Source organism: Psychrobacter sp. KFRI-CH2-11 (assembly GCF_038239325.1).
Lineage (GTDB): Bacteria > Pseudomonadota > Gammaproteobacteria > Pseudomonadales > Moraxellaceae > Psychrobacter > Psychrobacter celer.
This window is the reverse complement of sequence record NZ_CP151283.1, coordinates 1441784-1499454: the sequence shown is the minus strand read 5'-3', so window position 1 is coordinate 1499454 and position 57671 is coordinate 1441784. Positions and strand designations below refer to the sequence as shown.

Here is a 57671-nt window from a genome sequence, read left to right as displayed (position 1 = left end):
AAACACCAACGGCGTTATTGTCTATCAAGAACAAGTCATGCAAATCTCGCAGGTCATGGCCGGCTACAGTTTGGGTGGCGCGGATATGCTACGCCGCGCCATGGGTAAGAAAAAACCTGAAGAGATGGCCAAACAGCGTGATATTTTTGTCACCGGTGCCACCGCACAAGGCATCGATGAAGCAACGTCAGGCGGCGTCTTTGACTTGATGGAAAAATTTGCCGGTTATGGCTTCAACCGCTCGCACTCTGCTGCTTATGGCGTCCTTGCTTATCAGACCGCTTATCTCAAGCAGTACTACCCTGCCGAATTTATGGCCGCGGTACTGACATCCGATATGAACAACACCGACAACGTGGTGTTCTTTATCAATGACTGCCGTGAAAACTTTGGCTTGACTGTAGACAATCCATCGGTAAACCGCAGTGAGTGGCACTTTGTCGCTGATACGCCGACCAATATTATTTACGGACTTGGCGCAATTAAAGGCGTGGGTGAAGGTGCGGTGGAGTCTATCGTCGATGCGCGCCGCCGCGGTGGGCCGTTTAAAGACTTATATGACTTCTGCCGCCGTGTCGATATCAAAAAAGTCAATAAACGCACGCTTGAGGCACTGGTTAGTGCTGGCTGTTTTGATGACTTTGCCGCGACGCTGCGACCAGACTTACCAAGTGACGCCGCCTACGAGATTCGCGGCGCACTCATGAGTCAGCTGCCAAGCGCAGTACAGGCCGCGGAGCAAGACCGCCAAAACAATGAGCTTGGCATGATGGACTTGTTTGGCGAGATGGACGGTGTGGTCGCCGCCCCACCGCTCAAAATGACGCCAGAGCTGATCTGGGGTGACAAGCACCGCCTCAAAGCAGAAAAAAACACATTAGGGCTATACCTAACTGGGCACCCGATCAATGAGTACTTGGATGAGCTAAAACACTATACCTCTGGCGCCCGCCTTGATAAGCTCACAGACACAGGCTATAACGGCAGCTGCTACTTTGCCGGCCTTATTATCGATATTGCCAACTTTGGCAATCGAAATGTCATTACTTTAGATGATGGCACCTCACGATTAGAGGTCAGCTGCTATGCTGAGCGTTTCAATCGCGTCAAAGACCAGCTGAAGGTGGATGAAGTGGTCATTATCAAAGGCAGCATCCGGGAGCGTGATGGACGCCTATTTGCCCGTCTTGATAATGCCATGAGTATGGTAGATGCGCGCCTGCGTTGGCTCAAAAAAATCAGTATCAAAATCCACGGCAGTGACACGCGCCTACTCTCACGCCTACAGCCGATACTCAAGTCCGCCCAAGCTGATATCATCCCCGCGCCTAGCTTGACTCAGCAAGATGAGCCAGACGATGCGACCTTCAATGGCAACTACGATCCTGCGATGGGTGGGAGCTTATATGATGAGGATGGCAATGACTTATTGGCGCTAGAGCATGACATGCAACAAGACGCGCTGCAAAATGGCAGCCTTTATAGCAATAATGCGCTGAGTAACACTGACGCCTCCATTCATGATAACTGTCTGCCGCTTGGCCTGAGCATTTATGAAACGTATGGCATCGCCAATGTAGGACTCTCTGAGCATTGGCGCATCTATCCAAATGATGACAATTTACAACAACTAAAAAGCATGGTGAATGAGGACAACTTACATTTTCATTATAGCTGACGCTGGGCTTTTAGCCGTGGCCTCCTATAGCGATGTCTACTCTATCCCTTGACGATAGCAATTTTATTGCTTGTGATTTAACTGATTTAACTGATTTAACTGACAATATTGGACCTAATACCATGGATGAGAACCCACATAATAATACCGCCGACCAAACTGTAGAGATCCTCAATGATGAGCAATTTGAAGACATGCGTGACTTGCTCGAAGAGGACTTTGCCGATTTGATTCAAGTATATCTCACTGACAGCCAGCAGCGCATCCACAGCCTACGCATCGCGCAACAACAAAACGATAATGCCAATGGTTTTGAGATTGCCCACGCCCTAAAAGGCGCCAGTGCTAATCTGGGGACGACCCAGCTGATGCGTCTTAGTAGTCAACTCCAAGAGCGGTGCCGTGAGCAGCGTATCGGTGAGCAGGCGGCGCTGATCGAGGATATCGCAGCAGCGCTACAATGCGCTGAGCAAACCATCAAACAGCGCATGGAGCAATAAATGAGCCAAAGTCCTTTATCAGTGACAACGTCGCCATCATCCATGCCAATCAACCATCCAGCAACAAGCATAGACGACTACTTATCTTGTATTCAGGTCGTCATGGTCAATACCACCTTGCCTGCCAATATCGGCTCAGCGGCACGGGCCATGCATACGATGGGATTGTCACGCTTGACAGTCGTCGACCCTAAGCGGCCTATCGATGAGACCAGTGTATCGCACGCTGCAGGTGGCCATGAACTGCTGTCAGCGGCTGTGATTGCCCCAACGCTAGAGTCGGCGATCGCTGATTGTCAGCTGGTGTTTGCAGCTAGCAGTCGCAGTCGTCATATGCCGCGCCCTGTCGTCACGCCCACACAAGCGGCCAAAATCATTTTTGATTTTATCGATAGTCAATCCACCTATCAGCCTCAGACCACGGCCGAGACCGCACAGGATAATACTGCTGGCACCCACAAACCAAATATCGCGATATTGTTTGGCCGCGAAGACCGTGGTTTGACCAATGAAGAGCTGGCCTATGCCGATTACCATATCCAAATCGATGCCAACCCTGCCTATCCGGTACTTAATGTCGCCTCAGCGGTACAAGTGATTGCCAGCTTCATCTTTGCTTATGCGCAAACCCACACTCAGACAGCGACGAGCCCAAAGGCTAATGCTGACTCTAATAAAGCCGCAGCACGCTCGATGATTGATATGACATTACGCCAACAGTGGGATGAACCGGCCATCACTCAGCAGCAGCAACAGCAGTTGACCGAGCGCATGACAGCGCTGATGGTGCAGCAGGGGCTGGCAGACAGCACAAATCTAAAATCATTACCAGCGCGGCTATCGCGGCTCGGCTCGCGCTTACAGCTGGATCAAAAAGAGTATCAGCTGTTAAGCGCACTTATCGCCAAGCTTTTAAAAGATAGACCCCAATCATCATAATAAAAGCCACCAGTACAGATTTTTTGGGTTTGGTCGGCCAGCGATAGCCTGCTATTATTAGGGCGTGTTATATTGGATGGCTCAGATTGTAAGTACATAGAAATAAGTGCATAGAAATAAGTGCATAGAAATAAGTATATAGAATAAGCATCAGGATTAGCACCCAACACTGACCACACCGCCATACTTTACCGACCAATAAACGGACCAACAGACCGACCAACAGATAGGACACTTTATGTCATTGCCAGCCAAATTGTTCAAATCGCTTGCCAGCATCAAAAAAGACCTAAAAGAAGATGTCGATGCGGTATTCAACCGTGATCCTGCCGCACGCAATAGTCTGGAGGTCATTCTCACCTATCCTGGTATTCATGCGCTTATCTTGCATCGCGGCGCTCATTATCTCTGGAATCACGAACAAAAACTGGCCGCCCGTGTGATCTCTTACGGCTCGCGTATCGTCACTGGTATCGAGATTCACCCTGCAGCCAAAATCGGTAAGCGGTTTTTTATCGACCACGGTGTCGGCGTGGTCATCGGTGAAACTGCAGAGATTGGCAACGATGTCACCTTATACCACGGCGTCACTCTCGGCGGCGTCTCATGGAATAACGGCAAACGCCATCCAACGTTAGAAGACGGCGTGACCGTAGGCGCTGGCGCAAAAGTTTTGGGGCCATTTACTGTCGGTAAAAATGCCAAAATCGGCTCAAATGCGGTGGTGGTCAAACCTGTGCCAGCCGGCGCTACCATGGTCGGCAGCGCAGCGCGCATGATATCCGATCATCACGATGAAAAAGGCAACCCCATCGCCACTAAAGTCCAAGACGCCAAACAACAAGAGAAAGTAGCCCAAGCAGGCGAAGGCGACACCGGCAAAGACCAAGCGCAAAGCACATCGGCCAAAGCCAAGCGCCGCACTACTTTTCAAGCTTATGGTATCGACCCCTCTTCTCAAGACCCAGTGGCCGAAGCGTTTGCAAAAATGCTTGAGCATATTCAGCAGTCAGAAAATCGCCTAGATCAGCTGCAAACCGCCATGTGCGAGATTGATCCTGATTTTTGCAAAAAGAAGTATGACAAGCTTTGTTTAGAAGATTTAGATGTGATCGGCCTCTCTGACATGGAAGAGCTGACTGACGAAAAAAACAAGTCCTAATGACCTACCGTAGCCTCTGATACTCTTTTAATATAGTCAATCGCACATAAAATTGGCACAATTGATATCACGTGCTACTGGTATGCATTTTGCGCCGCATCGAGCAGCGTTGGCACAGCACACAAGAAAAATGAATGCTCGTAGGACGAACTTATTTTAAAGCAGATGCACTATACTTATAAATAAAATAACACTAGGAGATACCATGGCACGTCTACAAGATAAAGTTATAATCATTACAGGCGCAGCTCAGGGTATGGGCGAGACTCATGCTCGCTTGTGTTTGGCAGAAGGCGCAAAAGTCGTATTGACCGATATCAACGCTGAAAAAGGTGAGGCGCTGGCCAAGGAGCTTGGTGATAACGCCTTATTTGTCAAGCATGACGTCACCGATGAAGAGGATTGGTCAAAAGTCGCGAACGCAACTCAAGAAAAATTTGGTCAAATTGATGTATTGGTCAATAATGCTGGCATCACCACACACAAATCTATCCTAGACACCTCGGTTGCAGACTACCGCAAGATTCTAGAGATTAACCAAGTATCCGTCTTTTTGGGTATGAAGGCCGTCATTCCAGTAATGCAAGCCGCCAAACAAGGCTCGATCATCAACATCTCATCGATTAATGGCTTGGTTGGCGGTGCTATCGGCTATACCGATTCTAAATTTGCGGTGCGCGGTATGACAAAGGCGGCAGCGCTAGAGTGCGCCCCGCACGGTATTCGCGTCAACTCCATTCATCCCGGCGTCATTGCTACCCCGATGATTATGCAAGGCGATACCAAAGATGCGGTTGAGGCCTTTGCCAAGACCATTCCGATGCGGCGGGTGGCGCAGCCAGAGGAAGTAAGCAACATGGTGCTATTTTTAGCATCAGATGACTCAAGCTACTCGACGGGCGCTGAGTTTGTTATTGATGGTGGTTTGACAGCGCAGTAGTAAGCGTGATGTCCATAAAAGCTGGGTATGTTGCCCAGCTTTTTTTGGTGTTTGGAAAAGTTTTAAAGCCTTTTAACCGATAAAACCGCTCTTTGAAATCAATTCTTCAACCCCTGCTGTCTCGTGTGCTTTGAATGGATAACGATCCGCCATTATTATCCATTGTTCTGAATACTCTACTATTTTTGCAGATATTGATTTATTGCTTAGGCTATTTTTGTTAAGCCCAGTTTGTATAAGTAAAATGTCAATATCCATGGTGACTTTTTTTATAGAGGTTTGAGCTGCTGTTAAACGCTGCCGATGGCAGTCACTTTCAATGAGTTTAAAAGCCTGCTGTAGCTCCTGCAAACTCATCGCCGTATCCAGAGATAAATACGCACACTGATTGGTATAGTCAGGCTTTGGCTGCTCTTGAGTGGCGGTAAAGTCAGGGTTTTGAAAAGACGTAGAGAGCTGCATACGGCCAAATGTGGCCAGTTTTTCACGTGCATCAGGCAAATAGTAGTCAGCGTGATAGTTGCTGCCCAAAGCCAGTACCACTGCTGTCACCGCGTGCGTTTGCAGCTGTTCAGGCTCATGTATTTCCAGACCTGCAAGATTCACACCAGCCAGACCTTTATGCCTCTCATACGTCTTAAACATTTTAGGCGTCTTATGCATCATAACTTTGACTGGCAGGCTGCTCGCTATGACTGGCTTTTGCAGATCGGGTGATTTGTACCCCAACGGCGTCTGCGTGTTTGATTGCCGTCGGCTTAGCCATGCTCAGCGTGATTTTATGACAAGCGTATTTGGCAAGCAGTTTATCGGCGATTTTCTCAGCCAGATGCTCAAGTAGCTTTGCTTGAATGGCTTGGCACCACTCGCTGACATCCTCACAAACTGCCTTATAATTTAGTGCATCCTGTACATCATCTGAGGCGGCAGCAGCACTGATATCCGTCTCAAGTGCGATATCGATCTGCAGCGGCTGAGTGATAGCGCGCTCCCATTCATAGACACCGATGACGGCATCTACCGTCAAGCCTTTGACAAATACCACGTCAGACTGAGTATGCAACATGCTTTTATCCTTGTTTACTGGTTTTTTAGGGAGTTTGAAGCAGACAGATGATCATGCTTTTTGGCGCAAACGCGCAGCCTTTAGCATCTTACTTGGGCGATGACGCCACAAGTCAATGCTAAACAACAATAGACCAACCCAAATCAAGCCAAAGACGGCCAAACGGTGCAAGTCAAATGGCTCTTTATAGTAAAATACTGCCAAAAAGAAAATAAAGGTCGGTGTCAAATAGTTCATAAAACTTAAAATACTATAAGCCACCAGCTTGGTTGATTTATTAAATAACAATAGCGGTATCAAAGTGATGGGGCCTGCCAGCATCAATAGCCAAATGTTTGATGACAACCAAAAACTGATCTGACTACTCACCACATCGGCCTGCCAAAACCACCACAGGCACATCGGTACCAGCATCGTCGTCTCCACAAACATCGCATCGATGGCGCTCAGCGGTGTTTGCCGCTGAATGGTACCATATGTGCTAAAGCTAAACGCCAGTATCAGCGAAATCCAAGGTAAGCTCCCAATCATCACCACCTGAATAATCACAGACAATAGCGCAAAACCAATCGCCACCCATTGCAGTGTCCGCAAGCGCTCTTTGAACAAAATCATCGAGAGCGCCACCCCTACCAGTGGCCCGATAAAGTAGCCCAAACTGGCCTCAAGTATGCGGTCATGGTTGACCGCCCAAACATAGGTCAGCCAGTTGGTGGCAATGATCAGACCCGATATCAGCGAAAACACAATCCACCTAGGGTTTTTCTTTAAAGTGTCTATCCAGCCCCAGCGTTTGGTGACGACTAAGACAAGCAGCAGACAAGCAAAGGTCCAGACGATACGGTGTCCGATGATCTCAGTGGCGTCATAGGCGGCCAACTGTTTAAAATATAAAGGAAACCCGCCCCAGATAAAAAAGGCCATAAGCGCGGTGACAATACCACGTCTGGTGGTTTTGATAGGCGTCACGGGTTTTTTGATGACATTTTGAGTGGTCATAAGTCAGTACAACTTAATTTAGAGCAAAGCGTACTGTTGCAGACTGCGCCTGATGATGAGCGTATTTAGGCGAGCGGCAAAAGCACAGGGTTACTACAGACAGAATAAAAGTGAAAAAGCAATGCATTGACACTCATAATAGTATCAATGCATTGCTGACAATAACGGTATTTGAACCCTTATGGCGTTTAATACCTGGTAAAAGTCCTAACGCTGTTAGGCGCGGCTATCGTGAACCTCAATAGACATGCCTACTTGATTGGCAAGCTCGGCAAATCCTGGAAAGCTGGTATTGACCGTCTCAACGCCTTCGATGGTGATCGGCTTGGATGCGCGCAAGCTAGCAACCGCAAAGCTCATGGCGATACGATGGTCATGATGCGAGGTAATATGTCCGCCGCCAAAAACAGGTTGGCTGTTATTTACTTCATTGCTGTCAGCATTACTACCCTTGCCTTCAATGATCAGACCATCCTCAGTCACTGTACAATCAATACCGAGGGTTTGTAGACCATCTGCCATCACAGCAATACGATCGGACTCTTTAACGCGCAATTCTTTAGCACCAGTCAACACTGTACGACCTTGCGCACAACTGGCAGCGATAAACAGTACTGGGAACTCATCAATTGCCAGTGGTACTAGATACTCTGGGATATCAATACCTTGCAGGTTTGAGCTGCGTATCGTGATATCAGCCACTGGCTCGCCGCCCACATGGGTTTCATTACTTAGGCTGATATCAGCATTCATCAGCTTTAAGATATCAATGATGCCGGTACGAGTTGGGTTAATACCCACTTGCGTTAGGGTCAATTCGCTACCTTGACTGATGGCCGCGGCGACCATAAAGAAGGCGGCAGAAGAGATATCCGCAGGCACGGCGATATCGCCACCTGTGAGCGTACCACCGCCTTCGATACTGACACGATTGCCATCGACGGTCACAGGATAGCCAAAGGCTGAGAGCATACGCTCGGTATGATCACGGCTAACTTCAGGTTGGATGACCGTCGTGGTGCCGTTTGCCCACAGTCCCGCCAATAGCAAGCAAGACTTCACCTGAGCAGAAGCAACTGGCATGTCATACTCTACCCCTTGCAGCGGCTGGCCAACCGTATCACGGCCAGTGATGCTTAGCGGCGCGGTACCATCATGACCCGTGCTTTGGATCACCGCACCCATGTCACGTAACGGTGCTGCCACCCGCTCCATCGGACGCTTATTCAGACTAGTATCGCCTGTCAACACACTATCAAACGACTGGGCGGCTAAGATACCGGCTAGCAGGCGCATACTGGTGCCTGAGTTGCCCATATACAGTGGTGTTTTGCTGGGTTTTAGACCATTCATACCGACGCCATGAATGGTCAATCTGCCTTTATCAGGGCCTTCGATGCTTACACCCATGTCACGGAATGCTTGCAAGGTAGCCAGCGCATCCTCCCCTTCCAAAAATCCAGTGACGTTGGTCACACCTGTGGCCAAACTGCCAAGCATGATGCTGCGATGCGAGATAGATTTGTCTCCAGGAATGGTAATAGTGCCAGAGACGGTGTTGCTAGGGGTGATATTATAAGAAGCTGACATAGCAGAGGTATCCGTATAAGGGGTGCTGGCTAACATATGGCCAAAATGTCGCCGTGCGGCTTGCGCGCGGCCCAAAAGCCCCATCAGGGCGGTTGAATCTTTATCAATGATAAGCTGACGCATGGTCTGTAGATAGACGCCGTACTCATCAAGGGCGCTGATAATCGCGCGCTCGTTGGCAAAAAATATATCATGCCACATCTTAGGATCGCTGGCAGCGATACGGGTAAAGTCGCGGAATCCACCAGCGGCATAGCGAAACATATCCAAATTGTCATCATGACTCGCCAATTGCTCGACCAGATTAAACGCCAGTAGGTGCGGCAGATGACTGGTATGCGCCAATATTGCATCGTGATGATCGGCCGCCATCGGCATGACAGTCGCACCCACTGCCTCCCATAACTGCTGCAGCTTTGCAATTGCAGAAGAGCTGGTGGTGGCGAGCTCACAGATTATCACGCTGTGGTTGACAAACAAATTGGCGCGTCTGGCATGATACCCTGAATTCTCCGCCCCAGCAATCGGATGCGCGGGTACAAACCCCGTTGGCAGTGCAGCAAATACCGATTTTGCTGCCTCAATGATATTGACCTTGGTACTACAGACATCCGTAATGATACAGTCTGTAGCCAGCTGGCCGTTGTCCATTGCCGCTTTGATATCGGTAAATACGGCTTGCACCGCTTGCACCGGTACGGCAATGATAAGTAAGTCGCTGCCTGCCACCACGTCAGTCAAGCGCGTGCTACCAGCATCGAGCAAGCCATGTTTTATGGCTTCATCCACGCTTGGCACATGTCTATCAACCGCAACCAAACGCTCGCTTAGCCCATTGTCCTTGATGGCTTGGGCGAGGCTTGCGCCAATTAGCCCAAGACCGATCACGCAAACTTGTTTGAACAATAAAGGGGTTTTATCAAAAGAGGATTGCATAGGATTCTTATTTTTTATCTTTTTTATGGCGACTCACGGTAGTTTGTATTTTACAAACTGGCATTCAGTCGCAAAGGCACGCCTGCATGAGCGCCATGACATTATCGGGATTCAGATGGGCTGGTCCGCCCTCTTTATCAGTTGCCAACGCTCAGTCCTCGGTCAAAATCGAGCGTAGCGTATCTATCAAACGCAGATTGTCTTCAGCCAGACCTACCGTGATACGCAGCCAGTTCGGGAGTCCATATGCGGCCAAAGGACGTACGATCACCCCCTGCTCTAGCAATGCTTGATGGATAGATATAGCGTTGATGTCTTCCATCTCAACTTCGAACTTTACCATGATAAAATTGGCATGCGACTTAATAAAACCCAGCCCTAGCGCGTCAAACTGTTTTTCTAACCAGCGCATTTGCTCAGCATTGCTCAAGCGAGTGGCTTCGATAAAGTCTTGATCGGCAAGTGCAGCAGCGGCGGCGGCCAATGCCACACGGCTGACGTTAAATGGCTGACGAATACGGTTTAATAAATCTGCGACTGGCACTGAGCTGATCGCGTAGCCAACGCGCAGACCCGCCAGCCCATAAGCTTTAGAAAACGTACGAACGATAACCACATTGTCAAACTCATCAAGCAGCGCCCTATTATTACTCTCAGGGCTATACTCGATATACGCCTCATCGAGTACCACCAGTACCGAAGCTGGCACGCTAGCGACAAACTCACGTAGCTCTTTTTGCCCAAGCTGGGTGCCTGTTGGGTTATTGGGATTGGCAATAAACACAACCTTGGTATTTGGATGGTCGGCGACGGCTTGACGCATGGCCGTTAAGTCATGACCAAACCGCGGCGTGGGCACCTCTATCCCAGTAGCACCTTGTATCTTCGCCAGCATCGAATACACCACAAAGGCATACTGACTATACACAATGGTATCGTCGCAACTGACAAAGCCACGCGCCAATAGGTCCAATAGATCATTGGAGCCATTACCTAGGGTAATCTGCTCAACATCCACACGATTAAAATCCGCCAGCGCTTGCTTGAGATAATAGCCATTGCCATCAGGATAGCGTGCCAGTTGACCCAGCTGCTCGGTAATCGCCAATGTCACATGCGGCGAGCAGCCCAGTGGGTTTTCATTGCTGGCCAGCTTTACGACATCAGAAACCCCATACTCGCGCGTCAGCTCCTCGACCGGCTTGCCAGTCTGATAAGGCGTCAGCGCTAAGATACTGTCATACGCAGAGGTAAGCGGGGCTAAACTTGATGATGTCGCTTGAGGTGATGCCATGGTTTACCCTTAGAGATGATGACACATCTACTGCTTAGTATGATCCATTTGCGGCCGATGATCAGCTTACAATACCGCTTTGGGGTATGAGCCAAGTATACGCAAATCTTTTACCAGTGGACGAATATCGGCAATCGCTGCGCTCACATTTGGCGCATCAATATGACCATTCATATCGATGAAGAATACATAAGCCCATTTATTCGGGCGCTCAGGACGCGTCTCGATACTGGTCATCGATACACCATGATAAGACAGTGGCTTTAGAATTTCGATCAGTGCCCCTGCTTTGTCGTGTGCCGATACCACGATAGAGGTTTTGTCTTGACCTGATGGCGCAATCGCCTCGTGACCGATGATCAGAAAACGTGTGGTGTTGCTAGGATTGTCTTCTATGTTGGTATACAGCTTGTGCAAATCATACTCTGCTGCAGCAACGTCCCCCGCGATAGCGGCAGAATGCCACTCGTTTTTGAGGCGACGCGCCGCCTCTCCGTTGCTCGATACCGCCACACGCTCGACGTTTGGAAAGTTGACATCAAGCCAATGACGGCACTGAGCCAGTGACTGCTGGTGCGAATAAATACGGCTGAGACTATCGACCTTGGTGTGCTCAGCGACCAAGAAGTTTTGGTGAATAGGCAGCTCAACTTCACCGATGATTTTTAATGAAGAGGACAAAAAGCCATCTAGCGTGTGATTGACCACCCCTTCTGAAGAGTTTTCAACAGGTACCACGCCATACATCGCTGTGCCCGCTTCGACTTCGCGAAACACATCGGTGATGGTGGTCATCGGCACGGTATCCGCGGCTTTGCCAAAGTGTTTGAGCGCAGCTGCATGGGTAAAGGTACCGACAGGCCCTAAAAACGCAATGCGCTGCGGTGCTTCTAAATCCAAGCATACAGACATAATCTCACGAAACAGACGGGCCATTTTTTCGTCAGCGATAGGGCCAGTATTGCGCTCCATGACGGCTTTTAGTACTTGTGCCTCTCGCTCTGGACGATAAAAAATAGGGTTGCTGTCGGTCGTGGCGGCGACATTACTCGCGAGGTGTTCTTTTTTGACGACAGCCACTTGCTGAGCCAATTTGGCACGATCATTGATCAACGTTTGAATTTTGCAGTCTACTGCATCGATACTTTGACGAATATTGTCCAAAAACGCTTTTTCGGTTGCGGCATCGTTTGTGTCTGTCGTGGTTTGATTGGAGTTATTCATATGTTGTTCTGGTGACTGCTCACTCATTACCGCCCATCCTTTTTAGATTTTTTACTGTTGAAATTTTTGGCCAGTTTTTAACTATTGGGTCTGACATCATCGGTGTTAATAGCTTGCTATAGCGACATGATAAAACAATAGTCTATCAAGACACCGTCTGCTTTTGCTCTTATCCGATTTTGCCATGCCATTTTTTGACTTATCAATAATATCTCAAGCTGCTCATACCACTATCGCATAACAGGTGGCCGGCTCTACTATAACAAAAACGGCGCGCAGTGCCCACGGGTAATCGTGTGCAATCGCATGTAATGTCGCGCCACTCTTATCAGCTCGCCCATATCATCTCGTCCATAGTATAGTCGATTCAAAATAATTGTGGTACAGCGTCAGCAAGTGAGAAGGCTGATGTCGTCAATTCAGCTAATATTGACCTGACTATAGCACAGTTGTGCCCTTGTCTCTTGTCGTCCATCACACTATGAAGCAACAGAGGCTCAAAACTATGTTACAGTTTAATACCAATCCCTCATCTTACGACAAAAACAAAACCACCCTGTGATTGATAACATCACATCACTAAAAAAAAGGATCTCTAATGAGCGCATTACAACAGCTTCGTACCATGACCACCATTGTCGCTGATACTGGCGATCTGGCCGCCATTGCGCGCTTAAAACCCATCGATGCTACCACCAACCCAAGCTTGATCACCAAAGCCCTCATCCACCCTGACAATCAAGGCATGCTGGCAGAGACCATGAGTCGCCATAATGGCGATGTCGATGCGGTCATAGACGCACTGACCGTCCAAGTCGGCTGTGATATTTTGGCACTGATCGAGGGACGAGTGTCTACCGAAGTCGATGCGCGCTTGTCTTATGACACCAAAGCGACGATCGATAAGGCCATGGAGTTTATGGAGGCGTATCAAAAGGCAGGAATCGATCCTAAGCGCGTCTTGATCAAAATGGCCGCCACTTGGCAGGGCATCGAGGCGGCGCGCTACCTCGAAACCCAAGGCATCCATTGTAACTTGACGCTTTTATTCGGTCAGCATCAAGCCATTGCCTGTGCTGATGCTGGCGTGACGCTGATCTCGCCTTTTGTGGGTCGTATTTTAGACTGGCAAAAACGCCAGCAAAACCGCCAAAACGTGCCCGCCTCCGATGATATGGGCGTACAATCGGTCAAGCTGATTTATCAATACTACAAGCAGCACGGCTATGGCACTCAAGTCATGGGCGCAAGCTTTCGCTCTACTGAGCAAATACTGGCGTTGGCAGGCTGTGATTTATTGACCATCGCGCCAAACCTTATCGACGAGCTTGCCGCCATGGACACACAAGTAGAGCGTCAGCTATCGCCCAGCATGTCGATGGCGCTAGATGAGATGACCCGCGTCAGTCTAACTCATGAAGAGTTCAGCGCCGCCTACCAACAAGACACCGTGACACAAGACCTGCTACCAAAGGGCATTGATGGCTTTATCACTGCTCGTGATGAGCTGGCCAAGACGCTAGCAGCCATCCGTGAGTAACTTGTCAGGCCGTGACCTGTCATAAAAGATATTTGCCTGCCGATAACAACTTGGCTATTATGGCCTACTTCAAACAACCAGAAGCAAGGCTTAAGTATGAAACGGCTATCAGTGTTATTGGCAGGCAGTGCTTTGGCACTCAGCGCACAAGCAGTGAACTGGTCAGAGGTGTCCGAGAGTCATTCTGGCTCGGTTTTTAGTGTGGACTTAGATTCTATCGAGCGCTCTGATATTAGCATCATAGATGAAAAGCGTGTCGAAAATATCACCGTCTCAATCCGTCGAACCTACCCAACACAAGCCAAAAAAAACATAGTAGAAGACAAAGAGGCTGCAAAAGAAAAATATACAGAAAAAGAGACGCCTAAAGAAAAACCCATCCACCATAGCGATCAGCAGCTACTGATCTCTTGTAAAGACGCCAGCTACTATCGGCGTGCTTATGTCAATTACGCGGCCAATGACAAAGTCATAAAGTCTTGGCAGTCAGACAAACCCATTTTGACCACAAAAGATTTCAAAATCACCAGCCCTAAGACGATCGGACGCATCCTCGTAGAATACAGCTGCCAAAACCATAAACAACAAAAAACGGCTTAATTTAGCATGGGCTTTGTGCCATGTGTCTTAAATGCCGTATATCTTAAATAGCTATGTTAAAAAAAAGCGCGCTGACTATATCAGCGCGCTTTTTGATTTTAGGCTTTTAGTACCGTATAAACGGGTACTGGAAACGCCCCATGCAGCGCCACCAAATCAAGTAACACCAACGCCCCGACCACGGTATGACCTGCCGAGCGGCAAAGCTCGTAAGCGGTATTCAAGGTGCCACCAGTTGCCAAAATATCATCGACCAACAATACCCGCTCAGGCGGTAGATTGTTTTGCATCTCAAGGGTGTCTTTACCATACTCGAGCGCATAGGCCTTATTGGCCACAGGTGGTGGTAACTTACCAGGCTTACGCAGCAGTACCATACCCTTACCCAAGCGCCCTGCCAACAAGCTGGCAAAGACAAATCCACGCGCCTCGACCGCCCCCAAACAATCAACCTCATCCAGACAGCCTTCTGGTAAAGCGGCCAGCAGCGCATCGATGACTGCATCAACGTGACTGCGCAGTAACGGGGTTATGTCATAAAAATCAATGCCGACTTTTGGAAAGTCTGGTACGGTGCGAATGATCTGCCAAAAAGGATGATCAGTATTGAGCACGGCTGATGGCTGGTTTTCGGTATTGGTAGAAGTGGCGGCATTGATGCTCATGAGGACCCTTAGCGTGTATGACTTTGATAATAACTGGTGTGAATTTTTCGGTCGTTATTGTAGCATAATTGACCCAATTAATACGCTAAAGCATCGGCTATTATCAGCCTTGATGTGCATAAAACCGCGACGCTTGACTTGATAAAAACCTCACAATCTCAATATACAAGTGTAAACTTAACTATGAAAATAACGGTTATATGCTAAACTACGTGCGTTTTTGCTGTCTAAGCGCTGACCGTTATGTGGACACTTTCACACTGTCGTGACGCCCAGTCATTAGCCCTTGGCATGACTGGCGCGCTAAAAAATGGTCACACTAGAAATAATCAATAGGACTTTTTATGAAACGTTATGAATGTATTGTCTGCGGCTGGATATACGACGAAGCACTTGGTTGCCCAGAAGAAGGCATCGCCCCTGGCACCAAATGGGAAGACATCCCTGATGACTGGACATGTCCTGAGTGCGGTGTGGGCAAACTCGATTTTGAGATGCTTGAGCTGTAGTAGACGACCTCTGATTAGGACACTTCATGACACAATCAAATAACATCAATAGCGCCAGATCACAAGTAATCCCAGATCCAAGCCTAGATGAGAATGTGGGCCACTATCCTACGCCTGAGTGGCAAAAGTTTGGCGCGCATCAGTGGCATGACTCTGATCTGAGTGACCAGTTGCATCAAGCGATGATCGATATCGGTGATGGTATCGAGCTTTGTGTGGAAGCAGGCGGTAACCCAAACCACCCACCCTTGCTCATGGTCATGGGGCTTGGCTCACAAATGATATTTTGGCCAGAAAACTTTATAAAACGCCTCATTGATGCCGGTTTTTTTGTGATTCGTTTTGACAATCGTGATATTGGTCTATCGTCTAAAGTGCAAATTGACGGCCTACCGCGTATCAGTCAGCTAAAGATGATGATGCGTCTGCAAACAGGGCTCTCTAACAAGAGCGCGCAAGTGGCCTATAATTTGACCGACATGGCCGAAGACACTGCCCGTCTTATAAAGGCGTTGCAGCTGGGCAGAACCCATCTGCTTGGCGCATCTATGGGCGGGATGATTGCCCAAATCGTGGCCGCTCGCTATCCAAGCTTGGTACAGCGAATGGCGCTGATGTTTACCACCACCAACCGTGCATTTTTAAGACCGCCCAAACCTCGGCAGCTATACACCCTTATCAACCGCCCTGAGAGTCACTCTGAGCGTGATATTGTGCGTCACAGCGTCTGGTTTATGAAGACGGTTGGCACACCAGGGCATGTCAATGTGCGCATGGTGCGTGAGATTGCCAAGATTCGCTATCAGCGCAGCTTTCATCCGCTCGGGACCGTGCAGCAGCTAAATGCTATTTTGGCATCTGGCTCTATTAGCCGCTATAGCAAACAAGTCAAAGCTCCAACCATCGTGCTACATGGTAGCGCCGACGGCCTCCTGCCAGCATCGCAAGGGCGCGTGGTGGCAAAGACCATCCCCAATGCTAAGTTTTATCTGATCGAGGGCATGGCACATGATATTCCTGAGTATTATCAGCCTTATATGGTGAATCTGATCAGCAATCATCTGTTGGCGCAGGGCTCTTAAAAGCTATTTAAAAAGCGCGTACGTCTGAACAAGCGTGTAAGTTTGACTGTTAAAGACAAGCTTGCGCGCTTTTTTTATGCCTGCTTAGGTATCGCCATGGTACAAAAATAAACGGCTCAATCACAGCCAACGCTGCTGCCTGTTTTATCAATGCACATTTTATTGCCATTTTTTAGATTACCGATCCATGCTTTGCCATCGACAAACACAAACGAGGGCTTGCCTTGATAAGTATCGCCTGCGGACACGCCACTGTCTGCAAACCGAAACGGAATCAACAGCTCACCACCAAGATTGACAAAGCCCCAATCTTCATTGATACGTACGCCCGCCATGCCTTCAGAAAAGGGACGCACCTCATCAAATGAGTAGGTAATCATGGTGACATTTTGGTCATCGACAAAGCCCCATTTACCATCTTGCTGACGCGGCTGTAGTGTGGTAAAAGGACTGTTGGGCGGCGCGGATGGCGACTGGCGCGCTTGCGGCGGCTTGTGGTTATTGTCAGCAGGGTCTTTTGCCACATTACCGCTTTTATCCAGCCAACTGATGTTGTTGTTTTTACGCACACGGGTGATGCCGCCGCGATAATCAGCTACCTCACTAAACGATGATGAAAATGGCACGACGGTTCTGTTGGCAGTATTGATGACGCCATAGTTTCCGTTCTTTTTTACGACGATACGCCCTTCTGATACCGGCCGCGCCCAGCCTTGACGCTCTTTTAGCATATCGTACATAGCAGGCACCACTTCTCGCCCTTTCATATTGAGGTATCCGACGTGACCGTTACGCAGTACGGGCAGCAGCCCCTCTGAGAGGTTATCGGCATCGACCTTTTGATAGCGTGATAGATCGACAACGCGCTTGCCTTTGTTGTCAATCAAGGCCACAGGCGCGCCAAAATCTTTGATAGCCAAAAACAAGCCACTGCTGGCGGTACAAGAGACGTTTTTGTAGTAGCTTTTGGGGATTTTACAGCTGGCGGCTTGTGCTTGCGGTATCACCAGTAACGTACTGACAATGCTAATGCCAACGCCAGCCGTACACCGCAACATCATTGTCCAAAGGTTAGATACTGCAGGGCGCGGTTTTGATAAAGAACATCGAAACATAATAAACCTAAGCAAATGTCATTCATTGGCATAATTATATACACAGGGGTCCTCGTTTAGATAGCTTTGTCTGCTATCTCATAGAATAATTGTCGCTGAGCCATTTCATTTTGGAAGCAAAACCTCGACAATAGCCTAATCGCTGTAAAATACTTTTTATCATCATCCCATTCATATAAGGAGACGCTATGGCCATCGCCGCATCCCGCTCTGCCCCTATCGGTTTAGTCATAGGCTGTATTATTTTTGGTTTAGGTAGCCTGATCGTCGCTCATGTCGATATCGGTGGTTGGGCGATGTCGTTTTGGCGCTTGGCCATCTCTGGTATCGTTTTTGCCGTATTGGCCAAAATCATGGGGCAACGCTTGCCGCGCTCAGGACGCGCAATTTTTTATGCGTTGTTATCAGGGGCGTTTTTGGGATTGGATTTGGCGCTTTGGCATGAGAGTATTTATGCGGTCGGTCCTGGTATCTCTACCCTGCTCAATAGCTTACAGATTTTTTTCTTGGCAGCGATTGGGTTTTTGTATTTCAATGAGCGTCAATCTATCGTACAGCTGATTAGTTTGTTTTTGGCGATGCTCGGTGTGGCGATGATTGGTAGCCCTGAGTTTGCCCATAACAGTGCAGCGACGTGGGGGTTTGTCACTGGTATCGTCTCGGGCGCTATGCTAGCGGCATCGATGACCTTTATCCGTAAGACGCACGATACTGAACCAACGCCGATATTTATGCTCATGCAGCTGATCAGTATCGGCGGGGTGCTGGCGATGGTTGTGCCAATGTGGGTGTTTGATCAAGGGAGTATCTTGCCCAATACTTGGGCGGAGATTGGCTGGATATTGGTCTATGGTACGGTGATGCAGTGCTTGGCATGGGGACTTATTGCTTACTCTATTCCCAAGCTGTCACTGGCCTTGACGGGGTTACTATTGCTCTCTGAGCCCATCGCCGCTTTGGTGATTGATTATAGCTGGCTGGACAAACCCATCAATACTTTGCAGTGGGCTGGTGCGCTACTCACTATGTTTGCTATTTATTTGGGTTCACTTAAACCAAAGCCTCGCGCCCTACGCCGTTATCGTTTTTTTTCACGGTTTTATAAACGTGACTATAAATAATCCCTGTCTGCTACTTATCACCCTCTATCGCTCCCCTAAACGCACTACAAAAAAACGCCCATACTATAATAGTATGGGCGTCTTTGTGACCAGTATATGACTTATTTGGTCGCTGCGCGAGCACCAGCGGTTTTGTCAAAGCCTTTATTAAACAACGCATTTAACACGATAGCAGCCAAAGTTGCCGTGCCGATGCCGCCCAAATCAAACCCGCCTAAGTGCAAGCTAAAGTTACCTGTCCCCATGATAACGGTAACAGCCGCGATAATCAGATTGCTGTTTTTGCTAAAATCGATGTGATTGTCGATCCAAATCTTTGCCCCTGCAATCGCAATCAGGCCAAACACCACAATAGAAGCACCGCCTAGTAAGGCCGCTGGTATCGTCTGAATAATGGCACCAAACTTTGGCGATAAGCCCAGCAAAATAGCCACCAACCCTGCCACGACAAATATCGTCGTGCTATAGACCTTGGTTACGGCCATGACACCGATGTTTTCGGCATAGGTAGTGACACCAGTGCCACCAAACCCTGCCGAGAACGTCGTGGCCAGCCCATCTGCAAAAAACGCGCGGCCCATATAAGGCGTCACGCGCGCTTTTGTCATACCCTCAACTGCCTTAAAGTGTCCTAAATTTTCGGCGACTAGGATAAATGCCACCGGCGCGATAAGAATAATGGCGCTCATCTCAAAGCTTGGGGTATGAATCGTTGGTAACCCAAACCACGATGCGGCGGCGACACCACTAAAATCAATCGCCGTGCCGAAGCCCAAAACATTGGTCATCACAAAATAGGCCACATAAGACAAGATCAAGCCCACCAGCAACAGCAAACGGCGCAGCATACCACGGGTAAAGACAGCCACCCCACTGATGAGTAATACCGTCAGCGTCGCCATCCAAGCATCAAACTGATTGGCCGACACCCCTTGGATGGTCACTGGCGCTAGGTTTAGACCGATAATCATCACAATAGCCCCTGTGACAATGGGCGGCATCAAGCGTTCAATCCAGCCAGTGCCCGTCTTCATCACCAGTAGCCCTATCAGCGCATAGACGATACCACACGCCATGATACCGCCTAAAGCGACACTCAAATTATCATTGAACCCTGCCCCTGCATAAGCGGTCACTGCAATGACAGGTCCGATGAACGCAAAGCTTGAGCCCAGATAACTTGGCATACGCCCGCCTGTGATCATAAAAAACATCACAGTACAGATGCCCGACATCAAGATAGCCAGATTGGGGTCAAACCCCATCAAAAGCGGTGCCAACACCGTCGCCCCAAACATGGCAAAGGTATGCTGCACTCCTAACAAGACGCTTTTTGAAGGCGGTAGATATTCATTGATACCGACAGGATCACGGTCTAAGTCGCCTTTATAAGGTCGCCATGTCGGAAACCAGCGGCCATTGTCAAAATCTGAATGAAACGGCTGACCCATGGCTGCTGGGTCGATACCCGCCGCCTCTAAGGCGTTTTGTGCAGGGTTATCTTGAGCGCTTTTTTGGGAAGATGAAGGATGTTCTGTTGGCGATGACATGCGCGCGTCCTATGTGAGCTGGAGTGGTGAGGAAAAACAAGGGCGTGTCTCAATTTTAGTCAATAGCTACTTACTTAGCCTAAAAATAAAAACACTTTAATAGAATGATACTATGCAGCAATATTGTGATTTATAACATCATGATTTATAACACAAATCGACTCTTTTGCTTTTTTGCTTTTGAGACTTATTCTTTTATATTTCTTGCTAGCAAACCAAAAGTATTATTTGTTATGATGGCTGTGTTTTACTGGATGTGGCAGGGTCGATATGTTGCCGATATGTTCAATAGTTAATTCGAAATAAAACAGATACATTATATGCCAACGTGGAACTGATATAAATTTTACGGGCGTGCTGCGCCTGCGCTACTCGATGCTACATAAAATCCATCCCAGTCCTACTGTATCGTTTTTATACCGAACTCACTATACTAAATATCTAAGTTGGCGCTGTCCTGCTGTCCATCTGCCTATCAATTACTGACTTACAGGATGTTACACAACCGTTGGCTGGAAGCATAATAACGGAGTTTCTTATTAAATAAAAGTTATTATTCAGCGGCTATTTTTGTTCTTCGATTTCCATACATCCACCGCCACTGCGCCATATGCACCGTATATAGGTGATTATCGGTAGTGGCTGGCTATTATATATTGACTCAAAGTGCGTAAAGCAGGCTATCTTGTCTGCCCAGTCACTGATGACTTTTTGGTAATTTATTATGATTAGTGTTTTTGATTTATTTAAAATCGGTATCGGGCCATCAAGCTCACATACCGTCGGCCCGATGGTCGCGGCCAATCTTTTTTTGACCTCACTGATAAAGCAGGCTGAATTAACGACCATTCAGCGTATCGAGATTGAGCTTTACGGCTCGTTGGCAGCCACTGGCAAAGGCCATGCCACCGACACGGCCATACTACTTGGCTTACTCGGACATACGCCCAGTACGATTGATACGCGTTTGACCAGTGATTATCTAGCGCCTATTTTTTCAGCCAAACAGCTGGCCCTCTCAGGCATGCATACGATTGACTTTGATACAGAGCGCGATATTCACTGGTATGATGAGACAGTGTTGCCTTATCACCCAAACGCCTTGACCTTGCGCGCGACGCTAGCAGATGATAGCAGCTATCAGCAGACTTATTACTCAGTTGGCGGCGGTTTTGTCATCAATGAAGAAGACGCCACCAACCCAGACGAAGACCATGCCAGCCCTACGATAGCTAGTGTGCCGTATCCCTTCAATAGTGCCGCAGAGCTACTAGAGCAATGTCGTCAGCATGAGCTTAGTATCAGCGAGCTGGTGCTGGCCAACGAGTGCCACTTTCGTGATAAAACAGCGGTCTTTGAATATTTGGATCAGATTTGGGCGGTGATGCAAGACTGCGTCACACAAGGCTGTGACAATGGTGGCATCTTGCCAGGCGGCCTAGATGTCAAACGCCGCGCTAAAGACTTGCACCAACAGCTAGACGCTGAAAAAGACCAGCCGATCGCCAAAACCGACAAGCTCGCTGCCATGGACTGGGTCGATCTGTACGCTCTGGCAGTTAATGAAGAAAACGCCAATGGTGGCAAAGTGGTCACTGCGCCGACCAACGGTGCAGCGGGCATCATCCCAGCGGTGCTACATTATTACCGTGATTTTTTGCCCAACTATAGCCAAGACGGCGTGCGTAAGTTTTTATTAAACGCCACCGCTATCGGCAGCTTAATCAAACAAAACGCCTCCATCTCTGGCGCTGAAGTTGGCTGTCAAGGCGAGGTTGGCTCCGCTTGTGCGATGGCAGGCTCTGCTCTAGCCGAGATTATGGGTGGCTCGCCAGCCAAATGCTTAAATGCGGCCGAAATCGGCATCGAGCACAACTTAGGCTTAACCTGCGATCCTATCGGCGGGCTGGTACAGGTGCCTTGTATCGAGCGCAACGCCATGGGCGCAGTCAAAGCGATCAATGCGGCGCGTCTGGCCTGCCGCGGCAATGGCCAACATTTCGTCTCACTAGATAAGGTGATTGAAACCATGAAAGTGACTGGCGCTGACATGCTCGATAAATATAAAGAAACCTCACGTGGCGGGCTGGCAGTGTATGCTGACAATCGTATACCGACGGCCACTCATGGCGTCAGTGTAAAGTACAGCCAGTGTTAGTCGTCATTTTATGAGGTCAGCATACTAGGGCCTGTCCTCAATTCAACCGATAGCCATCTAAATGGGTTAAAAATGGCTAAATCTGGCCAAACGGTGTCAAATAGCTGACTAATATCTCGATATTATCTGCGCTATTTTCCTTGTTTGACGGCGATTTATCTCATTTTTATCGCCATTTTTAAAATGAGGACACGCCCTAATAAAATAATCATGTTGTGTTAAATATGACAAAAAAATGCCTCTGATCAATCAGAGGCATTTTTTTAGGATAATTATTAAATATCTGTCGTCCGTATAATGGCTATCTACAATAATTGTAGTCAGCTATCAGCGTCATTACTCAGCCGTCTTAGAGACTACTTCATTTAAGATCCAGACCGGTTGTACCACATTCGAGCCTTCAGCAGTTACGGCTTCTTGGCGCACATCGAGCACATAACGATGGTTTGGCTCATAAGTGAAACCTTGGATATTACCATTTAATGTGGTGTAGTTTTTCTGATGGGTTTGACGATACTGCAAGCATTCAGCTTCAACGGTGGTGCCGTCGGTTGCCGTGAGGTCACAGACGGCTTTTCGCGGTGCAATCTCTACCTCAAAACTTGGGATATTGACGACTTTGACATTCATTGGCTGCCCCTCAACCACCATGGTACGTTCGCTATCCATCCCCATGGTAGAGCAACCTGATAGGGCAAATGTGGTCATTAATGCTGCAATGGCTAATTTTTTCATTATTCAATCCTCAGCTATTGGTTATGCGTTTTTATTACTTGTTTTACGTTATTGTTTAGCACATTCTATAACTATCGTCGTATATCTAACATTTATCAGGTCATGATTACTTGATAGTTTGGTTTAACTGTTTGATTTATTGTTGACTAAAATAAGTATAGGGCGCAGCGCTGCTTCTCCTCTATGACTGCTTTGTAAAGTAACGTCAGCTTTTGCAACTGCTGTTAATAAAGCGTATTAAATCACAGGGTAAATTGCTACTCACCGCGTATTTATTTTGAGCAAGCCTCCTTATATTGGCTTAATAAGGCACAAAAAAAGCCAGAGCGACACCCTATGGGTCACTCTGGCTGTTACGCTTGGCATTAAGATATCAATAAATAGCCGCTATCAGTTAGCTACGATAGTCTGCATTGATTTTGACATAATCATAAGACAAGTCGCAGGTATAAACGGTATCACTAGCGTCACCGCGCGCCAGATCGATATGAATGGTAATCTCTGGACGGCTCATCACCGCCTTACCCGCCTCTTCTGTATAATCTGGCGCCACGCCCCCGTTTTGGCAAATCATCACTTCATCAAGATAGACATCGACTTGCTCGGTATCAAGATCTTCAATCCCTGCATAACCCACCGCCGCCAAAATACGACCCCAATTGGCATCGCTGGCAAAAAATGCGGTTTTGACCAATGGAGAGTGCGCGACCGCATAGGCCACATCACAGCATTCTTGTGTGACTTTGCCGCCGGTGACTTTGACCGTCATAAACTTCGTTGCGCCTTCCCCATCTCGTACGATCAACTGCGCCAGACGGACAAACACCTCTGTCAAAGCAGCAAATACCGCTGAGTAATGAGGATGCTCAGGGCTATCGATCACCTCCGAGCTGGCTGCCCCTGTGGCGATCAACACGCAGCAATCGTTGGTCGAGGTATCTCCATCGACTGTGATGCGGTTAAAGGACTGCTCATTGATTTGGCCCAACATCTCTTGTAGCAGGTCGGCTTTGATATTGGCATCGGTCGCCACATAGCCTAGCATGGTCGCCATATTTGGACGTATCATGCCTGAGCCTTTTGAGATACCAGTCACATGATAGCAGCTGTCCGCCACCTCGACTTTTTGGCTTGCAATCTTAGGGATAGTATCCGTAGTACGAATGCCATTTGCCGCGGCCTGCCATTTATCAGCCGCCAAACCAGCAAGCGCCTCATCCAACCCTGCAATGACCGCATCGCTGTTTAGCGGCTCACCAATGACCCCTGTCGAAAACGGCAAGACCGTCTGAGTATCGACGCCAGCTTTAGTGGCCAATGCCGCACATATCTCTTGGGCGCGGCGTTTGCCATCGGCACCCGTCCCAGCATTGGCATTACCAGTGTTGATCACAAGATAGCGTGGACTGTGAGTGGCAAAGTGCTCACGCAATACGCGTACAGGCGCCGCACAAAAGGTGTTTTTGGTAGTGACAACGGCGCAGCTGGCCCTCTCAGCAATCTCAAGCACCACCAAATCATCACGATCCTTATAACGCACGCCTGCCGCGGTCGCACTTAGTTTGACGCCTTCGATAGGATAAATGGTATCAGGTATTGCAACATTTCCAACAGCCATAGGGACTTCCTTATTTTGCTTGTATTGATGGTTTATTCAGACGGTTTGTTTATTTAGGCTATGTTTGATTCAAATTATACTTTGCTAAGAGTAAACGCGCTCCAAATTGGCGCGTGGTCAGAAGGCTTTTCCATACCTCGAAGCTCATAGCTGATACCCGCATCCACGCAGTGATCGACGAGATCCGCGCTACACAAAATATGGTCGATACGTAGACCACGCTTCGGGTCGTCATTAAAGCCGCGACTGCGGTAATCAAACCAGCTATATAGCTCAGTACTCTCTGGATAGTGCAGGCGGTACGTATCCGTCAGCTCACGCGACATCAAATCGGCATACCACTCACGCTCTTCTGGCAAAAACGAAGTCTTTCTATTTTTTAGCCAGCGCTTGGCATTTGCTTCCCCAATGCCGATATCGATATCTTCTGGCGCGATATTCATATCACCCATAATCACCAGTGAGCGACCTTCAGCTTTGAGCGTGTCGATATATGCCATCAAATCGGCATAGTAGGCACGCTTCATAGGGAACTTGGTGGGATGGTCTTGGCTCTCGCCTTGCGGAAAATAGCCATTTAATACATCAATTTCACGGCCTTGCAGCTCATAACGGGCGTGGATAAAGCGCTTTTGGGCATCCACGTCTTCGCCAGGGAATCCTTTTTGGACAAATATCGGCGCAACTTTGGATAGTAGAGCCACACCATAATGCCCTTTTTGGCCAAAGTATTCTACATGATACCCCAAACCCTCGACCGCCGATAAAGGAAATTGATCGTCGTGTACTTTGGTCTCTTGCAATCCCATCACATCAGGGTCGATAACCTCTCGCACTGCCTCTAGCTGATGCTGACGGGCGCGAATACCATTGATATTAAAACTGACAAAACGGGTCATAAATTATCCTATACTAATTGATGAAAATACGCAGCGATACACTGATGTGACGCACTATGATAGCAGACGTAAATGGGTCTGACTGTTGCACGCCCAGATATCTTAAGCTAGAGTAGTTGCTACTGGTCAGCGGCCATGATACCGCATAATAAATAGCTGACACTTTTTTGGCATGCAACTTTTAGCACTCAACCATCGCACAGACATCCTGTATCACTAGACTGAGCACTCATATGACAACAAACACGCAAACAACGACAAAAAAAACCGAGCGCCACACCCCAAAAACAGCCACCAGCGATAGTATCTCGCCACTATTTGCAAAAGACTATAACGTCTATATTAACCATACCGATGCTGGCGGTATAGTCTACCATGCCAATCATCTGGTGTTTTTTGAAAACTGTCGCCGTGATTGGTTTGCCAAACTCGGTCTCAACGGTTATTTTTTACAGACAGATACAGGCGACGTGCAGCACTTTGTCGTCAGTCAAGCAGACCTACAATACAAACGGGCGATATTGTTAGATGAAGTCATCAGCGTACGTATCGATGACGTCGAGATAAAGCCTGCCAGCATTGTGTTTTATCAAAGCATCCATCGGCATCTGACAGATAGCGCAGCTAGCAGCAACGCCGGGCTATTAAGCCGTGGCAAAATTGTCATCGCCTGCGTGCAAAACCAGCTAAGACCGACACCCAATACTGGTGACAATGACCATGCAGCCGATACCGCTGCTGCCAACGCTGCGCCCATGCGTCCCATTCGCGTACCTCAAAAGCTGCGAGCGGCCATTGAGCAAGCCGCCGCACGGCAGACACCAGTTCAGACATCAGCTACTCAAACACCAGCGGCTCAATAGACAGCGCCCAGCGATGAGTGCTGATAACGACGATACTATCTTGGCATTTGAGCATATTGAGGTGCTGACTCATGGTAGTGATGGACAAAAAAAACGACTGATACAACAAGCCAGTGGCGCACTATCAGCAGGACAGGTGACCGTCCTGACGGGCACATCTGGTAGCGGCAAGTCGGTACTATTACGGGCGTTGGCCGGGCTTTTGCCCATCAGCGCGGGCACCGTACGGTTAAAACCCACGCACGAGCCGCCCCACGCCCGCTTTTGGGATATACAAGATATCTCGCCTACCAAGTGGCGCGCTCAAGTCGCTTTACTCGCACAGCATCCTCAGCTGATAGAAGGCAGCGTGCTTGATAATCTGCAGCTGCCTTTCCAGTTGCGGGCGCATCAACATCTACGCTTTGATAGTAATTGGCATACCGCCCAGCTTGCTTATTTAGGCCGAGGGGGCGATTTTTTGCACAAAGATGCCTATCACCTATCAGGCGGCGAGCGCCAGCTGGTCAACACCTTACGCTTACTACAACTAGAGCCGCGTATCTTGTTGCTAGATGAGCCTACCGCCGCGCTAGATGTCGATACGGCCGCGCAGCTGGTTGCACTCCTTGTCGACTGGGTACAAAAAAGCAAACAACGCACGGTACTGTGGGTCACGCATGATACCCAAGACATCTTGCCATTGGCAGACCAGCATTGGCATATGCAAGCAGGTGTACTGACTAAAATCAGGTAAATGTAAATTCAGCGAACGCATCAAAGGGTCCATGTCTGTGTTCTGTGTAAGCACAGCGGGCAGTAAAAATAAATGAGTGAGCCAGCATACTTGGCTGATTAAGTGAGCCGCGATGAACACCAGCGACGATATGCAGATATTTCTCACATATGGCGACATTGCGCTCGCCAGCAGCTTAATCCTCATGGTATTGATGGTCTCTTGGCGTTTGCGTCTACATCTGACCAAGACACTATTGATGGCGGCGCTACGTACAGTCGTGCAGCTGAGCTTTATCGGTCTCATCCTAGCGTGGGTGTTTGCGCGCGAGCAGTGGTATGAAGTTTTATCCATTTTGACCATAATGACACTGATTGCAGGAAGCGCGGCCAAAAACCGAGTCAAACGCCGCTATAATGGCTTGTTTATCGATACGCTGCTTGCCGTTAGTGTCTCCGCAGTGCTGGTGACAGCCATTGCCATCATGGTTATTTTAGATGTGCAGCCATGGTACACACCGCAGTTTGTGATTCCTATCTTGGGTCTGATATTAGGCAACTCACTGACGGCCATCTCATTGACCAGTAACCAGCTGATCAATGCCTTTTATGAGCAGCAAGCGCGTATCGAGATGATGCTCAGCTTATCTGCGACGCCCTTTGAAGCTGTCCATGAGCAGGTACGAACGGCCATCATCAATGGTATGACACCGACGCTCAACTCTATGTTGGTGGTCGGCGTGGTGAGCTTACCTGGCATGATGACAGGACAGATCTTAGCAGGCGCTGACCCTACCCAAGCCATTCGCTATCAAATAGTCACCATGTTTTTGATCTGTGTGAGTAGCACACTGGGCTGCACCATCAGCGCTCTACTTACTTACCGCCGTTTTTTTAATACAAACCAGCAATTCTCGCTTCCCTGATTGCTGGCTTCTACCAGGGCGTGTCCTCAATTCAATCGACAGTCACCCAACTTACTCCATCAAACCTCACTTCTTCTCATTATCCGTTCACTGTAACTGTCAACTATATATAGATAACTTCTCTGGTACAGGCTTAATCTACCTCATACTTTATGGCTGATGGTTAAATGAACTGATCAGTATCATATACCGTTGTTGCCTTGGCCAACATTCATGCTACTGTATTTCTGAATTGTATTATTTTTTTGATGCCGTGGTTTTGATGTCTTAATAATAGCGCATGGTTTTTGCGGTCACTGAAGCAGTTGACGATTACCGTGCAACATGCCCTGTCATTAAAAAACTGAGCAGCCAGTCAATAAATACGGATGTTGACGCACGCAGCGACAAACTACCTCTGTCAGCGCTGGTGTGTTTTATTGACACGGATAAGACTGCTTTGATACACCCTCCTACCCTATTTTGAAATTCAAGGACGCTGACTATGATGCCGAACAAACCTTGGCTTGCCAATTATCCCGATGGTGTACCTAAGACTATCAACCCTGATAGATATAGCAGCATAATGGAGCTGTACGAGGAATGCTTTGACCGCTTTCGTATGCACCCTATGAGTATCTGTATGGGCGTGACTCATACTTATCATGATGTGGATGAAGCCTCGTTGGCCGTCGCCGCATGGCTACAATCTCAGGGACTACCACAAGGCAGTGTGGTGGCACTGATGATGCCAAACGTGCCGCAGTATCTGCCCACGATGATTGGTATCTTGCGGGCAGGCTATGTATGCACCCCAGTCAATCCACTCTATACAGGCCGCGAGCTGCGTCATCAGCTCAACGACTCAGGCGCACAAATTATCTTTGTGGTAGACAACTTTGCCCAAGCGCTCGAACAGGTCATCGGCGAGACCAAAATCAAACGTATTGTCTTATCAAAAATGGGCGATATGATGGGGCTCAAAGGCATCTTGGTCAATACCATCATTCGCCAAGTCAAACGTCTGGTCCCCAAATACAAGCTCAACGACCCAAAGTATCAAGTCACAAAACTCCCTGATGTGCTCAAAAAAGGCAAAAACCTTCCCTTTCAAAAGCCAAAAATGTCACTTGATCAAAAGGCGTTTTTGCAATATACCGGCGGCACGACAGGATTATCAAAGGGCGCCATCTTGTCGCAGCGTAATATCGTGGCGGCGGCGATGCAATCAGAAGCTTGGACCCGCCCTATCACCTCTGAGATCAATGAGGTGTATATCAATATGGTCATGGCGCTACCGCTGTATCATATCTTTGCCTTTATGCTTAGCTTGCTTGGCATGCGCTCAGGCTATACCTTTATCTTGATACCCAACCCGCGCGACATACCAGGGTTTATCAAAACCTTATCAAAACAGCCATTCCATATCTTGCCCGCGGTCAATACATTATTTAAAGGCTTGCTGGATCATCCAAACTTTAAAGACTTGGATTTTAGCTCGCTACGTATCTCGCAGGCAGGTGGTATGGCGGCGACCGAACAAACCGCCACTCGCTGGCTTGAGACCACTGGCTGTGCGATGATCGAAGGTTGGGGGATGACCGAAGGCGTGGCGGTCGGTACGGCCAACGTCATCACAGATCGTAAGTTTAACGGGACAATTGGTGTGCCCGTCCCTAGCGTCGATGCCATCGTGGTTGATGATGAGGGCAAGCGCGTCGGTGTAAACCAAGCAGGCGAGCTGTGCGTCAAGGGCCCTAACGTCACCTCAGGTTATTTAAACAGAGACAGCAGTGATGACTTTACCAGCGATGGTTATTTCCGTACTGGTGATATCGTCAGCATGGACGAAAAAGGCTACTTTAGACTGTTGGACCGTAAAAAAGACATGATTTTGGTCTCTGGTTTTAACGTCTTTCCTAATGAGATTGAGTCTGTCATGCTTGACTGCGACGGTATTGTTGATTGTGCAGTGATAGGTATTCCTGATGAGCGCCAAGGCGAGGCGGTCAAAATCTATGTGGTGCCTGCGGACAATAACGTCACCAAAGAAGTCATCAAAGAATTTGCGCTGGACAACTTAACGGGTTATAAGTGCCCACGTCATATCGAGTTTGTCAGCGAGCTACCAAAGAGCAATGTGGGTAAGGTACTGCGGCAAAAACTGCGCGAAAAACACGACGCAGACCATCCAAGACTGTAAATACGTCATTGATAATAAGAACTTTATCAAAGCTTTATCATAGCGCCTTGCCTTTGCAGGGCGCTTTTATGTCAGCGGCCCTATCTTTAGATCTTTTTATTACTTACTATTGTTGATGCATGAATGATGGCTTATCTGTCTCGTTACTATCTATTTATCCGCTTTGACCTCACAGAATTTTTACTCAATCTTTATTCTGTGTTATCGTCACTATTGACGAATCGCCTTCGCCAGCCACTTATCTCTATGATAAGCGGTCACGCCAGACAACACCCTCACAGCTCATCCCTATTTGATGGCCATTTATCATCCAACGCCGTAAAACCACATCCTTCTAGGGCGTGGATATCAGGCGTCAGTCATTGTCGTACAATATTGTGAATACCTTGATAACCAAACGCATTGAGATCATAATTATTCCATGAAAACGCTCAAACTACGCATCAAAGACAAACATGCCACTCAGCTCAATATCTTGGCTGGGTCGGTTAACTTTGTCTGGAATTACGTCAATGAGCTTAGTTTTAAACATCTTAAGCGTACAGGTCAATTCTTTTCAGCCTATGATTTGGCCGCTTATACCAAAGGCAGTGGCGAGTATTTAAACTTGCACAGCCAAACCCTGCAAGCGATTAGTGAGGTTCACGCTAAATCCCGTAAACAGTTTAAAAAAGCCAAACTCAACTGGCGCACCAACAACCCAAAGGCCAAGAGAAGAAGCTTGGGCTGGATTCCTTTTAAAAAGACAGCCGTAAAACACCTATCAACTCGTCAATCAGGCAAGACAAGCCTTAAATCTACCATTCAGCTAAGCCTTGCTAAGGGTAAAAAGCTGACCATTGATGTGTGGGATAGCTATAATCTCTCCCTCTACCGTATCAATACGTGCGAATTGGTACAAGACAGTCGTGGTCACTGGTACGCCTGTATCACCGTCAAAGATTTTCCAAAGATTAAGTGTGGCACGAGCCAAGTCGGTATTGATTTAGGCTGCAAGGATTCAGCAGTCAGTAGTGATGGCGATGTTCTAACCACTAAGCTAACCCATCAATATGCTGAAAAACTGGCCATTGCCCAAAGAGCTAAAAACAAAAAGCGGGTTAAGGCGATTCACGCCAAGATTAAAAACACCCGTCAAGATCTGATCCATAAATTCACATCAAAGCTTGTTAAGGCCAACAGCCTAATCGTTGTTGGTAAAATCAAATCAACATCATTCACTTCATCCAAACTGGCCAAATCCGTCTATGACGCAGGTTGGTTTGAGATTAAGCGGCAACTGGATTACAAATGCGCGAACGCAGGTTGCCACTATATCGAAGTCAATGAAGCGTACAGCACCCAAACCTGCTCGTGTTGCGGCTCCCGCCAAGACAGTCCGAAAGGTAGAGAAGGTCTTGGTATAAGAGAGTGGTTTTGTCGTTCTTGTAAAACGACCCATAACAGAGATGTTAATGGAGCAAAAAACATTCTCGCGGTCGGGCTTGGCCGTCTTTAGTAGGAATCCCCTCCGTTTAGGGAGGGGAGGAAGTCAACTTATTTCACTTGCAACACATCTTATTTGATTAATCAAATTTATATATGTACTAAGAAGTTCTAGTAGAATAATATCGATTTACGTTGTAGTTATGTTAATGTATTGCCGAAATATGTCACGTATTATTCTGTTGCTTTAATTAGAGAAAACATTCCTTAAAACAACAGAATATCGTCGTTTTACCATATATATGTTTTATTTGACCTCGCATGACGGCGAGGTACACAATCAATCGTTTAACCCATTCAAACCAGCATTTTTGATCGTTAAACACCATTGTACAAAGGCCACCATATGTTAGCAGTCAGTAATAGATAGGATAGCACTCGGCCATATCGCACTCAGTGATTGAGCGCATATCGTTGACAAGGATGTGACTACTTTCTTATAGAACCTTAACTTATATCAAAATTAAGGACGCTAAATATGACTACAGATAAGCCTTGGCTTGCTCATTATCCAGCAAACGTACCAAAGAGCATCGACCCTAATCAATACGACAGCCTCATCGAGCTATACGAGGAGTGTTTTAACCGCTTTCGTATGCACCCTATGAGTGTCTGTATGGGCGTGACACACACGTATGATGACGTCGACAAAGCCTCATTGGCCGTCGCCGCATGGCTACAGTCGCAGGGAATCCCCAAAGGTAGCGTGGTGGCATTGATGATGCCAAACGTGCCGCAGTATTTGCCCACGATGATCGGTATCTTGCGGGCAGGCTACGTATGTACGCCTATCAACCCATTATACACTGGCCGCGAGCTGCGCCATCAGCTCAACGATTCAGGTGCGCAAGTTATCTTTGTGGTAGACAACTTTGCCCAAGCGCTCGAGCAGGTCATCGAAGAGACGGCCATTAGACGTATTGTTTTATCCAAAATGGGCGACATGATGGGGCTTAAGGGTATTTTGGTCAATACCGTTATCCGTCAAGTCAAACGCTTGGTACCTAAGTACAACCTCAATGATCCTAAATATAACGTCACCAAATTCCCTGATGTCCTAAAAAAAGGCAAGAGTCTACCGTTTCAGCCCTCAAAAACCAGCTTAAGCCAAACGGCTATCTTGCAATATACTGGTGGTACCACAGGACTATCAAAAGGTGCCGTGCTCACACAGCGCAATGTGGTGGCAGCCGCCCTACAGTCAGAAGCATGGTATCGTCCGGTCACGTCTGAGATCAATGAAGTGTATATCAATATGGTCATGGCGCTACCGCTGTATCATATCTTTGCCTTTATGCTCAGCTTGCTTGGCATGCGCTCAGGTTATACCTTTATCTTGGTTCCTAATCCGCGCGATATGCCAGGATTTGTCAAAACCTTATCAAAACAGCCTTTCCATATCTTGCCCGCGGTCAATACGCTGTTTAAAGGCTTGCTGGATCAGCCAAACTTTAAAGACTTGGATTTTAGCTCACTACGTATCTCGCAGGCAGGTGGTATGGCGGCGACCGAACAAACCGCTGCACGCTGGCTGGATGTGACAGGATGCCCGATGATCGAGGGTTGGGGGATGACCGAAGGCGTGGCCGCTGGTACGGCCAATGTCATCACAGATCGTAAGTTCAATGGCTCTATTGGTATTCCTGTCCCGAGCGTCGATATTATCGTCGTTGGCGAAAACGGTGAGCGCCTAGGTCCCCATCAGGCCGGTGAGATGTGTATCAAAGGCCCAAATGTCACCTCAGGCTACTTTAATAAAGACAACAGTAAAGAGTTTACCAGCGATGGTTACTTCCGTACTGGTGATATCGTTAGTATGGATGAAAAAGGCTACTTTACCCTACTCGATCGCAAAAAAGACATGATCTTGGTCTCTGGTTTTAATGTTTTCCCTAATGAGATTGAGTCTGTCATGTTGGACAGCGACGACATTGTCGACTGTGCGGTGATAGGTATCCCTGATGAGCATCAAGGTGAAGCGGTCAAAATCTATATCGTGCCAGCGGACAACAATGTCACCAAAGAAGCGATTAAGGATTTTGCGCTAGACAACTTGACGGGTTATAAATGCCCGCGTCATATCGAGTTTGTCAGCGAGCTGCCAAAGAGTAACGTCGGTAAGGTACTGCGGCAAAAGCTGCGCGAACAGCATCAACTCGACAACCCGCAAACGCTTTAGTCAAAGCGTCTAACACTGCGGATACTGCAGCGTAAAAAAGCCCTCTATACAGATATAGAGGGCTTTTTTTCTATTTATATTTTCATTGTATTTGCGTTTTAAGTGAGATGCTAGCCAAACTTATTGACCACCTGTAATGGCAGATGCTTCATCGCCTTACCCACCACCGACCACGGCAAGCTTGGTACACAGGCTTCTTCTACCTCAGCCTCAATGGCGGCAACGATGGCTTTGGTGCCCGTCTCGGCATTGACCTCAAACGGCAGCGGTTTGGCGTTTTCATTGATCTCGGTACGTACATAGCCTGGATAAATCGTAGACACCTGAATTGGCAGATTGGTAAGTAGCATATCAGCACGAATACCCTCTGCAAGATGTGCCAGCCCCGCTTTGCTTGCACCATACGCCGTTAGGTGTTTGGGCAAACCGCGCATGGCCGACATACTAGAGATCACCACCAAGTGGCCGCTGTTTTGTGCGCGAAAGATATTCATCGCCGCTTCACACTGTGCCAGCGCGGATATAAAATTGATCTCGACTGTATGACGGTTGGTTTCAAAACGGCCTTTACCAATACGGCGGCTATCTCCCACACCTGCATTGACGACCACACGGTCGATACCATCGAAGTCCGCAGCAAAGGCATCAAACACTGAAAATATCTCGTCATAGTTGCTCACATCCAAAGCGCGATACTCGACCCGAATGTCCGGATACTCTGCCACTAGCTCTGAGGTTAAACGCTCTAGGCGATCGGTACGGCGCGCACAAATCGCCAGATTATAACCAAGCTTGGCAAAGAGTCTGGCCATCCCCTCACCCAAGCCTGAGCTGGCTCCTGTGATGAGTACGGTTTTGCCGCGCCCGACTTGTTGTTTGCTGCGTTTTTTTAGATACCGATCCGGGTATAGCGCGCTTAATATCTGCCGCTTGCGCTGCTGGGCGTTTTTCTTGACGACCTTTAAAATATGATTTTGCATAGACAGTCCTTGACATCTTATAATGAAATAGCGCTTATTTTATCATCAGACAAGATAAGCGGATGATACGCGGCGATCATAGAGAATGGCATTCGTCCTTAGCCGCAGCCGCGAGCGCTGTTGTCCTACTATAGCGTATCCATGCCGTCAGATACCAGCTTATCGCCACGTCACAAATCCTTTGCCTGCTGAAAACAGGTGGCTATACTCATTTAAAGACAGCAAACGCGTTCGCTCATTTTTAAAGGTAATCGCCGTCACCCCAGTATTGACCAGACTTTTATTAATCTGATAAGCCGTTGAACTACCCTGCTTTAATAGCTGAGCTGTGATGGCCGCGATCACGCCACCTGAGGTAAACACCAGCACCGTACTGTCACGATTTAGGCTCATATTCACCACTTTTTGTCGTACCTGCTCAAGCGCCAACTGGGCGCGGTCGTTGAACTGTGGCCAGCTCTCTAGATAGTCATCATCGCACTCGCCGCCATGCCAACGCTGCATCGCTTGATCAAACAGCTCGGCCAAACGCTTAGATGGGACCTCTGCTTGCGCAATCTCGGCCGCGATTGCCGCGCGATTGCCAAAAGCTGGATGAGACTTAATCAAGACGTCTTGATGATTAAACTCATCAAACTGCGGCAAGACATAGCGATCCGTGTTGTCTAAGTCAATGGCAGATACGAGCGGCGGCGTTTGGCTTTGATCCCTACTCGCAAAAGACTGGTAGCGCTGCCAAAAATGCCGCGCTGAGTCTTGCTGTCTGACCAAGCTGCCGGTAAAGATGGCATCGATACGGCGCTGGGTGTTTGCATAATGCTCACCTAACATCTGCGCCTGAATACCGCCCAGCTCTGAGAGCTGATCGTAGTTTGCTTGTCCAAAGGACGCCTGACCATGACGTGCCAGAAGTATGGTGGTCATAAAATGCTGCCTTTTGTTATTAATCCAACGGTATTTGTTAGTAGCCTTATGTGCCATGCGGCGTATCAGCGCGTTACTCGTCCGCCGATGACGACGTCTGGGTAAAGTAGCTTTTTGGTAAGATACTTTTGACAATTTTTTGTACAGGACTGGGTAGCTGTGCGATGGTATCAGCATCGACGCCCATGTCTGCTAAATGCGGCTGCACGTGACTGGTAAACAACGCCTCGCCCTCATACTGAGCGATCAGCTTTAAGCACTTGGCATGCAAGACATGGACGATGATCCAAAAGTTTTTAAAGGCAGAGTTGGTGGTTTGTTTATGATAATAGCGATAATAAATTTGCTGTACGATACCCGCTAAGCGAAATAACCCAAACACCTCATAAAACGTCCAGTTGTCTATCTGTAAACTCGTACGCTCCAGATAATAATCCACCACTTCCTCACGGGTCATCATGCCCTTTAAATGCGTGGGCTGACGGCGGGACTGCTGCATGATCATATTATCGTCGGCTTCGATCCAGTAGGCCAAAGCACTGCCCAAATCCATCAACGGATCGCCCAAAGTCGCCATCTCCCAATCGAGCACACCAATGACTTTGGTTGGATCCGTGGCATCTAAGATCACATTATCAAAGCGCCAGTCGTTGTGAATCAAGCAAGTTTTACTATCGGCAGGTGTGTGCTTAGTCAGCCATTGACGCACCAACGCAAAGCTTGGCACATTGGGTGTTTTGGCTTTGACATAGCGCTTATCCCAGCCTGTCACTTGGCGCTCGCAGTAGCCCTCACCGCGGCCAAGCTCGACCAAGTCAGGATGCGCGCTATAGTCTATTTGATGTAGGTCAATCAAGGCGTCGATGACATTGGTGCATAATGCGCGTGTTTGCGCCTCATCTAACTCAATCCCTTTGGGCAGATTGGCACGTGGAATGATGCCCTCCATACGCTCCATGACATAAAAATCCGCTCCGATGACTGACTCATCGGTACATAGCGCCACCATATTTGGCACATAAGGGTAAGCGTCTTTCAAGGCTTTTTGTACCGTGTACTCGCGCACCATGTCATGCGCCGACTTGGCTTTGGTGCCTTTTGGCGGACGACGCAAGATCAAATCTTGCTCTGCACCCGTGCCTTCATATTGTAGCCGGTACGTCCAGTTTGAAGCACCACCAGAAAATTGCGTCACTGTTGGCTCGCCTTTTATATCAACGCCCTGCTCGCGTAGCCAATCGCTGACCGCGTGAGCATCCAGCTCTTCGCCTTCGCGCACTGCGCCGCCTTTATCTAGGACGTTGCTCGGTGACTGGTCATCGTTGTCAGTAGAGTTGGCATGAGTATCAGTAGCCATAAGATGTTCCTTATCATGTGGTCAATTAAAGTAATCAATCATTACGGTAAGGCATCTGCATTATCGTCGCCTTGCGCCTTATCTAGCGCCATTTTAGCGATCAGCAGTGCCTATTTGTGAATGTTCAACACGTTATGAATGTGCAACGCGCCCTACTCTTATATTAAGATTTAGCAGGTTTCGACGAGCGGCTAAAACCTTGACGCTTTAGCTCAAGTTTGGCAATCATGGTTTTATGCACTTCATCAGGGCCGTCAGCTAGCCGCAGCGCCCGAGCTTGTGCATAAAATGACGGCAACATCGTGTCTTGGCACACGCCCATACCGCCATGGATTTGAATCGCCATATCGACCACTTCTTGTAATACCGTGGGTGCGACGACCTTTATCGCAGAGATCTCTGTCAATGCCGCCTTGGTGCCTTGGGTATCCATTTTTTGCGCCGCGTATAGTGTCAATAAGCGTGCTTGGTCAATCTTAACCCGAGCATCACTGATACGCTCAAAGTTACCGCCCAGCTGGATAAGTGGCTTACCAAAAGCCGTCCGTGCCATGCCGCGTTTGACAGCCAGCTCCAACGACTTCTCAGCCGCACCGATACAGCGCATACAGTGATGAATGCGGCCTGGTCCCAAGCGGCCTTGGGCTATCTCAAAGCCCATACCTGGCCCGCCGATAAAGTGACTGGCTGGCACACGCACATCATTAAAGCTGACCTCTCCATGACCATGCGGCGCATCATAATCACCAAATACTTTGAGCATACGCTCGATTTTGACGCCAGCAGTTTTTGCCGGTACTAGTACCATCGAGTGCTGATGGTGGCGGTCTTTATTCTCATCAGGGGTATAAGCCATGACGATCAATACATCGACCGCTGGATCACCCAGACCTGACGACCACCACTTGCTGCCATTGATGACGATTTCGTCACCTTCGACCACTGCCGTCGCTTGCATATTGGTCGCGTCACTGGAGGCCACCTCAGGCTCGGTCATACAAAACACCGAGCGCGTCTTACCTTCTAATAACGGTGTGAGCCACTGGTCTTGCTGCTCTTGTGAGCCATAGCGCCATAACAACTCCATATTGCCACTGTCTGGTGCATTGCAATTGAATACATAAGGCGCAAGCAAACTGCGGCCCGTCAGCTCAGCGATCGGCGCATAGTCGGTGACAGACAAGCCAGCACCCAGCTCATCATCTGGCAAAAACAGGTTCCATAAGCCAGCGTCACGTGCCTGCTTACGCAAGCTCTCGTATTTTTCGGGCCACTGCCATGTGCTCCAGTCACCATCAGGGTTTTGTGCATGACAATCTTGCCAAAACTGGGCTTCTATTGGCTCGATATAGGTTTCGATAAAGGCCTTGACGTTGGCATACATGGCTTGACCATGTTCTGTTGCGGTAAACATCAGGGTTTGACTAGACATAGTGACTTCCTTTTCTCTACTTATGATTAATGACGGTTATAAAATTCACATCAAAATTTTAATAAAACGTTATAGTGTACGTACGTATACTCTCTTTTATCCGCTACATTTATAACACAGTGATTATCAATAAACAGCAAAAAAGGCGCGACCAGCTAGGCCACGCCTTTTACAAAATACAAACACTTCATCAGTCAATCATAAAGCCTGTAGAGCTAAACATTAAACAACCTTTTGATATTTCATGTTATTTTAGGATATTTAAACGACTGTTTAACTCAAAGCGCGCCAAGGCATCTGGCAGCTTATCGAGCGCCACATGTAGAGTCGCCTCGGCTGCTTGCGCCAGTCCCAGCTTTTCTGCAAGCGTTGGTTTTTGTCTTGAATGCAGGGCATACACCTCGCTGTCTTCCATACGTGCTAGGATATAGCTGTCGGAGGTTTGCAGCTCATCGACCAAGTTTAGCGTCAAGGCATCTTCGCCATACCAGTGCTCGCCTGTCGCGACTTTTTCTAAGTCTAGAGCTGGACGGTAGGTGTTGACAAAATGCTTAAACAGCGCATGCGTCTGCTCTAGCTCTTCTTGGTACTTGGCGCGGTCTTCGGCGTCGTTTTCTCCAAATACCGTTACGGTACGTTTGTAGTCGCCAGCGGTAAACATCTCATAGTCGACATCATGGTTTTTGAGCCATTTATGAAAGTTTGGCAGTTGAGAGACTACCCCGATTGAACCAATCACAGCAAACGGAGCAGCCACCACTTTATCAGCCACACAAGCCATCATATAACCGCCACTTGCCGCGACTTTATCGACACAGACAGTCAAAGTTAGGCCGGCGTCTTTTAGACGGACCAACTGTGCCGCAGCCAACCCATAACCATGCACCAAACCGCCGCCTGACTCTAGGCGCACCACTACTTCATCACCCTTGTTGGCGGTGCTAATCAGTGTGCTAATCTCTTCACGCAGATGCTTGACGGCTGTGGCTTTGATATCTCCATCAAAATCCAGCACAAAGACCTGTGGTTTGCTGTCGTTGTTTTTTTTCTTATTTTTTGCTTTTAGCGCTTGTTTGGCTTTTTTTGCCATGGTCTTTTTGAACTGCTTGAGAGCGGCTTTGCCTTGTGTGGCCTCCATTAAATCTTCACGGCGCTGCTTTTGCGCTTCGTTTAGATGGCGTACTTTTAGCTCGATAGGATTTTTGGGTGGATGAAATAGCATGATGGTCATTTCCTCAAGTCGGTAGATATGTCGGTAGATATAACGATAACGTTGCTGTTATTAATGTGCAGCTGATATGTGCCCGATTGGCCGTATTTTCAAGCATGATGACATTATTTAACGTAGATACTCTGGCAACCGCTAGTTGTATAACAATGCCAGATTAGGCATAATATGCGTTTACACCAAATTACTGCAGCCTGCGCGATGACCATTTGTCTGAATCGCGTATTTGTGCTTTTTTGCACAGTGCCTATTCGCACAGTGCCTAACTGGCGCCATGCCAATGATGGCTGCATTATTATATTTCGAACTGGGCTGACAACTGGATAACTATATTATGACGCAAAGCACTATGACGCATAGCGAATACCGAGACGAATATTGCGGAGCCGTAACCGAAAGCTTACTTGAGCAAACCATCAGTGTCGTAGGCTGGGTACATCGTCGTCGCGATCACGGTGGCGTGATTTTTTTAGACATGCGTGACCGCGCCGGTATCTTGCAGGTCGTCGTCGATCCTGATACGCCAGAGGCATTCGCGACGGCTGATGCAGTACGTCCTGAATATGTGCTAAAAATCACTGGCCGCGTACGCCGCCGTTATGAAGGCACCGAAAACAACAATATGACCAGTGGTCAAGTTGAGCTGTTGGGCAAAGAGATCGAAGTACTGGCCAAATCTGAGACCCCGCCGTTCCCATTGAATGACGAAAATACCACGGTATCAGAAGACTTGCGTCTTAAGTACCGCTATCTGGACATGCGCCGCCCGCACATGCAAGAGCGCATGGTGTTCCGTGCCAAGGCCACCTCAGCGATTCGTCGTTATCTCGACGATCACGGTTTCTTAGATGTTGAAACCCCTATCTTGACTCGTGCTACGCCAGAGGGTGCACGTGACTATCTGGTGCCTTCACGTACCCGCCCAGGTAACTTTTTTGCTTTGCCGCAGTCACCACAGCTATTTAAGCAGCTTCTTATGGTGTCAGGATTTGATCGTTATTATCAAATCGCAAAATGCTTCCGTGACGAAGACTTACGTGCCGATCGTCAGCCAGAGTTTACCCAAGTAGATATCGAGACTTCTTTCTTAAACGAAGAAGAAATCATGAATATCAATGAAGGCCTGATCAAGCACCTATTTAAAACCATGCTTGATGTCGATTTTGACACCTTCCCGCGCATGACTTATGCCGAGGCGATGCGTGACTACGCATCAGACAAGCCTGACCTGCGTATTCCATTAAAATTGGTCGATGTGGCTGATTTAATGAAAGATGTTGATTTTAAAGTCTTTGCTGGTCCTGCAAACGACCCTAAAGGCCGTGTGGCCGCGCTACATATCCCAGGCGGTGCTTCACTCAGCCGTAAGCAAATCGATGCCTACACCAAGTTTGTCGGTATCTATGGCGCGCGCGGTTTGGCTTATATTAAAGTCAATGATGTAAGCTTGATCAACAACGGCGTCGACAAAGAGTCTGGCCTGCAGTCACCTATCATCAAAAACATGACTGATGACGTCTTGGTTAGCCTTATCGAGCGTACTGGTGCAGAAGATGGCGACATTATTTTCTTTGGTGCGGACAAAGCCAGCGTGGTAAACGATGCCATAGGTGCCCTACGTCAAAAAATCGGTCTAGATTTAGACATCACCACATGTGAGTGGGCGCCGCTTTGGGTGACCGACTTCCCAATGTTTGAGCAAACTGACGACGGCCGCTGGACGTCTATGCACCATCCATTTACCAAGCCTAAAGGCTCGGTAGACGAGCTAAAAAACAGCCCAGAAACCGCGCTTTCTATCGCTTATGACATGGTATTAAACGGTACTGAAATCGGTGGTGGTAGCTTACGTATCAATACCCTCGAGATGCAGCAAGCTGTATTTGAAGCGCTAGGTATCGATGAGCAAGAGGCCGAAGAGAAATTTAGCTTCTTACTTGACGCCTTAAAATTCGGCGCGCCGCCGCACGGTGGTCTTGCCTTTGGCTTGGATCGTTTGATCATGCTAATGGTAGGCGCAAGCTCTATTCGTGATGTGATTGCTTTCCCGAAAACCAAAACTGCTGACTGCCCATTGACCCAAGCCCCTGCTGAAGTCGATAGCAAGCAGCTACGTGAGCTTGGTATCCGTGTGCGCGAAAAAGCACAAGCCGACAGCAATAGACCTGCACAGTAAGCCCTCAGATAATGTTTAACTATTCTTTATCTGACGGACTACAGGATTCATCACTGCGTGAGTGGTCATGAATCCGTACCATATCTTTAAATACGTGCCACTGTCCGTCCTGCAGATAGTGGCACGTTTTGTCGCTTGGGTTATCATAAAGATACCCAGCTTGAGCATCATGCGCACCGTCAGCATCAATATGTCGCTGATTGCTGATTCTTTATCAGAGCAGCAAAAACAAGCGCTGACCAAAGATATTATCTATCATCAGTGCTTGACCAGTATCGAGTCGGTCAAAAGCTGGGCGATGCCGCCTGAGTGGAGCATCAAGCAGATACGCGATGTCCACAATAAAGACATTTTGTTAGAAGGTCTTGCCAGTCCAAACGGTATGCTGGCCATCGTCCCGCATCTGGGTACGTGGGAGATGATGAACGCGTGGCTCAATCAATTTGGTGCCCCGACTATCATGTATAAGCCAGTCAAAGGCGACATGACCAATGACTTTGTCTTGCAAGGCCGCTCGCGGTTAAATGCCACGCTGGTACCCACCGATGGTAGCGGGGTCAAGGCTATCTTTAAGACTCTAAAACAAGGCGGCTTTAGTATTATACTGCCCGACCATGTCCCCGATCCGTCAGGCGGCGTGGTTGTGCCGTTTTTTGGGATTGAAACGTTGACCAGTACGCTGGCCTCCAAACTTGCCAGTAAAACCAAATGCGCACTGGTCGGCTTATCTTGTATTCGCCGTGATGATGGGCGCGGATTTGATATTTATTGCTATAAGCTTGATGACCCAGCGCTGTATGATCGCGATGCAAAAACAGCAGCGCATGCGCTCAATCTGGCCATGCAGCACATGATTGAGGATAAATGCAGTCATTATATGTGGGGCTATCGGCGCTTTAAGCATATCCCTGAGCTAGACAACCCTTATACGGCTGATAAAAACGCCTTGGCAGACTTTATTTGTAGTAATAACCAACATCGTAAGCGGCTTGATGATGACGAGCAAAACTCACATCGCACGCCATAAGTTTTAGCCCGCAACAACTGTATAAATCGACAATACATTCTGTTAAGCGGTGACAAATACCATAGATATTGATTATGGTAATATAAATCAGTCGTCATCGTTGACGATACTGCATGATTGATACCATAGGTATCTGAACCCTTATAGACCTACCCTCTACTGACTTTAATATGAGTGCATTATGGCAACTGACATAACCCAGCCCTTATCAGACACCCTGACACAAGACCCAAATCACACTGCCGAGCAGCGTTATGTCATCTGTATGAAATGGGGTGATAAGTATGGCCCAGAATACGTCAATCGCCTATACAATATGGTGAGCCGCCACCTGACATTGGACTTTCAGATGGTATGTCTGACCGATGACAGTACAGGTATTGACCCTGCCGTAAAATGCTACCCAATACCTGAGCTGGATCTACCTGCAGGCCCTGAGCGTGGTTGGAGAAAGCTTACCACCTTTAAGCCTGAGCTGTATGATCTCAAAGGTGTGGCGCTATTTTTAGACATCGATATCGTCATCGTTGATAATATCGATGGATTTTTTACCTATCAAGCAGCGCACCCAGACAGCGTCGTTATCATTCGTGATTGGAAAAAACCATGGCGCATGATTGGTAACAGCTCGGTCTATCGCTTTAATATCGGTATGGGTACTTATCCTAACTTGCTGGCAAACTTTGAGCGTAACTTTGAGACCATTCGCACGCAGGTGCGCCATGAGCAGGCTTATCTATCGAACTATCTGCGCGAGCATCATCATTTAGAATACTGGGATAAAGACTGGTGCGTGAGCTTCAAATACCAATGTATTGCCCCTATTCCACTTAATCTGGTACGTGCCCCGACCCTACCTGAGGGCGCAAAAATCGTCATTTTCCACGGTGAGATTAATCCGCCCGATGCCATCAAAGGCGGCGGCGGCAAATGGTACCGTCATGTAAAATCAAGTCCATGGCTTGAGGAGTATTGGCAGTAGGTTAAAAAATTATCAGCCAAAGATTTCTTTCTTAAAGAAACCATAGTAAGTTAAATTTCCAAGGATATCTTTTTCCTTAAGCTCTTCGTGTAAGCTAAGCTTGTGCAAGGAGGCTTGTGTTTTAATAAACTGATATTCCTCTAATTTAAATTTTTTATTCATTTTAGTCTGCAGTAAATGCGGTAGTGTGTCATCCTCTGCTGGGAAATTAAAATCAATGACATTCATATCTTTTAATTCATTAATCATTATCTGGAAAAAGAAGTAATGAGGGATTTCCTCCTCATTTTTCCAGAAGTATAATAATAAATCTAACATCACTGAAGATAGTTCACTTTTTTCATGACCATACATGATACTACTCAAGTGTTTAACTTTAAACTCTTCACGCCAACTAAAGTAAAAGTGTTGGTCACCTTTGCCCCAATCTTTATTAACAGAATCAGGATCTCTTGAAAACATAAAAAAGTCATAATCTTCGTACTTAGTAGGAAGATCATCGGTGAGTAATATTGATGCATCTAACCATATGCCTCCATAGACGTTTATTAAAAGGACTCTTAATAAATCAGAAAAAAACACTGGACGAAACTCAGGATTCTTTCTTTTATCTTTTATAAACTCAGGTAAATCAAGATACTCATCTATGTTTGCATCTGTAATCCGTATTACCTCATAGTCACCTTTATACTTATCAACTGATGCAAAACATAATTTAGCAGTATCTTTAGCATTCTCTACCCCTTGGGCCCAATACTGCCAAATAATTTTTTTATTCTTAAAATCCTTTTTGGGTTGAATGTTGTACTTTTCGATTTCACCATTAAAGTAAGCCTCTATAATACGATTCCAGTATGTGGCTACTTGAGCTTGTACTGGAAGCTCTGAATATCGAAAACCCCATTCCTTTCTTTTACTTCTAGGCACTAGACCATTATAGAAAATCTTAAAAGGTTTATTACTGATAACGTGAAAAATGTTTTCCATGGTCTATATCCCTTTCAAAATTTTATCTAGTTTAGAATTCTTAATATCAAGTATTGTTTTTTGATGTAATGGTAGCGCTTTACGAGCAGTTAGGTAGAGCTCTGAAAAGAAATTATTGTATTGATCATAGGTGTCTTTTAGTAAATCTTTCTGGTTATTTTTAGCTATTTTATTTAACAACCCTATATAACGCTTATAGACCTTATACTGTAAATAATGATAGCCATCTTTTTCAGCATATCTCTGATAGTTTTCAACACGATAAATAAAAGCAAATAAATAATCATCTACGTATTTTTTATCGAGATTTTTTAGAATAGAACCCTCACGCTCACGATACTTTATGACTGGATACTTCAAATAGCTATATTTAAAATTCTTTAACGAAAGATCGGTCATAAACAAGATATCTTCAAAGTTCAATCCTTCTTTAAATCTTACATCTTGTATCAGCTGTCTTCTAAAGACTTTATTCCAAACATGGTTGCTGTTATTTGCAACAACATTGTCCAAGAAGTCATTGTTATTATTGGCTAAATTTCTATTGGCCTTGCCTATAAACGCCTTTTTCTTAACTTCTTTTTCTCCACGTAATGACACATAGTCTGCACACAACACATCCGAATTTAGCTTTTCTAGCTGTGACATGACAGATGAATAAGCATCTTCATACATGACGTCATCAGAATCTATGAACCATACATAATCTGCTTGAGCCATATTAAAAAGAGCATTACGGGTTGCTGACAGCCCTCTGTTATGAGGTGCGTCAAAAACATCTACTTGAGGATGTTTCTTATAATGTTCTATGATAGACGCACTGTTATCTGTCGCCGCATCATTCATAATTAAGATTGATGCTCTATTATCTATTTGAGCAAGGATTGACTCGATACATTCCTCTACATAATCTTCAACGTTATACACAGGTATTAAGATATTAATTGTTATATCATTTTGATTCATAACACGCCCACATTGAAATCTAATTGATTACTGGAGCATGTCCTAATTCTATACATATAGTCAATCCTAAATAAAACTGGTAGGCAAGATACTGTGCACCACGAGACTATATACTAATGGTATTTATTTTTTGCAGCATCTGTAAGCGTAGAAACAGCAAGTAAGGAAAATGAACACTAGTAGTGATGTACCTGTTTTAAAGTAGGTTAACTATAGTAATAAAATAAGGACATGCCCTAACTATTTGATAATAAACTTTGAAACAACTCATAATATGCCTGAGTGACATGTTTTTTATCGTAGTGTTTTAAGACTTTTTCTCTTGCGGCATGAGCAAACGCTTGGTAGTTTTTTGGATCAGACAGCACGGTCTCTAAGATATCTGCTAGCGCTGCTGAGTCGCCGATAGGAAATAAAAATCCATCTGCTTTATCATCAATCAGCTCTTTTACCCCCATCGCGGTACTGCCTACTAAGACGCAGCCGCTTGCCATAGCCTCTAATACTGCAAGATTCAACCCTTCAAAACGGCTCGACATGACAAACACTTTATGTTGGCGCAATAGCTTTTCAACCTCACTACTGTACTCTATAAAAGTCACTTGATCTTGTAGCTCATAACGAGCCACTAGGTCATGTATTCGTTTTTGATAGCGCTTACGGCCACTCCCTACTAGAGTCAGCGTGGGAGTGATGCCTTTTTGTTTTAACTGCTGTAGCGCTTCAATCAAAGTAACATGGTCCTTACTTTTGGCATAGCGCCCCACCATGATCAGATCTTGCGGCCTTTGATGGACAGCTACGGGATGAGCACCGCCAAATCGAGTGGTATCGATACCATTTGGAATGGCATGAATGGGGGCATGAAGACCTTGCGCAGACAATACCTGAGCCACCCCTTCAGAGACCGCCACAATACTGGCCGTGGATTTACTGAGTTTACGTGTTTGATGTCGCGTCCACGGTGTGTAGCGCTCTTTAGAATTATGCTCCACTTGTACTAGGTAAGGCACTTGTGCCAACAGCCCTGCTCGTCTTCCAAGTAAATGCTCAGGAAACCCATGCGCAACCAATATGTCAGGTCGCCATTGCTTACATAGTTTTTTTAATTCATGGACAGTCGCAAGATGCGTCTTACCTGTGACTATTTGATAGTCGATGCCTTTTTCTTCAAGCTCTGTCAGCTTTTCTGCGACTGTCGTTTTTTTTCGGCGCAATACTAATAAATTGTCCGTTGATTCGATTTGATTGTGAGCCTCGACCAAATCAATAGCAACTTTCGTCGCTCCAGAAAAGCCACCAGTGACAAAATGTAAGACTCTCAACGGCTTCTCCATTATTTTATTAGGCGTACGACCAATACCAGAAAAAGAGGCAGATTTATACTATTTCTACCCAGCACATTTTTTTACCCAGCACACCTTTGCGCCAAAATTGTATCGCGCTCGGCAGTGTGGCCTACAGATGACCAGCAGCTTCATGATGCTTGCTAATAAATAATTAGCGGCCAAGCGCAGCTATGATACAACATCCATCATATATGTGCGAGCTTGTCGATACCCTCCCCATAACAAATCAAAAAAAGCCAAGACCATCAAAGTCTTAGCTTTCTTCATGCAGCGTCATGTTAAAACTTAATCAATAAAGCTGAGCCAATCCATATACTGCTCATTACGGCCATGCACCACATCAAAATACAAGGTTTGCAGCTTTTCTGTCAACGGGCCGCGGCCACCATTGCCGATGGTACGATCATCATATTCACGAATCGGGGTCACTTCGGCAGCCGTGCCAGTCATAAAGATTTCATCCGCCAAGTAAAACTCATCACGCGTGATGCGGCGCTCAACGACTTTGATACCCAAATCTTCAGCAAACTGAATAATGGTACGACGAGTGATACCGTCAAGCGCGCCGCCGCCCAGATCTGGCGTATGTAGCACACCGTCTTTGACCAAAAACAAGTTTTCGCCTGCGCCTTGGCAGACATAACCTTGTGGGTCCATTAGGATAGCTTCGTCATAGCCATTGCGGGTGACTTCTTGGTTGGCCATGATAGAGACAGGATAGTTGCTCGAGGCTTTGGCTTTACACATGGTCACATTGGTCATGTGGTGGGTAAATGATGAGGTTTTGACACGGATACCGTTTTTGATACCGTCTTCACCAAGATAGGCACCCCAGTGCCATGCCGCAACCATAGCATTGATACTGTTATCACGTGATGATAGGCCAAGTTTTTCTGCCCCAACCCAAATCAGCGGACGGATATACGCCTCTGCCAAGTGGTTTTGTTTGACCACGTCTTTTTGGGCTTGCTCAAGCGCCGCTGCATCAAAAGGCACATCCATCTGAAAAATCTTCGCTGAGCCCATCAAGCGCTCAGTGTGCTCTTTTAGGCGAAAAATCGCTGTACGTTTGTCAGCAGTTTGGTAAGCGCGAACCCCTTCAAATACTGCCATGCCATAATGTAGGCTATGAGTCAGTACGTGGACGCTGGCATCGGGCTGCTCGATCATCGTGCCATTCATCCAAAGCTTACCTTCTTGTGTTGCCATATTCATTTTATAGTCCTTATGCTAGCGCTGACGTCTAACTTTTTTTAAGTAGGTTTTGTTTAACAGTGATTATCAACCGTATATGATACCACCACCGCATCTATTTTTATGGTAAAAAATGCATCTTGGTTGTGAAAATCGGTTTAAGAAAACCAATTGTCAATTTTTTATAAGTAGTTTGTACATCGTCTCAATGCTCAAGGCGTATCCTCAGCATCATCCACCCCCATCAAGCGCTGCCACTGATCTTGCACCAGTGCGCGCGTCTCTTTCCATAGCGACTCATCGACCAATAGCGACTGCTCGGATAGTGCCAACTGATGGGTGGCCGCGCGTATTCTGAGATAAGCATCTGTCAAGTCTTGGCAAACTTGCTGATCCCAGATACCAAGCAAGGCCATTTCTTCAAATATACGGACATTGTCGCTCCATTTGGTCAAGCTTGGATGATCATGCGAATAGGCCAATACCGCAAATTGGGCCAAAAACTCAATATCGATGATCCCGCCGGCGTCTTGCTTCAGATGAAACTTGCCCGCTTGCTGCTGCCACTGACTGGTGCCCAGATGTTTTTGCATCTTGATACGCATACTGGTGACTTCCGTGCGCACCTGCTCTATCGTGCGCGGTAGTGATAGCACCTCTCGGCGAATATCACAAAAGCGCGCCGTCACTCGCTTATCACCGCATATCGCTCGCGCTCGCACCAGCGCTTGGTGCTCCCACGACCATGCTTTGTCCATCTGATAAGTCTCGAACGCATGGCAGGAGACCACCATCATGCCAGCATTACCTGACGGGCGCAGGCGCATGTCAATCTCATAAGCGCGGCCATCTCGGGTTTGGGTATTTAAGTAGTTCATTAGCTTTTGTACCAAGCGCGCCGCAAACTTCATACCGCTCACGGATTTTTCGCCCGTGGTCATGCCCTGCTCTTTTATCTTGTGCAAAAACACCAAATCCAAATCTGACGAATAGGACAGCTCTAGCCCGCCAAGTTTGCCATAACCGATAATGGCAAAGCCGCAGTCCGCCTCGGTCACAGGATCACCATCTTGGCCGATGGGATAACCATAACGCTTGACAATCTCGGCAAACGCGCGCTCCAGCGCCGCCTCTAGCACCACAGCAGCGATATAGGTCAACGAGTCTGACACCTTCATAATCGGGCGCTCAGCCAATACATCACTGGCAGCGACTGCCAACACTTGGTTTTTTTTAAACAGTCGCAATACGCTTAGTAGCTTTTCTTCGTCATTGGGCTCGACGCGCAATAACTGTTGCCGCAAAATATCACGTAGCTCAAGCTTGTCTGGCAGGTGACGATAGCGCTGCTGCAAAAAAGTATCTAGTAGCACCGGATACTGCGCCAGCTCTTTGGCAATCCAAGGGCTGGCTGAGAGCATCGGAATCAGCTCAATGGTGGCGTTGGGGTTTTCGGCGATCATCACCAAATAGATAGAGCGGCGGCAAATCGCCTCGAGTAAGGAGATGAGCCGCGGCAGTGCGGTGTTTGCCAGTTGCTGCTGCTCTTGATGAGCAAGTAAAGCATGAACAATGACTGGATAAGCATCATCCAAACGCTCACGAGCTTCATCGCTCAGATTGGCGACCATTTTTGACTGCCAAAAGCCTTGTAGCAGCTCACGATTGTCTTTTGTCAACACCTCATTTAAGCGGGCGATTTGCTCATCTAGCTGCTCCGGCTCAAGGTCGGTATCTTCGTGGTCGGGTATTTGCCGCTCGGTGACCATACGCTCAAAGGGCACATTGACATTGTGCCGGTGATGGTTGAGCGTAATTAGCAACCCTTCCCAATCAGCAAAACCAAGGGTAATCGCCAAATTGTGCTGCCACTGCCGATCATGAGGCAGACGCTGGGTCTGCTGGTCATTGATTGCCTGAATACCATGCTCGAGTCGGCGCAAAAACCGATAGGCTGCTTGTAGCTGCTCGTAGGTACTACGCTCTAAATACTCAAGCGTGTACAATGCCTGCATCGCTTGCAGGCAGGATTTGATCTGTAGCTGTGGGTGCCTGCCACCATAGATAAGCTGAAACGCCTGAACGATAAACTCGATATCTCTGATACCGCCTGCGCCAAGCTTGATATTGTCCAAATCCTCGCGCTGAACCACTTGGTTTTGAATCAAAGACTTCATCTCTCTGAGCGCCGAGAACGCACTATAATCCACATAATAGCGAAAGACAAAGGGTTTTATGAGCGCTTGTATCTGCTCATAAAATGACGGCTCTATATGACCGACCACACGAGCCTTGAGCCAAGCAAACCGCTCCCACGCGCGCCCATGTAATGAAAAGTATTTTTGTAACGCAGACAAATGAATGGCCAAGTCGCTGCCATCACCCCATGGACGCAGGCGCATATCGACACGAAACACAAAGCCATCTGCGGTATTATTATCAAGCAATTTAATGATGCCTTGACCAAGCCTTGTCATAAAGCGCTTATTGTCTATGCTACGTGTGCCCTTAGCTTTGTTACCATTGGTCTCACCGCGCGCTTGATGGGCAAAGATAAGGTCGATATCGCTGGATAAATTCAGCTCATGCGCGCCAAGTTTTCCCATGGCCATAATCGCCATGTCGTCTGTCTGCACTTGACCCTGCGCATTGATAAAAGTCGGCTCACCGTACTTTTTGATCAGATGCTGGTAGGTATAGTCCTTGGCAAAAGAGATACAGCCGTCTGCAAACTCCGACAGCTCATCGGTCAATTGCTCAAGCGCTATCATGTGCAGCGCGTCTTGCCAAATCCAGCGCATCATCAGCAAAGTGCGCAGATGGCGAAGACCACTCATCACTTTGGCCTCATCAGCGAGTTGGTAGTTTTCATCCAACGTATAGTCTTGGATCAAGTCATCGATTTGCTGGCGTGTGAGGGTTTGATCCAGCGGATAGCTACGCAAAAACGTCTGACAAGAGACTGTCCGACTCTCCCAAATCTGATAAGCAAACTCACTGGCAGTGCGTAATATCTGCAGCTGCTCTGCGGTCGGCTGATAGTCTGTACCATGGGTCGAGCGTGAAGACATAGCAGGTAACATAGAAAAAGAAGCTCCTTACATAGAGTGATAAGACTACGTGAACCTAGCCCATAAGTTTATTATTTTTTATTACGAAGCAGTCACCAGTACCCATCACGACATCTAATATGTCTATATCTGGTAAATTTGGTAGAAAACCCCATTCATTCACAGTGAGCCTATCTGCTTTTGGCCGCTTTATGGTAGCATAAACCACTTTAGCACAAATGATAGATAAGACCTCCTATGACCACCACGACCACTTTGCTATTAGTGACGGCTGATCCCAGCCAGCCTCTCACCCATTTAGCCCTGCGTTATGCCCGTGCCTATCTCAGCGCGCGCCCAGCAGACGACAGCAGTCATACCTTGAACGTGTTTTTTTATGGCGACGGCGCGCATACGGCCAATCGCTTGCGCTGGCAATCGGCAGACCAGCTTGATGTGACCAAAGCATGGCAAAATCTGGCCGAGCAGTATCAGCTGTCGCTACCCGTCTGCGTCAGTACCGCACTCGGTCGCGGTATTAGTGATACCGAAAACAGCGCCCGTCATCAGCTAAGCGGGGATAATCTGGCCGCAGGATTTACGTTGGTCGGTCTAAGTGAGCTGGCAATGATGATGCAGGCTGATGGCCGGTTGATACAGTTTTGATCACCTCAAGCGATATCAGCTCAGCCCAACTCATCAGCACATTTAAGTAGGAGTTTTCTATGAAATTATTGATTAAGCTGCATACGCCGACCGAAATGGCCAGCTATGAAGGCTGCGCGTTGGCACTGACGCTGGCGACCTTTGGTCATGATGTGCAGCTGTATCTAGATGCGCCTGTCTTTGGCTTGCTGATGCAGCCAGAGTCACGTTTGCACGGGATGATACAATCGCTTGAGCTCTATGACATGCCAGCGGCGTGGCTGCCTGACGATGTCTTTAGCGGCTGGGTCACAGGTATGCTGCCTGCTGATCTGGCCTCACAGCTGATATTAGTTCCAGAAGTGATACCTGCAGCAGACTTCGAGCAAATCTTAACCTTTTGATAATTCAACTCTTTGTCAAAATCTGTACAAGCTCACACAACTACATCAAAACCACCATCCATTTGGCGTTTGTGCTTACCGATAACCCATAGATATCGATAGACGCAAGCGGCTGAATATGATTTGGACATTACCATGGCAACTTTATATCAATTACATAGCAGCATGGATACGCTAAGACGCTGCATAGACGAGATGTCTCGCACTTGGCAGCGCGGTGACAGCATCTTGTTATTGGGAACGACAGCTGCATTTATCGACTGGCTCAATGCTTATTTGGCTGACAAAGACATAGACGGTATCGCAGCTATGTATGCGCTGAGCGATGATATCGCGCAGCTCACGACCAGAGCCGTCGAGCAATTACAGCTAGATACCAAACTCAGTGCAATACTAAGCGATCAACAATGGGTCGCACTGACAGGAAGCATCGATAGCAATCATGCTAAATTTGATAAAGTGGTGACCATTGCCCTATGAACGATAATACAACCCATACCGCACAGCCCGCTATTGAATTGGATCAAGACGGCCATCTATGTGACCACACCATCTGGACGCCTGCCGTCGCCCAGCAGCTAGCCGATACCTTAAAGGTACAGCTAGCAGAGGAGCACTTGCAGGTTTTACTACAGGTACGCGCGTTTTTTGCCAAATTCAACCACCCACCAGCCACCCGTCCACTGATCAAATGGCTACAAAAAACCCTGCCCGAATACGACATCAGCAACCAAAAGCTACAGCAGCTGTTTAACACAGGACTGGTGGCGCGCCATGTCAATCGCTTGGCAGGCTTGCCCAAACCGCCGAACTGTTTATAGTTGGTAGTTGATAGCAGCCATGGCCAGTAGCGCTATTTTGGGTCATACACTGTCAAGCTCTCATAGCCGATACTGCGCCCTTCATCGCCTACAAACCCCTGCTGACGCCAAATCTCGTACAAGCATATCGCCACACTATTGGACAAATTAAGACTGCGCGAGTCCGCCAGCATCGGCAAGCGCAGCCAATGAGCCGCGCCGATGTCCTCTCGGATATCATCTGCCAGACCAGCCGTCTCTGAGCCAAAGACCAACGCGATATTTGGCATCTGGCCAGTCTCATTATCCGGTCGTCCGCCAAAATCATAGTCATAAAAAGGTTGGCTCAGCTTGGTAGTCAGAGCAGTAATGGTATGACAATCCGCCGCTTGTAGCGCACGTCTGGCAGCTGGCCAATCATCATGGACCTGCATATGCGTGTACTCATGATAATCCAGTCCTGCACGGCGCAGTTTCTTGTCATCAAGCTCAAACCCTAATGGCCTGACCAAATGCAGCTGCGCGCCTGTATTGGCACATAAACGAATGATATTGCCGGTATTGCTGGGCATTTTGGGGGCTACCAGCACAATATGAATGGTCATACAAACTCCGTGAGTGGTCTAAATTTTATACAGTCAGTCTGATATAAAAACGATACAGTAAGATGAAAAGCTGTTTTCTCAGACTTGAGCAGCGCAGGCACAGCACTCAAGAAAACCAACGTTTTATTGATCGCACTGAGCGGCTTGATCGCCATATATCCGATTTATTTGAATTCGACTATAGATAGCATCAGTAAGTAATCATAAGTTACAGTTTACTGCCAATAATTACATTTTGATACTGTGCATGGTTTTTAACTTTCACTATGATGTCTGTAACGGATAGCAAGACGGTGTCTACATTTCGCTCTGCTATCTAGCAACCCTACAGTAAGCCTCGGTACCATACTGAGTGTTACTGTCATTACTTATAACAATCGATTTATCTTGAGGATATTATTATGAAAAAAGTAATCATCGCATCTTTGACTGCTATGTTTGTTTTAACTGGTTGCAACACCTTTAAAGGTCTAGGCCAAGACGTATCAAGCGCTGGTGATGCTGTAACCGGCGGCGCACAAGACGTACAAAGCAAAATCTAATGATTGATTTTTAGATTTTCGAAGGGCTTATCATTGATTTGATAAGCCTTTTTTTGGCTTTGTATTTTTTTATACATTATATCTCATTGGTAACGTTCTATTTTTTACTTTAATAGATTGCGCAACCTATCATTTTACAAATCTCATTTTATAAAAACGCTCGCAATATCTGATTGAGATAACGCTGGCCTAACTGGCTTGGCTGTAGGCGTTCTGTGCTATCTACCAGCAATCCTTGCGCCACCAAACCCTGAACCTGCGCGGCAATCTCAGCATAACCAAGCCCTGTCCGAGCGCTAAACAATGACCACCCCACCCCACCGTGTAGCCTTAGGGCATTGAGCATAAACTCACTGACCAGCTCATCAGGCGCAATGGCCTGCCAGCCGACCATCTTTGGGGCCATCAAGCTAGTGTCATCCGTACTGACACGGTGATAATCCATATAGTCTTTTGGCAAGCGCGATTTACTAAAACGATAGATACCAGACTGCGCACGTAACTCGTTGTTTGTGTCAAATGCTGCATGATGTAGGGCATCACTTGCAATGGTGACTTTGCCATGAGCACCCGCGCCAATCGCTAAGTAATCACCAAACTGCCAATAGTTCACATTGTGTCGGCATGGCTTATCATACGAGCCTGCCCAAGCAGATACTTCATAATTGGTGTAGCCAAGCTGCTGCAATAGCGCCTGACCCGCCTCTTCAATATCGGCCAGATTGTCCTCGTTTGGCAATACAGGCTGGCTACGATAAAACACCGTATTTGGCTCAATCGTCAGCTGATACCAAGACAGATGTGTCGCCCCCGCCTCATGCGCCATCTGAATATCGGCCAATGCTTCTTGATAAGTCTGCTGCGGCAACCCATGCATCAAGTCCACATTGACCCGCTCAAACCCAGCCAGCCGAGCTGCACGGATCGCGGACAGCGCCTGCGCAGGATCATGGATACGCCCAAGCGTTGTCAGCTTATCAGCGGCAAAGCTTTGCACACCGATAGACAAGCGATTGATACCCACGTCTAGATACTGAGCAAAGGGCGCATGCTCGAGCGTCCCTGGGTTGGCTTCCATCGTCACTTCGATATCAGCAGCAAAACAAAATATGTCTTTTAGCCCTGTAAACAGTCGCTGATAGTGAGCGATGGGTAATAGCGACGGTGTACCACCGCCGATAAAAATCGAACTGACCTCTCGCCCTTGGGACAGCGGCTGCTGCATCAGCGCATCGGCTAACAGCGCATCGACATATTCATCATACATAGACAGCTGCGTATCCACTGGCAGCTCATGTGAATTAAAATCACAATAAGGGCATTTTTTTACGCACCACGGAATATGAATGTAGAGCGCCAATGGGATCTCGCCCACCTCCAGCCTGCCTGCATTAGACATCGTCTTATGGTCGCGGCTATCATTAGATAAATTAACTGCTTGGGTGTTTGACATAACAAAGGTATCTATTAAAAAAAGCTATTCAAAAACGAATAACAAACAATGCAAAAAATAACGCGCGGCGATGATGAGCAAAAAGCAGCACTAGGATAACGATTAGACAGCATAAAGAAAAGCGCAGGATGATAAAATCATACTGACAGCCATTTACAGGAGCAGATATTGGCATAAATGACTGTATAGCGACTATATATTGAGCGCGTAATGATCAAAAGCAACCACTCAATAATAACAAAAGGAGAATACGATGGCCTATTGGCTCATGAAATCCAATCCAACCTTTTTTGGCATCAATGATTTACAGCGCCTAGGTACGGAGCACTGGGATGGCGTGCGCAATTACCGTGCACGCAACTTTATGCGCGATGATATGCAAGTCGGTGACAAGGTGTTTTTTTATCACTCCAGCGCCAAACCATCTGGAGTTGCCGGTATCATGACCATCAGTAAGGCGGGCTACCCTGACCCCAGCCAATTTCATCCTGAGCATCGTCACTACGACCCCATCGCCACTGAAGATCAGCCGCGCTGGTATATGGTAGACGTCACTTTTGAGCAAGCCTTCACCGACGTTTTGCCTTTATCAGCGCTTAAATTCCTGCCTGCGCTAGAGGACTCATTATTACTCAAAAAAGGCTGTGAGCAGCTGACGGTGATTCCTTTGACGCCCAAACACTGGTACGCTATTTTTGACATGGCCGAAACATCAATGTTACTGTCCAATTGACCTCGGTTGACTGTGTAACGATTGGGTAAGAAACCTGCTGGCATCTATGCACATTTATCTGTGCGTTTGCTATTTAAATTCTGCTATATTACAAATGTCGCAATACCTTCTTTTTTTATGGCTAAGTCACTGCCAACTCATCATCAGGACGCATTTATGAGCGCACCCAAATTATTATTATCAGCATTAACGTTAAGCATGGCTAGTCTGGCCCTCAGCGCCTGCGGCAGTGATGGTGACAAAGTCAAAGAGGAAGCGGGTCGTATTAAGGATCAGGTAAAAGACGAATATGATCGTATAGAAGACAAGTTCAAAGAAGAGTATAAAGAGGTAGAAGACAAACTGAGCGATGACGAAAAAAGCATGGCTGAGATTTTGGAGTCCGTGTTTTTGCCAGAAGAGTCGCTAGACAACTTCTTAGACAAACTCACCCCAGAAGGCGGCCTCGGCGGCTTGTATGTCGGACACTTCGTTGAAATTGAGGACGGCGATGATAATGATATCGATATCGGGGCTGTTTATTTTGACATCAGCAAAGACGGTGTGGGCAGCGTCGATGGTAGTTTTA

Annotated in this window: 51 protein-coding genes (2 of these 51 running past the window's edge); 27 read left to right on the top strand and 24 right to left on the bottom strand. The window is 47.4% G+C overall.

Annotated elements, in window-relative coordinates; genetic code table 11:
• From dnaE to AADH33_RS06255, 5 genes are all read left to right on the top strand, one after another.
• Positions 1–1678, top strand: the 3' end of a protein-coding gene (dnaE, locus tag AADH33_RS06275) for a DNA polymerase III subunit alpha (protein ID WP_348549903.1). Its footprint begins 2027 nt before the window's first position; the window shows 1678 of its 3705 coding nt (coding positions 2028–3705); its start codon lies off the left edge, out of view; its stop codon occupies positions 1676–1678.
• 122 nt (positions 1679–1800) lie between these two features.
• Positions 1801–2178 (top strand): Hpt domain-containing protein, encoded by a 378-nt coding sequence (locus tag AADH33_RS06270; protein ID WP_075102358.1) that lies wholly within the window; start codon positions 1801–1803, stop codon positions 2176–2178.
• A 42-nt stretch (positions 2179–2220) separates the two neighbouring features.
• Positions 2221–3117: an RNA methyltransferase gene (locus AADH33_RS06265; RefSeq protein WP_075102390.1), complete on the top strand. Its 897-nt coding sequence runs from the start codon at positions 2221–2223 to the stop codon at positions 3115–3117.
• A gap of 238 nt (positions 3118–3355) precedes the next feature.
• Positions 3356–4279, top strand: coding sequence for a serine O-acetyltransferase (cysE, locus tag AADH33_RS06260; protein WP_075102357.1), 924 nt, complete (start codon positions 3356–3358; stop codon positions 4277–4279).
• A gap of 205 nt (positions 4280–4484) precedes the next feature.
• A complete protein-coding gene (locus tag AADH33_RS06255) occupies positions 4485–5219 on the top strand; it encodes a glucose 1-dehydrogenase (RefSeq protein WP_075102356.1) in 735 nt (244 codons plus the stop codon).
• A 72-nt stretch (positions 5220–5291) separates the two neighbouring features.
• Here AADH33_RS06255 and AADH33_RS06250 read toward each other — a convergent pair whose 3' ends face one another.
• The 6 genes from AADH33_RS06250 to pheA all read right to left on the bottom strand — a co-directional run bounded on the left by AADH33_RS06250 (position 5292) and on the right by pheA (position 12355).
• Positions 5292–5864, bottom strand: a complete 573-nt coding sequence (locus tag AADH33_RS06250; protein WP_083608627.1) for a 2-amino-4-hydroxy-6-hydroxymethyldihydropteridine diphosphokinase — start codon at positions 5862–5864, stop codon at positions 5292–5294.
• Between the two features lie 10 nt (positions 5865–5874).
• Positions 5875–6285 (bottom strand): dihydroneopterin aldolase, encoded by a 411-nt coding sequence (folB, locus tag AADH33_RS06245; protein WP_075102355.1) that lies wholly within the window; start codon positions 6283–6285, stop codon positions 5875–5877.
• Positions 6286–6336: 51 nt separating this feature from the next.
• Positions 6337–7284: an EamA family transporter RarD gene (gene rarD / locus AADH33_RS06240; protein WP_075102354.1), complete on the bottom strand. Its 948-nt coding sequence runs from the start codon at positions 7282–7284 to the stop codon at positions 6337–6339.
• 216 nt (positions 7285–7500) lie between these two features.
• The gene (locus AADH33_RS06235) at positions 7501–9810 is read right to left on the bottom strand and encodes a bifunctional prephenate dehydrogenase/3-phosphoshikimate 1-carboxyvinyltransferase (RefSeq protein WP_075102353.1); all 2310 of its coding nucleotides are present in this window, start codon (positions 9808–9810) and stop codon (positions 7501–7503) included.
• Positions 9811–9961: 151 nt separating this feature from the next.
• Positions 9962–11104 (bottom strand): histidinol-phosphate transaminase, encoded by a 1143-nt coding sequence (gene hisC, locus AADH33_RS06230; RefSeq protein ID WP_075102352.1) that lies wholly within the window; start codon positions 11102–11104, stop codon positions 9962–9964.
• A gap of 66 nt (positions 11105–11170) precedes the next feature.
• Entirely contained in the window at positions 11171–12355 is a 1185-nt protein-coding gene (gene pheA / locus AADH33_RS06225; protein ID WP_075102351.1) for a prephenate dehydratase, read from the bottom strand.
• Positions 12356–12926: 571 nt separating this feature from the next.
• On the opposite strand from pheA, the gene AADH33_RS06220 reads away from it, so the two are divergent.
• Positions 12927–13868, top strand: coding sequence for a transaldolase (locus AADH33_RS06220; RefSeq protein ID WP_207970049.1), 942 nt, complete (start codon positions 12927–12929; stop codon positions 13866–13868).
• A gap of 96 nt (positions 13869–13964) precedes the next feature.
• Entirely contained in the window at positions 13965–14468 is a 504-nt protein-coding gene (locus tag AADH33_RS06215) for a hypothetical protein (RefSeq protein WP_348549902.1), read from the top strand.
• A 98-nt stretch (positions 14469–14566) separates the two neighbouring features.
• On the opposite strand, the gene AADH33_RS06210 is transcribed toward AADH33_RS06215, so the two are convergent.
• Positions 14567–15133, bottom strand: a complete 567-nt coding sequence (locus AADH33_RS06210) for an adenine phosphoribosyltransferase (protein WP_348549901.1) — start codon at positions 15131–15133, stop codon at positions 14567–14569.
• A 344-nt stretch (positions 15134–15477) separates the two neighbouring features.
• Here AADH33_RS06210 and AADH33_RS06205 point away from each other — a divergent pair, with 344 nt between their 5' ends.
• Both AADH33_RS06205 and AADH33_RS06200 read left to right on the top strand, forming a co-directional pair.
• The gene (locus tag AADH33_RS06205) at positions 15478–15642 is read left to right on the top strand and encodes a rubredoxin (RefSeq protein ID WP_057759803.1); all 165 of its coding nucleotides are present in this window, start codon (positions 15478–15480) and stop codon (positions 15640–15642) included.
• Positions 15643–15668: 26 nt separating this feature from the next.
• The gene (locus tag AADH33_RS06200) at positions 15669–16724 is read left to right on the top strand and encodes an alpha/beta fold hydrolase (RefSeq protein ID WP_348549900.1); all 1056 of its coding nucleotides are present in this window, start codon (positions 15669–15671) and stop codon (positions 16722–16724) included.
• A 116-nt stretch (positions 16725–16840) separates the two neighbouring features.
• On the opposite strand, the gene AADH33_RS06195 is transcribed toward AADH33_RS06200, so the two are convergent.
• Positions 16841–17785 carry a WG repeat-containing protein gene (locus AADH33_RS06195; RefSeq protein WP_348549899.1) on the bottom strand — a complete coding sequence of 315 codons (945 nt, stop codon included), beginning with the start codon at positions 17783–17785 and terminating at the stop codon, positions 16841–16843.
• 242 nt (positions 17786–18027) lie between these two features.
• On the opposite strand from AADH33_RS06195, the gene AADH33_RS06190 reads away from it, so the two are divergent.
• A complete protein-coding gene (locus AADH33_RS06190) occupies positions 18028–18960 on the top strand; it encodes a DMT family transporter (RefSeq protein ID WP_075102345.1) in 933 nt (310 codons plus the stop codon).
• Between the two features lie 101 nt (positions 18961–19061).
• Here the strand turns inward: AADH33_RS06190 and AADH33_RS06185 are convergent, their stop codons facing one another.
• Positions 19062–20411, bottom strand: coding sequence for a solute carrier family 23 protein (locus AADH33_RS06185; protein ID WP_348549961.1), 1350 nt, complete (start codon positions 20409–20411; stop codon positions 19062–19064).
• Positions 20412–21231: 820 nt separating this feature from the next.
• Between AADH33_RS06185 and AADH33_RS06180 the strand changes: the two genes are divergently transcribed.
• Positions 21232–22668 (top strand): L-serine ammonia-lyase, encoded by a 1437-nt coding sequence (locus tag AADH33_RS06180; protein ID WP_348549960.1) that lies wholly within the window; start codon positions 21232–21234, stop codon positions 22666–22668.
• 336 nt (positions 22669–23004) lie between these two features.
• On the opposite strand, the gene AADH33_RS06175 is transcribed toward AADH33_RS06180, so the two are convergent.
• The 3 genes from AADH33_RS06175 to xthA form a co-directional block, all read right to left on the bottom strand.
• Positions 23005–23403: a DUF4377 domain-containing protein gene (locus AADH33_RS06175; protein WP_075102342.1), complete on the bottom strand. Its 399-nt coding sequence runs from the start codon at positions 23401–23403 to the stop codon at positions 23005–23007.
• A 394-nt stretch (positions 23404–23797) separates the two neighbouring features.
• Positions 23798–25021 carry a bifunctional glutamate N-acetyltransferase/amino-acid acetyltransferase ArgJ gene (gene argJ, locus AADH33_RS06170; protein ID WP_075102341.1) on the bottom strand — a complete coding sequence of 408 codons (1224 nt, stop codon included), beginning with the start codon at positions 25019–25021 and terminating at the stop codon, positions 23798–23800.
• 74 nt (positions 25022–25095) lie between these two features.
• Positions 25096–25920: an exodeoxyribonuclease III gene (gene xthA / locus AADH33_RS06165; protein WP_075102340.1), complete on the bottom strand. Its 825-nt coding sequence runs from the start codon at positions 25918–25920 to the stop codon at positions 25096–25098.
• A 305-nt stretch (positions 25921–26225) separates the two neighbouring features.
• Between xthA and AADH33_RS06160 the strand changes: the two genes are divergently transcribed.
• The 6 genes from AADH33_RS06160 to AADH33_RS06135 all read left to right on the top strand — a co-directional run bounded on the left by AADH33_RS06160 (position 26226) and on the right by AADH33_RS06135 (position 34269).
• Positions 26226–26783: a thioesterase family protein gene (locus tag AADH33_RS06160; protein WP_305956344.1), complete on the top strand. Its 558-nt coding sequence runs from the start codon at positions 26226–26228 to the stop codon at positions 26781–26783.
• 13 nt (positions 26784–26796) lie between these two features.
• Positions 26797–27519 (top strand): ABC transporter ATP-binding protein, encoded by a 723-nt coding sequence (locus AADH33_RS06155; protein WP_075102338.1) that lies wholly within the window; start codon positions 26797–26799, stop codon positions 27517–27519.
• A gap of 112 nt (positions 27520–27631) precedes the next feature.
• Positions 27632–28423 carry an ABC transporter permease gene (gene fetB / locus AADH33_RS06150; RefSeq protein WP_083608624.1) on the top strand — a complete coding sequence of 264 codons (792 nt, stop codon included), beginning with the start codon at positions 27632–27634 and terminating at the stop codon, positions 28421–28423.
• A 484-nt stretch (positions 28424–28907) separates the two neighbouring features.
• Positions 28908–30605, top strand: coding sequence for an AMP-binding protein (locus tag AADH33_RS06145; RefSeq protein ID WP_348549898.1), 1698 nt, complete (start codon positions 28908–28910; stop codon positions 30603–30605).
• A 421-nt stretch (positions 30606–31026) separates the two neighbouring features.
• Positions 31027–32103 (top strand): RNA-guided endonuclease InsQ/TnpB family protein, encoded by a 1077-nt coding sequence (locus AADH33_RS06140; RefSeq protein ID WP_348549897.1) that lies wholly within the window; start codon positions 31027–31029, stop codon positions 32101–32103.
• A gap of 465 nt (positions 32104–32568) precedes the next feature.
• Positions 32569–34269 carry an AMP-binding protein gene (locus tag AADH33_RS06135; RefSeq protein ID WP_100749523.1) on the top strand — a complete coding sequence of 567 codons (1701 nt, stop codon included), beginning with the start codon at positions 32569–32571 and terminating at the stop codon, positions 34267–34269.
• Between the two features lie 110 nt (positions 34270–34379).
• Here AADH33_RS06135 and AADH33_RS06130 read toward each other — a convergent pair whose 3' ends face one another.
• From AADH33_RS06130 to sohB, 5 genes are all read right to left on the bottom strand, one after another.
• Positions 34380–35249, bottom strand: coding sequence for an SDR family oxidoreductase (locus tag AADH33_RS06130; protein ID WP_100749522.1), 870 nt, complete (start codon positions 35247–35249; stop codon positions 34380–34382).
• A 159-nt stretch (positions 35250–35408) separates the two neighbouring features.
• Positions 35409–36173, bottom strand: a complete 765-nt coding sequence (locus AADH33_RS06125; RefSeq protein WP_075102335.1) for a histidine phosphatase family protein — start codon at positions 36171–36173, stop codon at positions 35409–35411.
• Between the two features lie 73 nt (positions 36174–36246).
• On the bottom strand, positions 36247–37530 hold the full coding sequence (locus AADH33_RS06120) for a phosphotransferase family protein (RefSeq protein WP_348549896.1): 1284 nt from the start codon (positions 37528–37530) through the stop codon (positions 36247–36249).
• A 163-nt stretch (positions 37531–37693) separates the two neighbouring features.
• Entirely contained in the window at positions 37694–38944 is a 1251-nt protein-coding gene (locus AADH33_RS06115) for an acyl-CoA dehydrogenase family protein (RefSeq protein WP_348549959.1), read from the bottom strand.
• Between the two features lie 265 nt (positions 38945–39209).
• Positions 39210–40184, bottom strand: coding sequence for a protease SohB (gene sohB / locus AADH33_RS06110; RefSeq protein WP_348549895.1), 975 nt, complete (start codon positions 40182–40184; stop codon positions 39210–39212).
• A gap of 355 nt (positions 40185–40539) precedes the next feature.
• Between sohB and aspS the strand changes: the two genes are divergently transcribed.
• The 3 genes from aspS (at position 40540) to AADH33_RS06095 (ending at position 44375) form a co-directional block, all read left to right on the top strand.
• Positions 40540–42366 (top strand): aspartate--tRNA ligase, encoded by a 1827-nt coding sequence (gene aspS, locus AADH33_RS06105; RefSeq protein WP_348549958.1) that lies wholly within the window; start codon positions 40540–40542, stop codon positions 42364–42366.
• A 67-nt stretch (positions 42367–42433) separates the two neighbouring features.
• Positions 42434–43393 carry a lysophospholipid acyltransferase family protein gene (locus tag AADH33_RS06100; RefSeq protein WP_348549894.1) on the top strand — a complete coding sequence of 320 codons (960 nt, stop codon included), beginning with the start codon at positions 42434–42436 and terminating at the stop codon, positions 43391–43393.
• A gap of 181 nt (positions 43394–43574) precedes the next feature.
• Positions 43575–44375 (top strand): glycosyltransferase, encoded by an 801-nt coding sequence (locus tag AADH33_RS06095; protein ID WP_348549893.1) that lies wholly within the window; start codon positions 43575–43577, stop codon positions 44373–44375.
• A gap of 12 nt (positions 44376–44387) precedes the next feature.
• Here AADH33_RS06095 and AADH33_RS06090 read toward each other — a convergent pair whose 3' ends face one another.
• From AADH33_RS06090 to glnE, 5 genes are all read right to left on the bottom strand, one after another.
• The gene (locus AADH33_RS06090; protein ID WP_207970178.1) at positions 44388–45362 is read right to left on the bottom strand and encodes a capsular polysaccharide synthesis protein; all 975 of its coding nucleotides are present in this window, start codon (positions 45360–45362) and stop codon (positions 44388–44390) included.
• Positions 45363–45365: 3 nt separating this feature from the next.
• A complete protein-coding gene (locus tag AADH33_RS06085; RefSeq protein ID WP_207970179.1) occupies positions 45366–46328 on the bottom strand; it encodes a glycosyltransferase family 2 protein in 963 nt (320 codons plus the stop codon).
• A 236-nt stretch (positions 46329–46564) separates the two neighbouring features.
• A complete protein-coding gene (locus AADH33_RS06080; protein ID WP_207970180.1) occupies positions 46565–47653 on the bottom strand; it encodes a glycosyltransferase family 4 protein in 1089 nt (362 codons plus the stop codon).
• 309 nt (positions 47654–47962) lie between these two features.
• Positions 47963–48892 carry a branched-chain amino acid transaminase gene (locus AADH33_RS06075; RefSeq protein WP_348549892.1) on the bottom strand — a complete coding sequence of 310 codons (930 nt, stop codon included), beginning with the start codon at positions 48890–48892 and terminating at the stop codon, positions 47963–47965.
• A gap of 191 nt (positions 48893–49083) precedes the next feature.
• Positions 49084–51954 carry a bifunctional [glutamate--ammonia ligase]-adenylyl-L-tyrosine phosphorylase/[glutamate--ammonia-ligase] adenylyltransferase gene (gene glnE, locus AADH33_RS06070; protein WP_348549891.1) on the bottom strand — a complete coding sequence of 957 codons (2871 nt, stop codon included), beginning with the start codon at positions 51952–51954 and terminating at the stop codon, positions 49084–49086.
• A gap of 225 nt (positions 51955–52179) precedes the next feature.
• Between glnE and tusD the strand changes: the two genes are divergently transcribed.
• The 4 genes from tusD (at position 52180) to AADH33_RS06050 (ending at position 53791) form a co-directional block, all read left to right on the top strand.
• Positions 52180–52587 carry a sulfurtransferase complex subunit TusD gene (gene tusD / locus AADH33_RS06065; RefSeq protein ID WP_348549890.1) on the top strand — a complete coding sequence of 136 codons (408 nt, stop codon included), beginning with the start codon at positions 52180–52182 and terminating at the stop codon, positions 52585–52587.
• A 59-nt stretch (positions 52588–52646) separates the two neighbouring features.
• Positions 52647–52970: a hypothetical protein gene (locus AADH33_RS06060; RefSeq protein WP_075102433.1), complete on the top strand. Its 324-nt coding sequence runs from the start codon at positions 52647–52649 to the stop codon at positions 52968–52970.
• Positions 52971–53105: 135 nt separating this feature from the next.
• On the top strand, positions 53106–53450 hold the full coding sequence (locus tag AADH33_RS06055) for a hypothetical protein (RefSeq protein ID WP_348549889.1): 345 nt from the start codon (positions 53106–53108) through the stop codon (positions 53448–53450).
• Complete coding sequence (locus AADH33_RS06050; RefSeq protein ID WP_348549888.1) at positions 53447–53791, top strand: TusE/DsrC/DsvC family sulfur relay protein; 345 nt, start codon at positions 53447–53449, stop codon at positions 53789–53791. Before AADH33_RS06055 ends, AADH33_RS06050 begins: the two co-directional genes overlap by 4 nt.
• A gap of 32 nt (positions 53792–53823) precedes the next feature.
• Here AADH33_RS06050 and AADH33_RS06045 read toward each other — a convergent pair whose 3' ends face one another.
• Positions 53824–54375: a tRNA (cytidine(34)-2'-O)-methyltransferase gene (locus AADH33_RS06045; protein ID WP_198337066.1), complete on the bottom strand. Its 552-nt coding sequence runs from the start codon at positions 54373–54375 to the stop codon at positions 53824–53826.
• A 401-nt stretch (positions 54376–54776) separates the two neighbouring features.
• On the opposite strand from AADH33_RS06045, the gene AADH33_RS06040 reads away from it, so the two are divergent.
• Positions 54777–54917 carry an entericidin A/B family lipoprotein gene (locus AADH33_RS06040; RefSeq protein WP_348549887.1) on the top strand — a complete coding sequence of 47 codons (141 nt, stop codon included), beginning with the start codon at positions 54777–54779 and terminating at the stop codon, positions 54915–54917.
• Positions 54918–55065: 148 nt separating this feature from the next.
• Here AADH33_RS06040 and hemW read toward each other — a convergent pair whose 3' ends face one another.
• Positions 55066–56316, bottom strand: a complete 1251-nt coding sequence (gene hemW, locus AADH33_RS06035; protein ID WP_348549957.1) for a radical SAM family heme chaperone HemW — start codon at positions 56314–56316, stop codon at positions 55066–55068.
• A 307-nt stretch (positions 56317–56623) separates the two neighbouring features.
• Here hemW and AADH33_RS06030 point away from each other — a divergent pair, with 307 nt between their 5' ends.
• Together AADH33_RS06030 and AADH33_RS06025 are read left to right on the top strand one after the other, a co-directional pair.
• Positions 56624–57103 carry an EVE domain-containing protein gene (locus AADH33_RS06030; protein ID WP_348549886.1) on the top strand — a complete coding sequence of 160 codons (480 nt, stop codon included), beginning with the start codon at positions 56624–56626 and terminating at the stop codon, positions 57101–57103.
• Positions 57104–57259: 156 nt separating this feature from the next.
• Positions 57260–57671, top strand: the 5' end (the start) of a protein-coding gene (locus tag AADH33_RS06025; protein WP_348549885.1) for a hypothetical protein. 629 nt of this gene lie beyond the right edge of the window; 412 of the gene's 1041 nt are visible here — the first part of the coding sequence; the start codon lies at positions 57260–57262; the stop codon falls past the right edge of the window.

Coding starts and splice junctions, on each gene's coding strand:
- AADH33_RS06270 (WP_075102358.1), top strand. CDS start 1,801: ATGGATGAGAACCCACATAATAATACCGCCGACCAAACTGTAGAGATC.
- AADH33_RS06265 (WP_075102390.1), top strand. CDS start 2,221: ATGCCAATCAACCATCCAGCAACAAGCATAGACGACTACTTATCTTGT.
- cysE (WP_075102357.1), top strand. CDS start 3,356: ATGTCATTGCCAGCCAAATTGTTCAAATCGCTTGCCAGCATCAAAAAA.
- AADH33_RS06255 (WP_075102356.1), top strand. CDS start 4,485: ATGGCACGTCTACAAGATAAAGTTATAATCATTACAGGCGCAGCTCAG.
- AADH33_RS06250 (WP_083608627.1), bottom strand. CDS start 5,864: ATGTTTAAGACGTATGAGAGGCATAAAGGTCTGGCTGGTGTGAATCTT.
- folB (WP_075102355.1), bottom strand. CDS start 6,285: ATGTTGCATACTCAGTCTGACGTGGTATTTGTCAAAGGCTTGACGGTA.
- rarD (WP_075102354.1), bottom strand. CDS start 7,284: ATGACCACTCAAAATGTCATCAAAAAACCCGTGACGCCTATCAAAACC.
- AADH33_RS06235 (WP_075102353.1), bottom strand. CDS start 9,810: ATGCAATCCTCTTTTGATAAAACCCCTTTATTGTTCAAACAAGTTTGC.
- hisC (WP_075102352.1), bottom strand. CDS start 11,104: ATGGCATCACCTCAAGCGACATCATCAAGTTTAGCCCCGCTTACCTCT.
- pheA (WP_075102351.1), bottom strand. CDS start 12,355: ATGAGTGAGCAGTCACCAGAACAACATATGAATAACTCCAATCAAACC.
- AADH33_RS06220 (WP_207970049.1), top strand. CDS start 12,927: ATGAGCGCATTACAACAGCTTCGTACCATGACCACCATTGTCGCTGAT.
- AADH33_RS06215 (WP_348549902.1), top strand. CDS start 13,965: ATGAAACGGCTATCAGTGTTATTGGCAGGCAGTGCTTTGGCACTCAGC.
- AADH33_RS06210 (WP_348549901.1), bottom strand. CDS start 15,133: ATGAGCATCAATGCCGCCACTTCTACCAATACCGAAAACCAGCCATCA.
- AADH33_RS06205 (WP_057759803.1), top strand. CDS start 15,478: ATGAAACGTTATGAATGTATTGTCTGCGGCTGGATATACGACGAAGCA.
- AADH33_RS06200 (WP_348549900.1), top strand. CDS start 15,669: ATGACACAATCAAATAACATCAATAGCGCCAGATCACAAGTAATCCCA.
- AADH33_RS06195 (WP_348549899.1), bottom strand. CDS start 17,785: ATGATGTTGCGGTGTACGGCTGGCGTTGGCATTAGCATTGTCAGTACG.
- AADH33_RS06190 (WP_075102345.1), top strand. CDS start 18,028: ATGGCCATCGCCGCATCCCGCTCTGCCCCTATCGGTTTAGTCATAGGC.
- AADH33_RS06185 (WP_348549961.1), bottom strand. CDS start 20,411: ATGGGTCAGCCGTTTCATTCAGATTTTGACAATGGCCGCTGGTTTCCG.
- AADH33_RS06175 (WP_075102342.1), bottom strand. CDS start 23,403: ATGAAAAAATTAGCCATTGCAGCATTAATGACCACATTTGCCCTATCA.
- argJ (WP_075102341.1), bottom strand. CDS start 25,021: ATGGCTGTTGGAAATGTTGCAATACCTGATACCATTTATCCTATCGAA.
- xthA (WP_075102340.1), bottom strand. CDS start 25,920: ATGACCCGTTTTGTCAGTTTTAATATCAATGGTATTCGCGCCCGTCAG.
- AADH33_RS06155 (WP_075102338.1), top strand. CDS start 26,797: ATGAGTGCTGATAACGACGATACTATCTTGGCATTTGAGCATATTGAG.
- fetB (WP_083608624.1), top strand. CDS start 27,632: ATGAACACCAGCGACGATATGCAGATATTTCTCACATATGGCGACATT.
- AADH33_RS06145 (WP_348549898.1), top strand. CDS start 28,908: ATGATGCCGAACAAACCTTGGCTTGCCAATTATCCCGATGGTGTACCT.
- AADH33_RS06140 (WP_348549897.1), top strand. CDS start 31,027: ATGAAAACGCTCAAACTACGCATCAAAGACAAACATGCCACTCAGCTC.
- AADH33_RS06135 (WP_100749523.1), top strand. CDS start 32,569: ATGACTACAGATAAGCCTTGGCTTGCTCATTATCCAGCAAACGTACCA.
- AADH33_RS06130 (WP_100749522.1), bottom strand. CDS start 35,249: ATGCAAAATCATATTTTAAAGGTCGTCAAGAAAAACGCCCAGCAGCGC.
- AADH33_RS06125 (WP_075102335.1), bottom strand. CDS start 36,173: ATGACCACCATACTTCTGGCACGTCATGGTCAGGCGTCCTTTGGACAA.
- AADH33_RS06120 (WP_348549896.1), bottom strand. CDS start 37,530: ATGGCTACTGATACTCATGCCAACTCTACTGACAACGATGACCAGTCA.
- AADH33_RS06115 (WP_348549959.1), bottom strand. CDS start 38,944: ATGTTTACCGCAACAGAACATGGTCAAGCCATGTATGCCAACGTCAAG.
- sohB (WP_348549895.1), bottom strand. CDS start 40,184: ATGCTATTTCATCCACCCAAAAATCCTATCGAGCTAAAAGTACGCCAT.
- aspS (WP_348549958.1), top strand. CDS start 40,540: ATGACGCATAGCGAATACCGAGACGAATATTGCGGAGCCGTAACCGAA.
- AADH33_RS06100 (WP_348549894.1), top strand. CDS start 42,434: ATGAATCCGTACCATATCTTTAAATACGTGCCACTGTCCGTCCTGCAG.
- AADH33_RS06095 (WP_348549893.1), top strand. CDS start 43,575: ATGGCAACTGACATAACCCAGCCCTTATCAGACACCCTGACACAAGAC.
- AADH33_RS06090 (WP_207970178.1), bottom strand. CDS start 45,362: ATGGAAAACATTTTTCACGTTATCAGTAATAAACCTTTTAAGATTTTC.
- AADH33_RS06085 (WP_207970179.1), bottom strand. CDS start 46,328: ATGAATCAAAATGATATAACAATTAATATCTTAATACCTGTGTATAAC.
- AADH33_RS06075 (WP_348549892.1), bottom strand. CDS start 48,892: ATGAATATGGCAACACAAGAAGGTAAGCTTTGGATGAATGGCACGATG.
- glnE (WP_348549891.1), bottom strand. CDS start 51,954: ATGTTACCTGCTATGTCTTCACGCTCGACCCATGGTACAGACTATCAG.
- tusD (WP_348549890.1), top strand. CDS start 52,180: ATGACCACCACGACCACTTTGCTATTAGTGACGGCTGATCCCAGCCAG.
- AADH33_RS06060 (WP_075102433.1), top strand. CDS start 52,647: ATGAAATTATTGATTAAGCTGCATACGCCGACCGAAATGGCCAGCTAT.
- AADH33_RS06055 (WP_348549889.1), top strand. CDS start 53,106: ATGGCAACTTTATATCAATTACATAGCAGCATGGATACGCTAAGACGC.
- AADH33_RS06050 (WP_348549888.1), top strand. CDS start 53,447: ATGAACGATAATACAACCCATACCGCACAGCCCGCTATTGAATTGGAT.
- AADH33_RS06045 (WP_198337066.1), bottom strand. CDS start 54,375: ATGACCATTCATATTGTGCTGGTAGCCCCCAAAATGCCCAGCAATACC.
- AADH33_RS06040 (WP_348549887.1), top strand. CDS start 54,777: ATGAAAAAAGTAATCATCGCATCTTTGACTGCTATGTTTGTTTTAACT.
- hemW (WP_348549957.1), bottom strand. CDS start 56,316: ATGTCTAATGCAGGCAGGCTGGAGGTGGGCGAGATCCCATTGGCGCTC.
- AADH33_RS06030 (WP_348549886.1), top strand. CDS start 56,624: ATGGCCTATTGGCTCATGAAATCCAATCCAACCTTTTTTGGCATCAAT.